We start from the raw sequence: 54,907 nt of genomic DNA, 5'->3' as shown, positions 1-54,907 counted from the left end.
TTCTCTTCGTTGCCAAAGGCGTCGTACCGGTAGTTCTTCAGCAGGTTGCCCAGCGCGTCCGTCCGCTGCACCGCGTCTCCGTGGGCGTTGTGGAGGTAGTACTGGAGCGCGCCGTCCTGCTCGCGGGCAATCAGGTTTGCGCCGCGCAGATACCGCGCCACGATGACGCCCGTCGCGCCGACTTCCGCCACGATGTTCTGCCCGTCCCACAGGTGGGTAACGCCCGTCGCGTCCGCGCCGCTTCCGTAGGTCTTGCCGTAGCGAAGCCCGTCCGGACGGTAGGTATAGGCCGTCCGCTCGCCGTCCGCGTAGAGGGATGCCATCTGGTTAAATCCATTATACCCTCTTATTTCCAGCGTGGCAAGTTCCCTGCGGAAGCCGTTCGGCACATAGCCCACCCGCGGCGGCGTCCCGTCGTCCGGACCGGTCCTGCTCCATTCCCGGTACACTTGGTTGCCGTTGCCGTCATAGCGGTAACGGTAGGTCTCCACCGTGTCCTTCTCCCGCTTTTCCTCGGTCAGCAGCCAGTTGTTCGGGTGGTAGCCATAGGTGGTCGTGTAGGTCTCGCCGCCCGTCACCGTCATGCTGGAGCGGTTGGAGAAGCGGTCGTAGGCGTAGACAATCGTATTGCCCTCCGCCTCGCTCTCCCGCGCGAGCCTGCCCATGCCGTCATAGACGTAGTCCGTCACCTTGCCGTCCGCCCCGGTTTTGCTCTTCTGGTTACCGTCCAGATAGTAGGCATAGGAGAAGGAGGAAACCACCGTGTCCCCGCGCTGATTGACAAGCGAGATCACGAGGTTTGCGGCGTTGTAGGCATACGCCGTCGTGAGGCCGCTCTCGGGGTATTCCAGCGAGATCCGGTTGCCGTTGTCGTCGTAGGAATACCGCGCAATCACCGCCTCCCCCTTCTTCACCTCCGCCAGCCGGTTGAGGCTGTCATAGGTATAGCCGAGAGAGAGCTCCACCGTGCCGTTCCGTGTGAGGGTAAAGCTTGTGCGGTTGCCCGCCGCGTCGTAGGCGAAGCTCTTGACGACGCCGTCCAATTCCGCCTGTTCCACAAGGCGGCCCCGCGAGTCGTAGCGGTAGGTCACCGCCAGCATACCGTTCGAGTCGGACAGCTTCTGGTTCGTCTTGGTATAGCTGTGGGAGATGCTCTCAGGGACGCCATCCACCGTCACCGTCTCGGAGAGGACGCGGTCCAGCGCGTCATAGACATAGACGGTCGTGTTCTTATTGCGGTCCGTCTTGCTCACGAGCCGTCCCACCGCGTCATAGACGCAGGTCTCCACAAGGTGGAGCGGATCGTCCGCCGGCAGCGCGTTGCTGCGCGGGTCCACCATTTTGACGACCTTGCCGAAGCGGTTATATTCGCAGGTGGTCTTTGCCGCGCCGTCCGGGGAATCGCCGAGCATGCCGGTGTACACCGCGACCTTGTTGCCCACGGCGTCGTATTCGTACCGCGTGCGGTTTTCGCTCCCGTCCGCCTCGAAGAGGATCGTATCCGTGACGCGGTCCCGATTGTCGTAGCGGTATTCGGTCTTCCGCCACGCCTCCGGTTCGTCCGGCGCGCCGCACAGTACCTCCTGTTTGAGGACGTTTCCCGCAGCGTCATAGAAGTACCGCGAAACCGCGCGGGCGCTCCCCTCAAACGGCGCTTCCTGCCGGATGAGGCGTCCTGCCGCGTCGTAGTGAAACAGTGTGGCGTTTCCCTTGGGATCGGTCGTGGAGACCTTGTTCCCGAGCGCGTCGTAGGCCGTGAGGGATGACTTGCCTGCCGCGTTTGTCTCCTTTGTCACACGGCCCGCGTGGTCGTATTCCCATCTCGAGACGTTCCCGTTGGGATCGATCGTGGAGACTTTGTTGCCCAGCTTATCATAGCCGTGGACGACGACGGAATCCGCCGCCCCCTTCACGCGCTCTTCCACCACACGGCCGAGCTGGTCGCTGGTCGCCTGCGTGACGACGGAAGGCGCGGCGGCGTCCCCGTCGACCGTTTTGGTCACGCGGGAATACCTGCTCTCCACGACGGGTTCATAGACGGCGGTCTCTTTATAGAGCTCCTTGCCCGCCGCGTCCGTCAACGTCCTGGAGATCACGTTGTCGTAGAGATCGTAGACCTGCGCGGTGCGATTCTTGACCGTGCCGTCCCCGCCGTATGCCGTCTGTTCCGTCAGGCGCTCCAGATGGTCGTATGTAAACGAGGCAACCGGGATCTCCGTCTCCCCGTCCAGCAGGGACTCCCGTTCGATCCGGCCGAGCGGCGTATACTGGAGCCGTGAACGGTTTCCCGCCTCGTCCGCGGTGGCGATGCGATTGTTGGCGTCGTCGTATTCGGCGGTGCGGAAGGTCCCGTCCGGGTTCGTTTCCTTCACCTTGCGGCTAAGACCGTCGTATTCCACCGTGGAGGTATGGCCGTTTCCGTCCGTCGCGGAGGTCTGGCGGCCGTACCAGTCGAACGCCGCCTTCTGTTTGATGGTGCCTGCCGCATCAGCCGCATCCGTGGGTGAAATCAGGTTGCCGTTTGCGTCCTTCACGCCGAGGAGCCGTACCTCGATGGGCTCGGGGGAGTAGGGGCCGTAAACGTACTCGGTGACGGCGCAGTCCTCCGTGGTATCCAGCGGATCGCCGTAATACCGTTTCTCCCGGATCAGACGATTCTGTCCGTCATATTCATAGGCGGCGCGCTCCTTGAGCACGTCGCTGTCATAGACCCGCTTCTCGGTCACGAGTTTTTTGTCGCTTGTAAGCGTGTAAGCCTCCCGGATCGTGCCGGAGGTGTTCGCCGTAATCCTCCCGGTCATGAGGCTGTAGGAGAGATCGTAGGTCGAGGAGACGTTCTGGTTGTTGGCGGCGTCCTGCGGATAGTTCTCCGTATATGCGGTGACATTGTCCTTAGAGTCGTAGGCCCAGGTCATCGTCTTGCTCCGGGCGCCGCCGCCCTGCGGATCGTAAACCGTATCCGTCTCCGAGACGGGCAGCTTGCGCTTGCCGCGGTTTTCAAATTCGTACCTGATCTCCCGCCTGCCCACGAGTCTGGCCGCACCGGAGATGATGTGGTAGGTCTCCTCCGTGGAAAGCATGCCGTGCTTGCTTTCAAAGCTGCTGACCACCCTTTTTTCGGCAATCCCGCCCTTGAGGTATTCCACCGTCGCAACAGCGGTGTACTGTGCGCCGAAACCTTTCACTCCTACCTTTTTGGCCTGTTTGTCCGTCAGGTCCAGTTCGCCCACCGCAAAGCTGTACGTTTCTTCGTGCAGCGCGGTCGTCCGGTCGGCCGGGCTCGGGTAGTCCCTGCGCGCCTGGACGGCAAAGCTGTAGACCGTGCCGTGCATGCAGCTCGGAAGATCACGGCTGATCCCCTGATAGGTATATTCCGTCCGGGCGCCCGAGGGGTGCCGGATGGCCGTCAGGAGTTGGTAGGTGATATCGACGCCGTCGTCCGCCGACTGGCTCGTCTTCAGGAACAGCCGGGTATTCCCGCTCTTCGGGGTGTACTCGTAGGCCGTGACGCGCTCGCTGCCCTCCCTGATGACGACGCGCGCATCCATAAGCCGGTTGTCCTGCACCGTATACTTGCAGAGGATATCCCCTGTCTCCTCCTGCTGCCAGTAGAAGGTCTTCACATTGCCCGAGACGGTCTCTTTCAGATTGAGAACACGCCCCATGGTATCGGTGATCCGGCTCAGGCGGCCGCTCGTGTAGCCAAAGGAGATCCGGTTTCCGAACTTATCCTCCATATACTGGAGCCGGATATCCTCCTCGGTGCCGGAGAAAACGTCCTTGCGGCCGTTCCGGTGGGTTACCACCGTCTGGCTGGCCGAATAAGAGAACGTAATGTCCTTTTCCTCGTAGTCCTCAAACTCCCAGACGTCTTTGTCATAGTTGCGGGCGATGGTGATGGAGCGCCCGCCGTCGAGGTGCAGGTACATGGTGCCGCGCAGTCCTTCCTGAATCTCCATGATTTCTGTGGGTGCGCTGTATTCAATGGAGGGGAAATTGAACCGCCAGCCGTATCCCAGGCCGTAGAGCTTGAGGAAGTGGTCGTTTGCGCGGGCGATGGTTTTCAGGCGCTTACCCTTCAAGTTTTCAATATAGTAATCGTCTTTCGAGAAGTCGTTGCTCTCCCGCTGTTCGTCGACTGCGCTCGTGCTTTTGAAATACATGTAGCGCATGCGCAGCTCCGTATATTGCCGGACGTCCTGGCCGTACCAGCTTCCACCGGTTTTTTCCGGGATGGCGTACTGGGCGCCCGAAGCGGTGGAGTCGTAGGACCGCACCACGTCGAGGTCGAAGCCGTTTAAGCCCGGCAGGTGGACGTCCGTGTAAGAGAGCTGTAGGGCGCCGCTGTTGAGGGAAACGGTTTCGTTGCCCTTATAGGCGATGTGGTAGGGCGCCTCCACGTACTCGCGGGGGATTGCGTCGATGTATTCGGCGCGGTCGCTTGCGGCCGCGGCCATTGGAACGGCCGCTTCCCGTGCGCCCGTTTCCTCCGTAAGCTCCATGTTCATGCTGCCGTTGTCTTCATAGGTTGTCATAACGTCCCTCCTTTAAGGGCAAAGGTCAGCTCTCCGGCTTTTTTCGCGTGGAACCCCAGCAGGGTGATAATCCCCGTCCACGGCTCTTCCGGCACGATGGGGAAGTGCAGCTTGAGTTCCCCGTTTTCATGCGAGGCCGTCTCCGGGAGCAGGGGATTGTTCACCGCGAGGCCGACGTCCTCCTGCGGGAAGCCCTCCCAGGATACCGCGGCGGGATCGTATACGATGACGAAGGTGATTCCCTGCGCCGCGGGCGCGTTCAGGGCGTTGACCTGCAAAACGAGTGCCTCTCCTTCTGCCACGGATACGGTGAGTGAATCCTCCCAGTTGCCGCCGGGGATAAACTCCTGCCATTCCTGCCAGGTCGGCTGCTTGTCCGTCAGCATCTGCCAGTCCAGTTTTGCCTTTTCAATGTCCTCCCAGGTGTACCCCGCATCCGGGTCCGGTTCCGGACGGGGCTGGCAGACTTCCAGTTCCGCCCAGCTCCTTCCCGATAAAGCAAGCTCGCTCCATGTAAATGCGCATTGTTCCCAGGTGCATCCATCCGTTTTTCGCGGGCTCATATTCTGTCTCCTTTCAAGGGGAGCCGTCCATGGGGACGGCTCCCGGTCAACTTGTCCCTATTCCTGCGGAGCTTCGCCTTCCCCGATGAACGCCTTCACATCGTCTTCGCTGCCGACCAGGTTATAACGGATTTCTCCGTCCACCTCAATGAACCAAAGCGGCTTGTCCTTTGTCCATCCGAAGGCTTGAATGATCGTTTCCGGAGCGGCGCCGTTTACCGTCTGCGTCCCATCAAACTTAAAGTATGTATACATTCTTTTTACCTCAATTCTCGATCAGCAGATATTTGTCCGTCTGGTTGTTGTCATACTCGCCGATGTGGATTTCAATGTCGGCGGCCGCTTCCTGCTGTCCGGCGGTGATCTCCAAAGTGCTGCCGTCAGGCTTATGCAGTGTGATCGGGTCCGGAGCGCTGTATTTCTGCCCCTTAAAAATTTTCCACACCAGAGGGCCGTCCGGTTTTACAGTCAAGTCGTAATCCAACGAGAACAGCCGCTGGCCGTCGCAGTACCACATCTTTCCATCGCAGTAGTTGCATCCATAGGCCTGCACGGCCGGATAGTTCCCGCTGTTGGAAACCGGGACCGCTCCAAACAGGCTCTCATCGCTGGTCTCTCCCGTGAACAGATCGAAGGTAAAGAGCTTGCTTCCCTGCAGGCCGAATACTTTGTCATCGGTCTGCACGATTGTTGCGCTGGAGCCATGGCCGTCCGTGTTTCCGCGCAATTGCGTATAGATCGTTTCTGTTGTATTAAAAACCCCTCCGCTGGGGGACGCGTTTCTGGAGGTGGTAAAGCTCCAAGGCGCTCCGGAAGAACGTCCCATATTGCTGACAAATTTGACTGTATCCTCGTTAAAGTCGATTAAACAGCCTTTCCCCGAATTATTTGATGCTTTGCAGAAATCCGGGTTTCGATTGAGCAATGTCCAAGTATTGGAGGCCACATCATACACAGCTAATTCGTAGCCATTTAAAGCTGTATTGTTAGGATAGTACCGAATAGGAATCGCTGCATAAATCTTGTTATAAGCGCGGTCATAGCGCATGACAGGTAAGATATTCGCCGCCTGATTATAATAATTATTTAATCCATAAGGAGGTGCGCTCAATTTAGTGACCTGCCCGGACTCCAAATCCAACACGCTGAAGAAGAGTGTGTATCCGGAGAGCAGGAAGGCTCGCTTATCGACAATGATCTGTACAAAGCGAGTGTTTTCGTCGTAGTTTCCCATCATACGAATGTTATCCCCTTGCGTTTTGGTGCTACGATGATACGTTAACAGCGTGTTCTTCACCTGAACATATATGGTATCACCCCAAGTCAGCGACATATTGTAGCCGTAGCTGGTCCATCCCGTCAGGTTCATGGTCAGCTCCTGCATAAAACTGGAGGACTGCCCGCTCAGCGTACTGCGCGGAAGTTTCACCTGCTGCATCATATGTCCTACGCCGCTTCCGCCCCGGCTTCCAACAAAATTGCTCCAAGTATCCATTTACATATCCACCTTTCTGATTTCAATCTGTGCAACAAGATCCGCGGTGGGCGCAGCCTTCAATGCGTATGCGGTTGCAACGCCGCCGTTGTTGCGCAGAATGATCACGCTGCCGTCTGCTTCGAGCTGGTTCAGATATGCCGCCGGGAAGGTCATTTCCAGGACGGTTCCGTCAACGATCCGGCTGTCGGATACGGGCTGTGTCCACCAGCCCTGATCCGGATCTTCCGTCCAGTCCGCCGCGCCGAGCGTCACCGTAACGATCCGAGATGCGCCCGGTTCGCCTTTCAGTCCCTGGGGGCCCGCTTCACCGCGCGGTCCTGTTTCTCCTCGCGGGCCCGCAGGTCCGACCGGGCCTTGAACTCCCTGAACTCCCTGAGGGCCCGCTTTGCCTTCCGGTCCCTGCGGACCGGCTTCACCCTGTGGGCCCTGCGATCCCTGCAAAGCTCCTATGCTAACCCATGCGTTCTGGTCCGCGGACCAGATATAGATCTCATTCTCCATGGCAGTCCCCACCGCATATGCTTCACCGCTGCCGCCTGTGACGTGGGCCTGTGAAAGCGCTTCCACGGTAGCGAACAGCCCCAGGATCTTCAGCCCCGCGCCCGGTTCCCCCTGTGGGCCTTCCGGGCCGGCGGGCCCCCTGATCCCCTGCGGGCCGGTTTCTCCCTGCGCCCGCTGGTTGGATCTGGAGTAATCCTTCAGCTCCTGATCCCAGATATACCAGTAGCCGTCCGCACCGATGTAAGGCGTCCTGGTCAGGTGCCCCACCATCGCGTCCAGCAACTGGTTATCGCGATTAAAGTCGGTCATATCGGGTTTGTCTGTCTCGACCCACTGGTTTAGACCGGTGTTCGGAAATTTATTTGTGCTTGCCATTTTTGTCCCCCTTTAAATCTAAATTTAATTTACCCCTTTTTCTATAATGACCACACCTGGAGTGCCTTTCGATCGGGCACCCCCGTTTCCGGACGCGTCGTTGTTATATGATCTTCCGCCGCCCCCGCTTCCGCTTCCATAAAGGACCATCGCTGGGCCAACAATAAACTCCGGATAAGCACTTGCATCTGCACCTGCTGAACCGTGCGTATCACCAGCATACCCGCCGGATCCCCCGCTGAATGTAGCCGTGTAAGGTTCGGAGACGTATGGGCAGTTCAAAGCAGGCAATCTCGAACCACCCGCACCGCCGCCTGCATGGGGACGATTGCTGATATAATTGCCGCCGCAATTTCCGCCTTTTGCACCACCGTTTAAGCCATCACTTCCATTATCACCGCTCGCCGAACTTCTCCCTGTGCCACCGGAGGTTCCGGCATAACCACTCTCATTGGAGACGTTTCCTCCTTCAGCAACACCGGCAATTCCTCCACTTTGCCCCGTCGGGGTCGTTCCCGCCGTTGCCGATAAGTAGGACCCGAAGGAACTGAGAGCATCATTTACCGTGATCGGTACTTCTTCATCTGCCTTTAAATACAGTAACGAGCAGGCAATTCCTCCTGTCCCTCCGCTACCTCCACCATGAGCGCCGGAACCATTCGCTCCGTCTCCACTTTTGCCTACTGCAAAAATCCGGTACCAGCCGCTCTCAAACACGATGAAAGTACCGTCCGTTGTATATGCCTGATGGAACACCCAATTATCCGGCGTTTTTCTTTTTTCATTTAAACCTCCGCGGCGCACAATAAAGCACTGACCCATCTATTCCACCACCTTCAGCTGAATGTTAAGCGGTACACTTGGCCTATCATCCAAACAACGCACTTTAATTATTCCGTCCCCAGTGGTAATGCTGGAAACCAGTGCCCACGACGCCTCCTCAGAACGGGCTGTCTCGGGATCCGCCGACAGGATAATATCCGCAATAGGCGTCATTCCCTCAACGATACCCTGAATCGGAACATCCTGGGTGTACGGGGGAGTATCGCCTGACCAGTCCGACGGTACATGGGACAGCAGCCCTGTAAAAAGGGTGGTATTGGCCTTCCCATTCCAGCCGTTTTTTTCTCCTGGACTCACGAACTCACGCCCATCGGTCTCCGGGATGTCATCCGCCGTCAGGGAAATCGCACCGCCCGCATCAGGCGTTTTCCCATTGATTACGGCGGGGTCCCCTTTGGGGCCCTGCGGTCCAGTCGGCCCTTGAACGCCTTGTTCCCCTTTTGGCCCCGGTTCACCAGCCGGACCAATCTCGCCCTGCGGGCCGGCAACACCCTGCGGGCCCTGTTCACCCTGCAAGCCCTGCGGGCCCTGTTCACCCTGCAAGCCCTGCGGGCCCTGCAATACGCCGATGTCCTTCCACACGTTCTCGTCAGACCAGATATAGATGCGGTTGTCCGCCGCGGTCCCAACCGCATAGGCGTCGCCCGCCGTACCGACCGGGTGCGCTCCGGTAAGCGCCGCCGCCGACTCAAAGAGCCCCAGCACCCGGAACCCCGCGCCGGTGTCTCCCTTTACGCCGGTATCGCCCTTCGGGCCCCGCGGCCCCTGTTCTCCCTTCGGGCCCTGCGGGCCGATTTCACCGCGCGCTTTGGTTTCACTCTTGACATACTCGGCGACGTCGGTGTCCCACACATACCAATAGCCGTCCGCACCGACATAGGGCGTCTTTTTGAGGTGTCCCACAAGCCCGTCGATGATCTCGTTGTCGCGGTTGAAATCCTCCATCACCGGCCGATCGCTTGCCACCCATTGGTTTAAATCCGAATTTGGCAGTTTGTTTGTGCTTGACATGAAATTTCCTCCCTTTATGCTGTATTGTTTATAGAAACCCGCCATCCCACCCTGAAATTGCTTTTCTCTCTTCACCCCCTCCTAAGCCGCCTCTTTTTAAAAGTTCGCCTTTTTAAGAAACATACGTTCTATATGCTTTCATTGTATCAGTCCGCCCGTCCAATTATCCGGTCTAGCGGGCGAAATTTTGTCTTGACAATTTCCAGGATTCAGGCTTATAAGGCCATGCGATAACCAAAAAAGCGGCCGAAAGCAAACCTGCTCCGTGCCGCTTACTTTTTAATAAAAAAGGCCATCGGCTCAGACTTGAGTCGATGGCCCTATGGCAAAGGAGTCCTGACCACGCACGCGGGCGGTCCGCTGTTCCATTCTGTGTCTCTTATCTGTGGATGATGTCCACAGCATTTCGCATAAATAGAAAAAGACCGCCGACAAAAGTCAGCGGTCTTTTGGTGGTCGAGGTGACAAGACTTGAACTTGCGGCCTCTGCGTCCCGAACGCAGCGCTCTACCAAACTGAGCCACACCTCGATGGCTGCCCGACTAGGATTCGAACCCAGACAAACAGAGTCAGAGTCTGTCGTGCTACCTTTACACAATCGGGCAATATGCACAAGTCACGACTTATATTATATCGCACATCTCGAAAAAGTCAAGTCCTCTGCCGATATTTTTGGAAAAATGTTGGTGCATGGCGGGGAACGGATTGGGAAAGATACGACGGAAGGGCATTTTCAAAAAACACCGTCCCGTGGGGAAAATGTCCGCAAAAGACTTGATGAGATTTTTGATCCGTGTATAATAGGGATAAGAAAACAATCTGGGAGGCTTTATAGATGTCTGTGGTTCATTTTTCAAAGGATACCTTCGATACCGAAGCGCTCGGCGCCGCCGGACCCGTGCTGGTTGATTTTTGGGCGCCGTGGTGCGGACCCTGCAAGATGCTCGGCCCCATCATCGAACAGCTCGGCGACGAGATGGACGGCAAGGCCGTCATCGGCAAGGTGGATATCGACGAGGAGCCCGATCTCGCGGCCCGCTACGGCGTCATGTCCATCCCCACCGTCATCCTCTTCAAAAACGGCGAGGAGGCGGCCCGCATGGTCGGCCTCCAGTCCAAACAGGCGCTCGTCCGGATGATCGAAGAGGCGTAACCCCGTAAAGTTTTTTTAAATCCCCCGCTCAGCGGGGGATTTTCTTTTCCCCCGAGGGGAAACTATCCGCAGAATACAAAATTTTGTGGATTGGCGGGTGGTGCCGATGGTGGTCGTCACTGCGGGCGGCCCCGGCAGGCGTCTGCGGGAGCTGCTGCGCACAGGCGGCGCGCTTTCGATGCTCTGCGCGGATACCGACAGGGCCGCGTTCTCAGGGGACGGCCCCGATATCGTCTTTCTCTCCCAGCGGGCCTTTTACCAGATCGCGTGTGAAAACGCCGCGTTCATCGTCCGCAGGAAGGGCGAGCTGCCGCGGGAGTTCTCCTGCAAAAACGCCGTCGCGATCATCGACAGCGCCGACCCCGCGGTGCTTTCCGCCGTGGCAGGGCGCAGGCTCCCCGCCGTCACCTGCGGGCTCGGCACCTCCGACACCCTCACTCTCTCCTCCTTCACGGTGGACAGCGCGGTGATCTCCCTCCAGCGCCAGCTCACCGCCTTTGACGGGACCCCGGTGGAGCCCTTTGAACTGCCCGTCTCCTTCTCGGGAAAGCTCGAACCGTTCGAGCTGCTGGCCGCCGCCGCGATCTTCTGCCTTATGGGAAAGCAGAATCCGCTGGCTGCCGCGCCCCTCTGGCGCATCCCGCCCGGCCCGCGGCCTTAAAAACAGACGCATGGCGTCTGTTTTTGCATATCCGCCCCAGGGGACGGATATGCGCACAAGGCCGCGGCCCCGGCCGGGGCGCGCCTCCTGCAAAAAGCGGCGGAATCTGGATTGCCGCGCAGGATTTGGCAGTTATAATCATTCCGCACGCGCTCATACTATTACTGCAAACGCAAGAAACATTCTTCAGAAAAATTTAAGGAGTGTATTTTAACATGTCTAACAATTCTTCCAACAATCCTGTTGTCCCGCAGGCTCGTGAAGCCCTCGATAAGTTCAAGATGGAAGCTGCCCGCGAAGTCGGCGTCAACCTCAAGCAGGGCTACAACGGCGACCTGACCTCCCGTGAAGCCGGTTCTGTCGGCGGCCAGATGGTCAAAAAGATGATCGAAGCGTACGAGAACTCCATGAAGTAAGTTTCCCCTTTTGGGTATGAAAAACGGACAGGCAGCCGCCTGTCCGTTTTTTGTCGTCTTTTACCGGCCCTGCAAAAGCCGCGCCGCCAGCTCGAGGTCGGGCGCGACCACGGCGGTCTGGTAGGGCTCGTAGAGCACGAGTCCCGGCTTGCCCGCCGGGTGCTTGCGCACGTTGCGGATTTCGGTGTAGTCGACCGCCACCTTGCCCGATTCCCGCGCCTTGGAATTGCAGGCCGCGATGACCGCCGCCTGTTCAATCGTGCGGTCGGGAGGCGTTTTCCCCTCCGTCACGACCACCACATGGGAGCCGGGGATCTTCTGGGTGTGCAGCCAGAGGTCGCCGTTGCGGCTGTCCTTCAGGGTGAGCCGGTCGTTTTGCAGGTTGTTGCGCCCGCAGAGGATGGTGAACCCGTCGTCCGAACGGTATTTGAGCGGCGGGAGCTTCTCCTCCTTCATGCCGCGTCTGGGGGCGCGGCGGAGATAGCCCTGCCCGGCCAGCTCGTCGCGGATGGCGTTCAGCTCGCTCTCGAGCGAGGCGCGCGCCAGCTCGTCGAACACCGTGTCGAAATAGCCGAGCTCCGCCTCCCCCTGCGCGATCAGCGCGCGCAGCTTCTTTTCGGCGGTGTCCGCCTTGCGGTAGCGCGCGTAGTAGCGCTGGGCGTTCTGGCTCGGGGTCAGCATCGGGTCAAGCGGAATCCTGACCTTCGGCGCGCCCTCCTCGTAATAGTTTTCCAGCTCCGCGAAGGGCATCCCCTTTTCGAGCGCGTAGAGGTTCGAGTTGATGAGGTCGCCGTAGATTTTCAGCTTCTCCCGCTCGGTCGACGCCCGCAGCTCCTCCCGCTGGGCGGCCAGCTTGCGCGCCGTCCGGTCGCTGAGGTTAACCAGCAGCTTCAGGAGGTCCGCGCCCCGCTGATGCATCCGGTCGATGCGGTCCCGCTCGCTGTAAAAGCTGTCGAGCAGCGCGCTGTAGCTGTCGTATTCCCGGCAGACGAGGGCGTGCCCGTACTGGTTCAGGTCGAGGTAGGAGAAGTCCTTGGGCTTTCCCGTGCCGTCGACGAGCATTGTCGGTCGCGCGCCGCCGGAATTCAGCCGGTCGGAGAGCTGGGCGAGGTAGAATTTAAGCCGCGTCTCCCGTTCGCCGTCCAGCTGGGAGACGAGCGTCTCCTCCCCGCGCGCCGCGTTGTGGGCGATCTCGCGGCAGACGAGCGGGCTTATCCCTTCGAGCGCGCCGAGCAGCGCCTTGGAGAGCTCGGCGTCCTTCCCCGCGCGCAGCCGCGCGACGATTTCGGACGGGGCCGCCGTATAGATGTTCAGCCGGTCCTGTGCCGGCACATGGGTATACGCCATGCCGGGCAGCACCGGGCGCACGCTGCTCATCTCGTCGCTCACCCGCTTGACCGCGTCGACGACGCGCCCGTCGGGCCCGACGAGGATGATGTTGCTGTGCCGCCCCATGATCTCGACGGCGAGCGTCAAAACGACCCGGTCGCCCAGCTCGTTCGCCGTTTCAAAATGCAGGTGCAACACGCGGTCGAGCCCTGCCTGGGTGATGCTGACGAGCTTCGCGCCGGTCAGGTGCTTGCGCATCAGCATGCAGAACATCGGCGGGGATTTGGGGTTGTCCTGCGGCAGGGTGGTAAAATGCAGCCGCGGGTTGGAGGCCGACGCGGAGACGAGCAGCTTGTGGTTGCCCGCCTGCGCGCGCATGGCGATGACGATCGTCTCGCGCGCGGGCTGGTGGATCTTGTCCACCCGTCCGCCGACGATCCGGTCCTCGATCTCCCGCTTGAGCTGGCTTAAAAAGACGCCGTCCAACGGCATGGTTCTCACGCTCCAATTTCAAAAAGAAACTTCCGCCCGCTCCACAGCGGGCGGAAGATGTGGTTAGGTTACAGGGTTTTGAGGAACCGCTCGATCCGTTTGAGCGCCTCCAGTAAATGATTGACCGAATAGGAGTAGGAAATGCGCACGAAGCCCTCCCCGCTCTCGCCGAACGCGTCGCCGGGGATGACCGCCACATGCTCGGCGGCCAGCAGCTTTTCGCAGAATTCGCCGCTTGCCATGCCGGTCTCCCGGATGCTCGGGAAGACGTAGAACGCGCCCTCCGGCTCAAAGCAGCGCAGGCCCATCCGGTTGAGCCCGTCCACCAGCAGGCGGCGGCGCATGTCGTAGGAATCGCGCATCTCCTCGATATCGCCGTCGCAGTTTTTGAGCGCCTCAACGGCGGCGTACTGGCTCGTCGTGGGCGCGCACATGATCGCGAACTGGTGCACCTTGGTCATCTGGGCGATCACGGGGGCCGGGCCCACCGCGTAGCCGAGCCGCCAGCCGGTCATCGCGTAGCTCTTGGAAAAGCCGTTGACGATGACCGTGCGCTCCTTCATCCCGTCGATCTCCGCGAACGACACGTGGCGTTCGCCGCCGTAGGTGAGCTCGGCGTAGATTTCGTCGGACAGCACCATGATGTCGGTGCCGCGCAGCACCTCGGCGACCGCCTCCAGATGCTCCCGCCGCATGATCCCGCCCGTGGGGTTGTTGGGGAAGGGCAGCACGAGCAGCTTGGTTTTCGGCGTGATCGCGGCGCGCAGCGCCTCGGGCGTCAGGCGGAAGCCGTCCTCCGGCTTTGTGGCGATCGGCACCGGAACGCCGTCGGTCAGCGCGGTGATCGGGGTGTAGCAGACGAAGGAGGGCTCCACCACGAGCACCTCGTCGCCCGGGTTCACCAGCGTGCGGATGGCAAGGTCGATCGCCTCCGAGCCGCCCACCGTGACGAGCACCTCCGTCTTCGCGTCGTACTCAAGGGTGAAGCGGCGGCGCAGGTAGTTGGCGATCTCCTTTTTGAGGGGCGCGAGTCCGGAATTCGCGGTGTACCAGGTGTGTCCGCGCTCGAGGCTCTCAATGCCCGCGCGCCGGATGCTCCAGGGGGTCTTGAAGTCCGGTTCCCCCACGCCCAGCGAGATCACGTCGTCCATCTCGGCCGCGATGTCGAAAAAGCGGCGGATGCCCGAGGGCTTCAGCGCGACGGCGCGGCGGGACAAGATTTTGTCGTAGTCCATCACAGGGAGGTTACCTCCCTCTCGTCCTTGACGTCGTCGACCATGAGCAGCCCGCGCTCCTTATACTTTTTCAGCACAAAGTGGGTGCTCGTCGACTGGACGGGTTCGAGCGGCGCAAGCCGGTGCGCCACGAAGAGGGCGATGTCCTTAAAGGTCTTGCCGCTGATCGTGAGCGCCAGGTCGTAGCCGCCGCTCATCAGGTAGCAGGTCTCCACCTCGCGGAACTGGGAGATCGTGTAGGCGATCTCCTCAAAGCCCATGCTGCCCTTGGGGATCACCTTGATCTCGATGCGCGCGGACACGAGGTTGCGGTCGGTCTTGTCCCAGTCGATCAGCGCCTTGTAGCCCTTGATGATGCCTTCCTTTTCGAGCGAGGCGACCGCGGACGCGACCTCCTCTTCCCGCGCGCCCAGCATCGCCGCCAGCTGCGCGTTGGTCAGCTTCGCGTCCTCCGCGATCAGTTTCAGCAATTTTTCGGTGTCCAGCATGGTACCCAACTCCTTTGTCAGATGATTTTAAAGGGAAGCGGCTGGCGCTCCTTATAAAACGTGAAGGCCGTAAAGCCCGCGTCGATCAGCATCTGCATGCCCGCGGCGATCCCGTCGCCGATCCGGTCCGCCGCGTGCGCGTCGGAGCCGAGGGTGATGTATTCGCCGCCCAGCTCGCGGTAGCGCTTGACGTACTTGAGCGGCGGCATCGTATCCCCGAGCTTCTGCCAGAGGCCGGAGGTGTTGATCTCGATGGCGCGGCCGTTGCGCGCGGTCGTCTTCAAAATCGCGTCGATGATGTCGTCGTACCGGGAGAGGTTGACTGGGATCTTGTGCTCGCCGGTGATGTAGCGCACCGGGTAGGTCAGGTGGCCGAGCACGTCGAACTTGTCGAGCTTCGCCACGTCGAGCAGGTAGCGGAAGTACCACTCGAGGTAGCGGTCGATGTCCTGGGGGCTCCAGTCGCCGAAGTCGCAGTAGTAGATGTCCTCCCCCTGCACCGTGTTGTGCTGGGAGACCATCACCATGTCGAACTTGAAGGAGGCGAGCACCTTGTCGGTCAGCGCCGGGTCATAGAGCACATCGCCCAGCTCGACGCCCGCCATGACGGCCAGCTTGCCGTTGAAGACCCGGCGCGCCTTGGCCGCCTCGAACACCGACTGCCGGATGCGCAGCTCGTACTTTTCCTGCGCCCAGGTGCGCAGCTCGCAGTGGTCGGTGACACAGATGCCGGAAATATCCTTTTCCACCGCCTTTTCGCACATGAACATGATCGAGTGGTGGCCGTCGTTCGAGTTGTCCGAATGGGTGTGGCTGTCGAATAGATTGATGAACATGAAATCCCCTCGCTTCCGTCGCGGCCCTTCCCCGGGCCGGATGATCGTAAAAACATTTTAATTAAGATAGTATAGCACAAATGCCCGAATTAGTATAGCATTTTTGTAAATTCTGTGCTATACTATCTTATCGTTTAAAAGCTCCGGGCACGCCCGGGAGATTTTTGGGAGGTACGACGATATGCGTGCTGTTTTAACCGTCATCGGCAAGGACCATGTGGGCATCCTTTCCAAAGTCGCCAACCAATGCGCCGAATCCAACGCCAACATCATCGAGGTCACCCAGACCGTCCTGCAGGACCTCTTCTGCATGATCATGATGATCGACATCTCCGAGGTCAACTGCGAGATGTCCGAGCTTGTCTACCAGATGAACCGCCTCGGCGAGGAATCCGGCCTTTCGATCCACGTCATGCACGAGGACGTCTTCAACTCGATGCACAGAATTTAAGGCGCTTCGGGGCCATCGACGAAGGAGAACCACTGCTATGATCAACACCAGCGACGTCCTTGAGACGATCCACATGATCCAGGACCAGAACCTGGATATCCGCACCATCACGATGGGCATTTCCCTGCTCGACTGCGCGGACGGGGACCTCTCCCGCTCCTGTGAGAAGGTCTACCAAAAGATCACCCGCTGCGCCCGCGACCTCGTCAAAACGGGCGAGGCGCTCGAGATGGAGTACGGCGTCCCCATCATCAACAAGCGCATCTCCGTCACCCCCATCGCCATGCTCGCGGCCGCGAGCGGCGGCGACCCGGTGCAGTACGCGCTCGCTCTCGAGCGCGCCGCCTGCGAGGTGGGGGTCAACTTCATCGGCGGTTTTTCCGCCCTCGTCCACAAGGGCTTCGCCGCCGGGGACGAGGCACTGATCAACGCCATCCCCGAGGCGCTCAAGCGCACCGACCACGTCTGCTCGTCGGTCAACATCGGCTCCACCAAGACGGGCATCAACCTCGACGCGGTGCGGATGATGGGCCGGGTGGTCCGGCGCTGCGCCGAGATCACCGCCGACAACAACTGCTTTGCCGCGGCGAAGCTCGTCGTCTTCTGCAACGCGCCGGAGGATAACCCCTTCATGGCGGGCGCCTTCCACGGCGCGGGCGAGCCCGACTGCGTCATCAACGTGGGCGTCTCCGGCCCCGGCGTCGTGCGCGCCGCGCTGGCCGCCGCCCCCGACGACCTCGACATCACCGGCGTGGCCGAGCTCATCAAAAAGACCGCCTTCAAGATCACCCGCATGGGCCAGCTCATCGGCACCGAAGCGAGCCGCCGGCTCGGCGTGCCGTTCGGCATCGTCGACCTCTCCCTCGCGCCGACCCCCGCCGTGGGCGATTCGGTCGCGCACATCATCGAGGAGATCGGCATCGAGAAATGCGGCGGCTGCGGCACCACCGCCGCCCTCGCTCTCTTAAACGACGCGGTCAAAAAGGGCGGCGTCATGGCCTCCTCGTCGGTCGGCGGGCTGTCGGGCGCGTTCATCCCCGTCTCGGAGGACGCCGGCATGATCGACGCGGCCCGCTGCGGCGCGCTCTCGATCGAAAAGCTCGAGGCGATGACCGCCGTCTGCTCGGTCGGCCTCGACATGATCGCCATCCCCGGCGACACCCCCGCCGAGGTGATCGCCGCCATCATCGCGGACGAGGCCGCCATCGGCATGGTCAACTCCAAGACCACCGCCGTGCGCGTCATCCCCGCCGTCGGCCGCAAGGCGGGCGAGGAGCTCGAATTCGGCGGGCTTTTCGGCAGCGGGCCGATCATGAAGGTCAACACCTTCTCCCCCGCCCGTTTCATCAACCGCGGCGGGCGCATCCCCGCGCCGCTCCAGAGCCTCAAAAACTGACAGGCGGGCGTTCCCCGCCCGGATATCAAAACGCCCCGCCTTTTCGCGGGGCGTTTTTGCGCCGCGTGGGGAAAAGGGCCGCCGGAAAACCGGCGGCCCTTTTCAGGATGATGAGAGAGATGTTAGGGGGTGGCAAATTTTATTTCGCGGCCTTGCGGAAGGCGACCGCGCCCGCGGCGGAGAGGGACAGGACGGCGGCCAGCACCGCGACGTTCACCATGTCGCTCGAGCCGGTGTTCGGGATGTCCTTGCCGTCGCTGACGGTGGAGTCGGCGGTGGCGTCGTCTTCCACGTCCTCAACGTCCCCGTCGTCAGAGGCATAGACGTCGAGCTCGGTGTCCGAGACGATGTAGGTGCCCAGCTGGCGGGTGCGGATCGACCAGCCCGGGATCTCCTGGTCGTCCTCCGAGTAGGTGAAGGAGGCGGTCACGTCGGTCAGGTAGCCGTCGGAATCCAGCGTGTAGATGTAGCAGTTCTCCGGGTCGGGGGTGTAATCGTCGTCGTCATCCCACGGGATGCCCAGCGTCAGGGTCGCCTTGGAGGTCGCCGGGACGGTCGGGCTGCCGACAAAGTTGTAGAACCACAGGTCGGCGTCGACGGGGTCGCCGTACTCGGCGTAGACGTCGCTCATGTTGGAGGTGGACAGGCGCGCGTAGAACTTGGAGGCGTCGTCGTCCGCGTCAAATTTGAGGGCCGCGCGGTCGTCGCCCCAGATCAGGGTGTTGGTGTCGTTCGCGTCGGGGTCCATGTAGACGCGGTCGCCGACGTCCGGGTTGTCGTCGTTTGTAGCCTTCTCGTTGCTGACCCAGAAGGTGTAGTCAATCGTGACGGTGTCGCCCGACTCCCAGGTGTCGGTCGAGTCGTCCACGTAGGAGGAGGGCTTGCTGCTCTTGCCGCTGTAGCTCGAGAGGTCGGCCTTCGCCTTGAAGGTGATCGTGCCGTCCGTCTTCATCTCGTCGGTGTCGGTCATGTCGTTGAGCACGACCTTCAGGTAGGAGGTGCGCGCGCTGCCCGCCAGCCGCTTATCGGTCACGACGGTGATCGAGCTGATCAGCTTGGAGTTGGTGTCCTTGTCGAGTTTGAATTTGAAATAGTCGGTGTTGGTGATATCCTCGTACACGACGCCGCCCACATTGTCGGTCGGGTCCTCAAAGAGCGGGATATAGAAGGTGGAGCCGGGGGCCACGCGGTCGGGGATCGAGACCGCCAGCGTACCGTCGATCGCGAAGGAGCCGCTGACGGTGATGTCGCCGTTGCCGCTTTCTCCGACATCCTCGGAATAGTAGCCGTCGGAATCATAGGCTTTGTCGAGGGAGAAGCTGTCCGCCGCGAACGCCGCGACCGAGGCGGCGCTCAGGACGAGCACCGCGGAAAGCAAGAGGGATAGCGCTTTTTTCATGTTGGTTTGTCCTCCTTAAAAAATCGGTTTTGATCGGGACGCGTCCATCCGCATCCACTGGAAAGATTGTACGTCCCGTTTGTGTTACCGGTTTGTAACCACTGTGTTTTTTTCCTGAAATCGCGGTGAAATTTCCCACACATTTTTCCGGCGTGACAGCGAAAGGGCCGCCGGTTCGCGGCGGCCCTTTCGCTGGAGGGATTGGAAAAAACTGATTTTTCTGCGCCCCGGCGCAGTGGAGGAAAACCTCTGAAAAGCCGGCGGCTTTCCCTGCCGGCAAGAAGAGCATACCGCGCCTGTGTGTGCCTTTTTTCGGCGCGGTGTGAAGAAACGCTGAAATTCCGATGAAATTTTGCGCACAAAACCGGCCGCGTCCCGGCGCGCCCGAACCCTCTAAAACGCCGCAAACCGTTTTCCCGCGAAAAAAGCCGCCTTGTCAGGCGGCTTTTCGGTTTCAGGGCTCCCGGTCCAACAAATCGAGGACGACCGCCCCGTAGGTGACCGCGCGGGAGAGGAAAACCGCTTCCGCGTGGGAATAGAGCCGGCGCATGCAGTGCTTGGCGGGGCCGCGGTCCTCGAAGATGCCGAACACCGCCGAGCCGCTCCCGCTCATCAGCGCGCCGAGCGCGCCCGCCTCGCACATCCGCTCCCGCAGGAAGGGGATCTCGGGCAGGTCGGCGACCTCTTCGAGGACGTTGACCATCCCCTGGGCAAACGCCCTGAGCTCCCCCGCCTCGAGCTGGCGGAGCAGCGCGGGCATATCGGGGCGGCGCTTCACGCCGCGCTCGTCGTAGCGGCGGTAGCTCTCGGGGGTGGACATCCCCGGGCCGGGCTTGGCAATGAGGATATGGCAGGCTGGCAGGGGCGGCAGCGGGGTGAACTCGTTGCCGATCCCCCGCGCGCGCCGGGTGCCGCCCACGATGCAGAAGGGCACGTCCGCGCCCACCTGCACGCCGATTTCACAGAGGGTCCCGCGGTCCGCGCCCGTCCCGAAGAGGGCGTTGAGCCCCACGAGCACCCCGGCCGCGTCCGCGCTGCCCCCCGCGAGGCCCGCCTGCACCGGAATCCGCTTTTGAATATCGATCGAGATGGCCGTGTCCGGCTGGCCGAACCGCTCAAAAAACTTCCGTGCCGCGATGTGGGCGTAGTTCGTCTCGTCGCAGGGGATCATCTGCCGGTCGCAGGATATGTAGATGCCCTTCCCGGACATGCGGGAGATCGTCACCGTATCGCACAGGTCGACCGCCTGCATGATCGTATCGATCGTGTGGTAGCCGTCGGGGCGTTTCCCCGTGACGTCCAAGGCAAGGTTCACCTTACCGGGCGCGTCGACAATCACCGTTTTCTTCATCGCCATCACCTGCCGTTTTTTCTATTGTAACACACTCTTCCTCTTTTGGGGAACCCCTTCAGCGGCCCTTGCTCAAAAACCGGAAGACGGGCACCGACCGGATATCGATCGCCCTGACCGGGCACATCTCGTGGCAGCAGAAGCAGCGGATGCATTTTGCGTAGCCGATCTTCGCCTTGCCGCCCGTCACCGCGATCGTCTTTGCCGGGCAGCTCTCGGCGCACCTGCCGCAGCCGACGCAGTCCCGTTCCCGCACCTTCGGACGCGGGGCAAGGCGCGGCTCCAGCCAGTCGACCGCCTTTGCAAGCGGCCCCGGCAGGCTCCCGCTGAAATTGAGCTTTTTGCTCGCGGGCATGAGGAAATCTTCGATCACCGGCGGCAGCGGGTCCCCGAGCAGTTCCACGCCGGAGACGCCGTCCGGGCAGAGGCCGCGCCGCACCGCTTCCGCGAGCATGGGCACCCGGTCGGGGCCGAGCCCGATCAGCCCCGCCAACACGAGGTCGAGCGCGTAGAGGCCGTCGTATCTCGCGGCGGCGGTCAGTCCCACATGCCGCCGCCTGCCGCCGGTGGGGCCGTCCCCCTCCATCGCGTCGACCGCGTCGGCGACGGTCAGGCCCGGCTTCACGAGCAGCGAGAGGTCGACGAGCATCCGCGCGAACTGCTCCCCGTCCGGGAAACGGTAGTGGAGCTGGGGCTTCAAAAGTCCCGGCACACAGCCGAAAAGGTTCTTGACCCCGCAGGAAAGGGTGGTCATGCAGTGGGTCTTGAGCTTGCAGCAGTTGACCACGAAATCCGCGTCCGCGACCGGGTCGATGACGTCGAAGTCGCGGCAGAGGGCCCCCTCCGCGACATGCACGTTCCGCGAGCCCGCCGACAGGTTGAGCGACGCGCCCGTGCATCCAGCCACCGCCGCCATCCCCGTCGCCTCATAGGCGGCGGAGAGAATCTGCGGGGTGTAGAGCCCGCCCGGGCTGTCCGCGATCGTGATCCGCCGCGCGCCGCGCGCCTGAAGCTGGCGGACGACCGCCTCGATCACCGCCGGATGGGTCGTGGCGGTGCGTTCAGGCGGGCAGCGCATAATCAGATTCGGCTTGACCGTCACCCGCGCGTCGGGCGAAAACGCCCCCACTCCGAGCAACTCAAAGTGGCGGGCAACCGCCCGCTCCACCTCCGCAGGGTCGTAGCTTTCCGTTTTGATCAGGGATACCTGTGGCATGATCTTCTCCTTTTTTGCCGCTCAGGGAGCGGCGCAGATGGGGATTGCCGGGGCCCGCCCCGGCCTGGGCTTTCTTGGGTTTTCCGCCCGAGGGCCGGAGGGCTTTTTCGCGCCTCGTAGAGGCGCTCTGAATGAGCCGCCTTCGGCGGCGGGGATTGCCGGGTCCCGCCCCGGCGGGCGGGCCGCCTTCTTGCGCGCCCAAGAAGTCGGCGGAAGAAGGGCGCTCAAGGGGACTTCCGCCTTGGGCGGCCTGCCCGGGCTGCGCCCGGAGCGCGCTACGCGCGACGGCCGCTCGCGGGCGCTCCGCCCCGCGACCCCGGCTTGAGTCCGCTACGCGGACCCGGCCCTGCGGGCCGGAACTTTAAGCGGTATCCCCCGGGAGTACCTTGCCATAACCCGCAGACTACCGCCGCTCCCCGCAGGTACACAAGCTGAGGGCTCAATTCAGGTTACGGGCGCACCCAACGACCGAGGCCGGAAGGCTCGCCGGGGACACACGGCGGAAAACAACGCCCGTTCCGGGCGTTCGCGCGCTCTGCGCGCGTGCGCGGCGTAGCCGCGCAGTTTTCCGCCTCCCCGTGGGCGCTGCGCGCCACGCAAAAGCGGCCGTGCCTCCCCGGAAGCACTTCCGGTACGGTTCCGGAGACTCTCGGGCAGAGGCATTGCGCCCGCGGTGCGGCGGCTGGTGGGATGCTGAAGGCTTGTCCGCTCATCCGTGACAGGGCGCCGCCGACTTTGGCCGCAGGCCAACCGGAGGCGGCGCTGGGGTCGCAGGGGCGCAGCCCCTCGCGCCCTTCTTTGGTTCCTTTCTTGGGCAAGCAAGAAAGGAACTCGCTGTCGGTCGACCACCGACAAACTGCGCCGCTCGCCGAGCGGACAATCTAAGGCCGCCGTCGGTCGACTACCGACAAACTCTGCCGCTCGACGAGCGAGTAATCCAAGCCTGCCGTCGGTCGACTACCGACAAACTCCGCCGCTCGATGAGCGGCAAACCCAAGAATCCCCCTCGGCGGGCAGCCGAAAACAATTATAAGGTCAGCTGCTCTCCGTAGTCCTCCTCGCGGGGCATCATGCCGGCGGCCGGGAGGGTCTTGGTGCGGAACCGGTGGGGATTCGCGAGCATCCCTTCGCTGAACGGCTTCACCGAGGCGACGCGGTGGTTTTTCTTCTGCGTCATAACCGCGACGCCCTGCGTGGTGCGGGTCGCCTTGGAGGAGACGGCCCCGGCGTTGGCCAGCAGCATCCGCCCGGAGGAGGAGGTCATCAGGAAGTCCTCCCCGCCCTCGATCTGGAAGCAGGCCGCGAGCGGCGACGCGTCGGAATAGGCGCCCAGCAGTTTTTTGCGGTTTGTCTTGGTGGCGTAGCCCGAGAGGTCCACCTTCGCGGCCTTGCCGTTTTCAAAGAAGAAGAGCATATAGCCCGCGTAATCGGCGGTGACCGCCATATAGACGGCGCTTTCTCCCTCGTCCATGCCGAGCTTGGCGGGGATGTAATCGCCCAGCACGCTCGCCTTGCCGTCGTCGAAGTCGCTCGCCTTCGCCTTGTAGACCTGCTGGCGGTCGGTGAAGAAGAGCAGGTCGGTGTTGTTGGTCGCCTCCACCTCGCGGGCGACGGCGTCCCCCTCCTTGAGCTTCTGTTCGCCGCTCATGCGCAGCGACTGGGGGGTGATCTTCTTGAAGTATCCCTCCCTCGTAAAGAAGAGGTGCACCGGATAGTCGGGAACCAGCGACTCAGGCTCCTCCTCGTCCTCGCCCGACGGATAGTAGAGGAGGCTCTTCCGGGGCTTCGCGTACTTCTTGCTGACCGCGCGGAGCTCGTCGATGATGATCGCCCGGACCTTTTTGCGGTCCGCGAGGATCTCCTCCATCCCGGCGATCTCCTTTTTGAGCTGGTCGGTCTCCTCGACCCGCTTGAGGATGTGCTCGCGGTTGAGCTGGCGCAGCTTGATCTCCGCCACATATTCCGCCTGCACCTCGTCGATGCCGAAGCCGATCATCAGGTTGGGAACGACCTCCCGCTCCTCGGCGGTCTCCCGCACGATCCGGATCGCCTTGTCGATGTCGAGCAGGATCTTTTTGAGTCCCATGAGCAGGTGGAGCTTTTCCTTCTTTTTGCCGAGCTGGTGGTAGACCCGGCGCTTGACGCAGCCCTCGCGGAAGGCCGCCCACTCCTCGATCAGCTCCTTAACGCCGCAGACGCGCGGCATTCCGGCGATCAGGACGTTGAAGTTGCAGGAGAAGGTGTCCTCGAGCGGTGTGATGCGGAAGAGCTTGCGCATGAGCGCGTCGGGGTCGGCGCCCCTCTTGAGGTCGAGGGTGAGCTTGAGGCCGGAGAGGTCGGTCTCGTCGCGCATGTCGGCGATCTCGCGGATCTTGCCGCCCTTCACGAGGTCCACGATCTTGTCCATGATCGCCTCGACCGTCGCGGTCGGGGGGATCTCGGTGACGTCGATGCAGTCGTTCGCCTTGTCGTAGCTCCAGCGGGAGCGCACCCGCACCCCGCCGCGTCCGGTCGCGTAGATCTTGCGCAGATCGTCCTCGTTGTAGACGATGTAGCCGCCGCCCGGGAAGTCGGGGGCGCGCAGCGTCTCGAGGATGTCGTGGCCGGGGTTTTTGAGCAGCGCGATCGTCGTGTCGCACACCTCGGCGAGGTTGAAGGGGCAGATCGAGCTGGCCATGCCGACCGCGATGCCGATGTTGGAGTTGACAAGGATCGACGGGAAGGTCACCGGAAAAAGGGTCGGCTCCTTCTGGGTGTTGTCGTAGTTGTCGACCATGTCGACGGTGTCCTCGTCGATGTCGCGGAAGAGCTCCGCCGCGATCGCGTCGAGCTTGACCTCGGTGTAACGGCTGGCGGCGTAGGCCATGTCGCGGCTGTACGCCTTGCCGAAATTTCCCTTGCTGTCCACATAGGGATGGAGCAGCGCCTCGCACCCGCGCGACATGCGCACCATCGTCTCATAGATTGCCGCGTCGCCGTGGGGGTTCAGCTTCATCGTCTGGCCCACCACGTTCGCCGACTTGGTCCGCGCGCCGGTGAGCAGCCCCATCTTGTACATCGTGTAGAGCAGCTTGCGGTGGGAGGGCTTGAAGCCGTCGATCTCGGGGATTGCGCGCGAGACGATCACGCTCATCGCGTAGGGCATGTAGTTGCTTTCGAGCGTCGTCACGATCGGCTGCTCGATCATCACCCCGGCGTTCTCGATGACCGCCGAGGAGTTCACCGGTTTTTTCGGTTCCTTTTTGGGTTTCTTTGTTGCCATTCACTGCACCTCAATACTGTTTTGCGCCGGCCTCCGCCGCGGGAGCGCGGGCGCTTATGAGAGGTCCGCCAGCTCCAGATACTGGTAGCCGTTTTCCGCGATGAACTCCTTGCGCCCGGCGAGGTTGTCCCCCAGCAGCAGGTCGAACATGTCGGAGGTCTCCTTCGCCTGGGAGGGGGTCACCTTGATGAGGCGCCGCGTTTCGGGGTTCATCGTCGTCAGCCACATCATGTCCGGCTCGTTTTCACCGAGCCCCTTGGAGCGCTGGACCGTGTATTTCGCGTTGCCGATCTCCTCGAGCGCGTGCGTCTTCTCCTGCTCGGTGTAGGCGAACCAGGTCTTGTCCTTCGTCGTGATCTCGTAGAGGGGGGATTCCGCGATGTAGACATATCCCCGCTCGATCAGCGTGGGGGCGAGGCGGTAGAGCATCGTCAGGATCAGCGTGCGGATCTGGAAGCCGTCGACGTCCGCATCGGTGCAGATGACGATCTTGTTCCAGCGCAGGCCGTCGAGGTCGAAAGAGGAAAAATCCTTGTTCGCCTTGGTGGTGACCTCCACGCCGCAGCCGAGCACCTTGAAGATGTCGACGATGATGTCGCTTTTGAAGATCTTGTCGTAGTCCGCCTTGAGGCAGTTGAGGATTTTGCCGCGCACCGGGATGATCGCCTGGAATTCGCTGTCCCGGCCGAGCTTGCAGGCGCCGAGCGCCGAATCGCCCTCCACGATGTAGATCTCGCGCCGGGAGACGTCCTTGGTGCGGCAGTCGACGAACTTCTGCACCCGGTTGGACATGTCCACCGTGCCGGCGAGCTTCTTTTTGAGGTTGAGGCGGGTCTTCTCCGCGTTCTCCCGGCTGCGCTTGTTGATGAGCACCTGCTCGGCGATCCGCGCCGCCTCGTCGGGGTTCTCGATGAAATAGACCTCCATCTGGTGGCGGAGGAAATCGTTCATAGCCTCGTAGACGAATTTGTTGGCGATCGCCTTTTTGGTCTGGTTCTCATAGGAGGTCTGGGTGGAGAAGTTGGAGGAGACGAGCACCAGGCAGTCCTCCACGTCCGCGAAGGTGACCTTGCTCTCCCCCTTCTGGTACTTGCCCGCGTTCCGGATGAGGTTGTCGATCATGTAGGTGAACGCGAGCTTGACCGCCTTTTCGGGGCTTCCGCCGTGCTCGAGCCAGCTCGAGTTGTGGTAGTATTCGCACCGGCTCACCCGGTTGGAAAAGCAGAAGGCCACCGACAGCTTCACCTTGTATTCCGGCTTGTCCTCCCGGTCGCGGCCGCGGCGCTCCGCCTTCCAGAACTGGATGGGGGTGAGCGTCCCGTCGCCGGCGAGCTCCGCCACATAGTCGACGATGCCGTTTTCATAGCGGAACTCCGTCTCCTCGAAGCCGGAGTCCGCCTGGTTTCTGAGCAGGAAGGTCACGCCGTCGTTGACGACCGCCTGCCGCTTGATCGTGTCGGCATAGTATTCGAGCGGGATGTCGATGTCGGTGAAGACCGCGAGGTCGGGCCTCCAGCGGATCTTCGTGCCGGTGGCGCGGCGGCGGGTCTCCTCCTTTTGAAGGCCGCCGACATTCTCCCCGTGCTCGAAATGCAGGGAGTATTTAAAGCCGTCGCGGTAGATCTCCACGTCCATGTATTCGGAGGAATACTGGGTCGCGCAGAGCCCCAGCCCGTTGAGGCCGAGGGAGTATTCGTAGCTCTCCCCCTCGTTGGTCTGGTATTTGCCGCCCGCATAGAGCTCGCAGAAGACGAGCTCCCAGTTGTAGCGCTCCTCCCGCTGGTTGTAGTCCACCGGGATGCCCCGGCCGAAATCCTCGACCTCGATCGACTGGTCGCGGTAGCGGGTGATGAGGATCTTGTCCCCGTACCCCTCGCGCGCCTCGTCGATCGAGTTGGAGAGAATCTCAAACATCGCGTGCTCGCAGCCCTCCAGCCCGTCCGAGCCGAAGATTACCCCCGGGCGCTTGCGTACCCGGTCGGCGCCCTTGAGGGAGGAAATACTCTCGTTGCCGTAATCGGCGGTCCGTTTTTTTGGCATCTGCCTGCCTCCGTCTTTCTGTAATGCGGGAAATTCGCCCAGACGCAAGTTGTACGCCCGCTACGGGCGTACAACCTCGTAAAATCCAGCTTTTAGTTTACCCGTTTTTGCCGCGTTTTGTCAAGCGCGCGGCGGGCGCAGGCGCGCCATGTAGTATTCGTCGGCGTACTCCCCGTTCCGGATCGCCCCCATCCGCTTGGTGCCCTCGATCTCGAAGCCGAGCGACTTGTAGAGCCCGATGGCGCGGACGTTGTCGGTGAACACGGTGAGCTCGACGCGCGTGAGCATGAGCCAGTTGTCCGCCACGTCGAGCGCCGCCTCCATCAGCGCGCGCCCGACGCCCCTGCCCTGCCAGTCGCGGTGGACCATGATGCCGAACCCCGCCGAATGGCGCATCCGGCCGGGATAGACCTGAAGGCCGGCGGTGCCGACGATCTTCTCCCCGCCCCCCGGCAGCGGCACGGCCGCCGCGAACTGGTGGTCGTCGGGGCCGAGGCCGTTTAAGTATGCCTCGCAGAACCCGAGCCGCTCGGAGGGAAGGGCGAGGATGTTTTCGCGCACGCCCTCCATGACGCGCAGCGCGTGGATGCCCTCCGCGTCGGACGGCCTGCAGGGGCGTATGATAAATTCGGACATGGCGTTTCCTCCCGTCATTTGTGGAACAGGGCGCGGATCCTATCCCACAGCCCGCGCCTGGGGGCCGCCGGGGCCACGGGCGCCGCCTGCGGCTGCGCCGGGCGCATCACCGGCTGTACCGGGCGGGAGGCGCGCACCCGCGCCGACTCCTCCGCGCGCATGTAGGCGAGCTTGAAGAGGTCGATCTGGCTGTCGATCGGGGGCTTGTCGTTCTTGACCGGCTCGTATTCCCCGTCGGAGAGCAGCCGCTTGGCCTTGACGTTGTCGGAGAACTCGAGGTCGAGCAGGTTCATGATCCGCGCCTTGAGCTTCTCGTCCCGGATGGGGGCCGCGACCTCCACCCGGCGCTCCATGTTGCGCGTCATGAAATCGGCGGAGGAGATGTACATCCGGCTGCGCTCGGGCGTGCCGAACACGTAGATGCGCGAATGCTCGAGGAACCGCCCGACGATGCTGACGACCTCGATGTTGTCGGTATGGCCCGGCACCCCCACCCGCAGGCAACAGATGCCGCGGATGATCATGCGGATTTTGACCCCCGCCATCGACGCCTCGATCAGCTTGTCGATCACGTCCTTGTCGGTGAGGGAGTTGATCTTGACGGTGATCGCGGCCGGGCGGCCCTCCCGCGCGGCGATGATCTCCTGCTCGATGAACCGCAGCACCATCGGCTTCATCGAGACGGGCGCGGCCACGAGGTATTTGGTGTCCCCCACCGGGTTGCCGGTCAGGATGCCGTTGAAGATGCGGGTGCCGTCCTCGCCGAACTCACGGTCGGCGGTCATCAGGCAGAGGTCGGTATAGAGCCGCGCGGTGCTCTCGTTGTAGTTGCCGGTGCCGATCTGGGTGATGAAGCAGATCTTTTCCTCCACCCGGCGGGTGATGACCAGCAGCTTGGAGTGGACCTTGTATTCGCCCAGCCCGTAGACGACGTTGACCCCCGCCTCCTCGAGCCGCTTGGACCAGATGATGTTGTTCTCCTCGTCGAACCGCGCGCGCAGCTCGACGACGACGTGGACCTCCTTGCCGTTCTCCGCCGCCTTGATGAGCGCCGAGACGATCTGGCTCTCCCGCGCGACCCGGTAGAGGGTCATCTTGATCGACAGCACGGTCGGGTCGTCCGCCGCCTCGAGCAGCAGGGAGATGAACGGCTTCATGCTCTCGAACGGATAGGAGAGCAGGATGTCGTGGTCCTCGATCTGGGGGATCATCGGCCTGCCGGGCGTGACCAGGGAGGAATCCTGCGGCGTGAGCGGCGGGTAGAAGAGCCCCGGAAGCCCGCGGCGCTCCATCTTGGAGCAGAGGGTGAAGCCGAAGCCCATGTCGAGCGGAGAGAGGTTGAAGAAGACGCGGTCGCGGGTCAGCTCGAGCTTTTTGCAGAGCTGGTCGATGATCGCCTCGCTCGCCTCCCCCTGGAACTCGACGCGCACCGGCATCAGCTTGCGGCGGTTCTTGACCATCTCCTCCATGACGCTGCGGTAGTCCATGTCGTGGTCGTACATCGCCTCGTCGACGTTGATGTCGGCGTTGCGGGTGACGCGGAAGATCGTCTTGGCCACGACGACATAGCCCTGGAAGATGTGCTCGCAGTAGCGCAGCACGAGCTCCTCGAGCAGCACGAACTTGTTCTTGTCGAACGGCAGGTAGACGATCCGGTCGAACCCGGTGGACACGGGGATGATCGCCAGCTTGACGAACTCCCCCTTGGTTTTGAGCTGGGTGCAGATGTAGGTCTCCTTGTTGCGCAGGAAGGGGAAGGGATGGTGCTTGTCAATGATCTGCGGGGAGAGCATCGGCAGGATCTCGCCGCGGAAGTAGTTCTCCAGAAAGACGGTCTGCTCCTCGGTGAGCATCGAGAGATCGAGATGCTCGATCCCCTCCCCCGCCATATCCGCCGAGAGGCGTTTGTAGGCGGCGTCCTTCTTTTCGATCAGCGCGCGGGTGTCCGCGAAGATCGCCTCGAGTTGTTCGGCGGGGCTCATGAGGGACTTGTTGTCGATCGCGTCCGGATCGAGCAGCGACGCGTCGGTCAGAGTGCCCACCCGGATCATGAAGAACTCGTCGAGGTTGCTGCCGAAGATCGAGAGGAACTTCAGCCGCTCGAGCAGCGGGATCGACCCGTCGCACGCCTGTTCGAGCACGCGCAGGTTGAACTTCAGCCAGCTAAGTTCGCGGTTCTGGTAGAGAATCGGGTTCGTGTTGTCGTTCATATTGCGTCCCCCCGTGACATTTTACAGGTTCTTTGCAGAGAAAAAAGGGAGTATTGCCAATCCGGCAATACTCCCTGTTACAGATCAGTTCTTCTTGTTATTGAATATTGACAGAATGTCGAAGAAATTATCGTCGTCGTCCCCGCCGGCCTCGGTCGCGGGAGCGCCGGGCTCCGCCTTGCCGTCGGGCTTTTTGCTGAAGCTGTAGTTGGGGAGGGTGAAGTTGCGGTCGCTGTCGAAGCCGGTGGCGATCACCGTGACCTTCATCTCATCCTGCAGCGAATCGTCGAACGTCGCGCCCCAGATGAGGTTGACGTCGGGATGCGCGGCCTCGTGGATCATCGAGGAGGCGACGTCGATGTCGTCCAGGTCGATGTCGGGGGAGGCGGTGATGTTGACGATCACGCCCTTCGCGCCGTTGATCGAGGTTTCAAGGAGCGGGGAGGAGATCGCCGCTTCGGCGGCCGCGCGGGCCTTGTCCTTGCCCGAGGCGCTGCCCACGCCCATGTGGGCGTAGCCCGCGTCCTTCATAATCGCGGTCACGTCGGCGAAGTCGAGGTTGACCACGCCGGGGATGTTCACAAGGTCGGAGATCGACTGGACGCCCTGCTTGAGCACGTCGTCCGCCGCGGAGAAGGCGTTCTGGAGGGTGATCTTCTCCTCCGAGATCAGCTTGAGGCGCTCGTTGGGGATGACCAGCAGCGCGTCCACATGCTCGCGCAGCGCGGTGACGCCCATCTCCGCCTGCTCCATGCGGTGCTTTCCCTCAAAGTTGAAGGGCTTGGTGACGATGCCCACGGTGAGGATTCCCATCTCGTGGGCGACCTCCGCCACGACGGGCGCGCCGCCCGTCCCGGTGCCGCCGCCCATGCCTGCGGTGATGAAGACCATATCGGTGCCCTTGAGCGCCGAGGCGATCTCGTCGCGGCTCTCCTCGGCGGCCCGCTGGCCCTTTTCGGGGTTGCCGCCCGCGCCCTTGCCGCGGGTGAGCTTGTCCCCGATGTGCAGCTTGTATGTAGCATGCGAGCGCAGAAGCGCCTGGTTATCGGTATTGATCGAGATGAATTCCACACTCTTCATCCCCGACTGCACCATGCGGTTGATGGCGTTTCCGCCGCCGCCGCCGACCCCGACCACCTTGATCGAGACAACGTTCTCACTGTCACTGGCCATGTCGAAGTTCATTAACATCGCGGTTCCCCCTGTGCAATTCTATAAAATGGAATCCTGCAAGTCCCTTATCATCCAAACGCGCAATTCGATATACTATTAAATATTATCTTATCAGATTCAGCCTGATAAATCAATAGCAAACGCGCCCGGCAAGGCAAAATGTAATATTTCCCTCACGCCGCCGGAGAGGCCGGCGGGGAGCTTTCCGGAGCGGCTTCCGACGGCGCCGCGGAGGACTCCTCCGGCGCGGACGAGGGGGCCGTGCCCGGGATCGTCGCAAAGAGGTCGTCCTGCGGCGAGGCCGAGGACGCCGCCTCCTCCGAGGAGGAGCCCGCCGCCTCCGCGCCGCTCGAGGGCGCGGTGCCCGGGATGACCGCGAGGTCGGGGTTGTCCGAATGGACGGTGGGCTTTTTGTCCCCCTCCCCGGCCTGCGCGGCGGCGGTGAGCCGCCGTTTTTCCAGCTCCTGCCGGATGTCCCCCGGCCAGGAGTAGATCTCGTTCGTGGTGGGCGCGAGCGACACGTCCAGCCTGCCCTCGAAGGTGTCGGACAGCTCGTCCTCGATCACCTTCTTCGCGAAGCGCAGCTTGTAGGGCAGCTCGGTGCCGCCGCCCAGGTCGATCAGCAGGCGGTTGTCGTAGACGAGCATCATGTCGAGCTGGTTGGAGAAGTCCACGAGGGAGACCTTGCCGAAATCGGTCTCCTCGACCGCGTCCATCAGCCGGGAGAGCAGCAGGAAGCCGTACGCCTCCTTATCCGCCTCGTCCGTCTCCTCCTTGGTGTAGCCCTCGCCCAGCTTTTGGCCCACCTTGGGGTCGTAGAGGTACATGCCCGTGACCGTCATCACGTCCTGCGGCACCGACGCCGCGCCGATCTCCAGCACACGGCCCGTCTTGCCGATGACCACGTAGCCCGCCGCCGTGGATACCGCGCCGAGCGGCTTTGCCTGCGCGATCTCAAGGGTGAGGGTCGCGGGCAGCGTCCGCCTGAGGGCCACCCCCTCGACATAGGGGAACTGCTGGGTGAGCTTCTTTTCCACCCTGCGCGCGTTCACCCGGAAGAGGTTGTCCCCCACCTTGACGCCGCTGGCCTCGATGATCTCCTCCGCGGCGTACTTGGTGACGCCGGCGACCTCGAGCTTTTCGATCCGGAAGAAGACGGTCAGCGACAGTACGGCCACGACCGCCGCCGCGACAAGCAGGATCAGCAGATAGTAGAGCGTCTGGCGGCCGGTGCGCTTCCTGCGCCGGCGCGCGCCCGCGGCTGCCGCCGCCTGCGCCCGGTCGGGCGCGCGGGGCGTTCTGCCGCCGAATGAAAGGAGCTTCTGCTTCATGACGTCCTCCGTGTATCATAGTCCCCGGCAGGCCGGATACCAGTATACCGCGTATCCGCCGCGGATGCCTGCAAATCCTGTCGAACCGCCGCGCGGGACCTGATTTTCACTTCCCGCGGCCGCCCCAAAAGGGGCCGGCCGTCGGATTTGGCCGCGCGGCCGCCGCACGGCCGGGATGCGGCCGCGGCAGGGAAAGCCGCGTGCCCGCCCCTGCGGGCGCGGGCGGCGGTGCCTGGAAACGTGCTTATTATACCACGCGGGAGGCGTTTCGCGCAATCGCGGCGGCGGGGCAAATTTTCCCACCCGTCAGGGGACCCTGCGGATCGCCGCGCCGATCCCGCGCAGGTTCTCCTCGAAGTTCTCATATCCGCGGTCGATGTGGCCGATGTCCAACAGCTCCGTCTCCCCCGCGGCCGCCAGCGCCGCCACCGCGATGGCCGCGCCGCCCCGCAGGTCGGTGCAGTGCACCGTCGCGCTGTGCAGCTCCTTCACCCCGTGGACGAGCGCCACGCGCCCCTCCACCTTGATGTCCGCGCCCATGCGGATGAGCTCGGGCACATGCTTGTAGCGGCTCTCGAAGATGTTCTCCACAAAGATGCTGCTCCCCTGCGCCACGCACGCCGCCGCCATCAGCGGGGACTGCGCGTCGGTCGGGAAGCCCGGATAGGGCATCGTGCGCACCATGCTCATCGCGCGCAGCGGGCGCGCGGCGGTCAGGCGGATCTCCTCCGGCGCGGTTTTCAGCCGGCAGCCCATCTCCTCGAAATAGGGCAGCACCGCCGCCAGGTGTTCGGTGCAAACGCCGTCAAGCGTCACGTCTCCCCCCGTGACGGCCGCCGCGGACAGGTAGGTCGCCGCCGCGATCCGGTCGGGGATGACGCTGTGCTCGGCGGGGTGCAGGGACTTGACGCCGGTGATGTGCAGGTCGCCGTCCGGCGTGGTGCGCACCCTGGCGCCGCAGGCGTTGAGGAAGGCCGCCAAATCGGAGATCTCCGGCTCGCGCGCCGCGTTTTTGATGACCGTCTCCCCCTCGGCGAGGGAGGCCGCGATCATGATGTTTTCGGTCGCGCCCACGCTGGGGAAGGGCAGCGGAATGCTCGCGCCCCGCAGGCGGTCCTTCACCGTGCAGTTGAGGTAGCCGTGGTCCTCCTCGATCGTGACGCCGAGCTTTTCGAGCGCGGCCAGATGCAGATCGATGGGGCGGGGCCCGAGCTCGCACCCGCCGGGAAGCGAAATGCGCGCGTGGCCGCATTTGGCCACGATCGCTCCGAGAAAGACGATCGACGAGCGCATCCGGCGCATCAGCTCGTCTGGGATGCAGCAGCAACAGGAATCGGCGGCCCCGACGAGGATGCTGTCCCCTTCGCGCCGCGTTTCGGAACCAAGATGCTGGAGGATGTTGCAGGCGGCGTCGACATCCGTCAGGCGGGGGCAGTTATGTATCACACAGTCTCCCGACAGCAATGTCGCCGCCAAAATCGGCAACACGGAATTTTTCGCCCCGTGGACCCGCAACCGACCCTCCAGCCTTTTTTCACCTTCAATTAGCAGTTTCGGCATCTTCACGCACCCTTTCGCTTTTCGCAAGGGTACGGGAAGCCCTTGCAAAACCATACTATGCCGCATGGTCCCGCCGGGTGAAAGGGCAAATACGTGTAAAAGGGGACGCTTTCGCGTCCCCGGCGAAAATTACGCCTTGTAAAGCGCCATGATTTCCGAATAGATGCGTTCGTTCGCGTCGATGATCGCCATCGCCTGGGCGTTGCGGCCCAGCCGCCGCAGGGTCTGCGGGTCCCGGCAGAGCTCCTCCACCCGGCCGCTCAACCGCTCGGGGGTCAGGTCCTTTTCCTCGATGACCACCGCCGCGTCGTGCTCCGCCAGCACCATCGCGTTGTGGTACTGGTGGTTCTCCGCGACGTTCGGCGAGGGAATGAGCACCGACGCGGTGCCGCTCGCCTCCAATTCGGAGAGGGTCATCGCGCCCGAACGGGAGATGACGAGGTCCGCCGCCGCGAGGCAGTCGGGCATGTCGTCGATATAGGTGCGGATGTCGAGGCCGGGGGCGCGGGGGTCCACCCCGGCGGCGGCCAGCATCTGCGGGAAGCGGTCCTTTTCGATCGAGCCGGTCGCGTGAATGTGGAAGACGCCGCCGCGCCTCTGCTCCCACGCCATCAGCCCCGCGACCGCCTCGTTCAACCGGCGGGCGCCGAGGCTTCCGCCGAAGGAGACGATGCACACCCGGTCCCCCACGCCGAACTTTTTGCGCGCCTTCTCCCGGTCGGCAAAGAGAATCTCCTCCCGCACCGGGTTGCCGGTCACGATGTATTCCCTGCCCCGCGGCAGGTATCGTTTGGCCTCCTCGACCGAAATCAGCACCTTATCCGCCGTGCGCGCGAGCACCTTGGTCGTCACGCCGGGAAAGGCGTTCGACTCGTGGGTGACCGTCTTCACCCCCAGCTTGGCCCCTTCCCGCAGGATCGGCCCGCTCACATAGCCGCCCGTGCCGACGATCATGTCGGGGACAAAATCGCGGATGAGCTTTTTCGCGCGGCCCCACGAGAGCATGAGGCAGCCCACCGAGCGGAAGTTGTACCTGACGTTGAACCAGGTGAGCTTCCTCTGGAAGCCCATGATCTCGATCGGCGCGAAGGCGAAGCCCGCCTTCGGGACGAGGCGCGCCTCCATCCCCTTGGGGTTGCCCGCAAAGAGGATCTCCGCCTCGGGATGGCGGGCCTTGATGAAGTTGGCCACGGCGATCGCGGGGTTGATGTGACCCGCCGTCCCGCCGCATGCAAACAGAATTCTCATGTTGTCAGAGCCCTCCCAATCATCCCATATCCCGTCCCTTTGAACGGCTCGCAGGCCGCCATGACTCCTCCGCCGAAGGCTCCTCTTAAGGATCCGGCCCGCTAGGCCGGGTCGCAAGGCGACACCCCGCGGGGGATCCAAAGGGGTCGCGAAGCGACAGCCCGAATGGGGACGCCATTTGTCCCGAAGGGACAAGTGGCGCGTGCCGCCCCCTTTGACTGCGGCCCGCAGGCCGCGTTTCGGAGGCCAACCGCCGCAGGCGGCTTTTGGGCCGGAGATCGGCCGTCGGCGAAGCCGCTCCGGCCAAAGGCCGGGCAGGCCGCCATGATTCCTCCGCCGAAGGCTCCTCTTAAGGTTCCGGCCCGCAGGGCCGGGTCGCAAGGCGACACCTCGCGGGGGATCCAAAGGGGGCGGGGCCCCCTTTGAGCGGTCGTCGGCGAAGCCGCTCCGGCCAAAGGCCGGGCAGGCCGCCGCTACTCCTTCTCGAGGTTGGTCTGCCGGGAGACGGACAGGATGACCCCCATCTCCGCCAGGAGCATGACGAGCGCCGTACCTCCCGATGAGAAGAAGGGCAGGCTGATGCCCGTGTTGGGGATCGTGTTGCTGACGACGGCGATGTTTAAAATCGTCTGCACGCCCACCTGCGTCGTGAGGCCGATGGCGAGCATCGAGCCGAACCGGTCGCGGCAGCGCATCGCGATGACATAGCCGCGCCAGATGAGCAGCACGAAGACGAGGATGATGAGCGTCGCGCCGATGAAGCCGAGCTCCTCGCACACGACCGAGAAGATGAAGTCGTTCTGCGGCTCGGGCAGATAGAGGTGCTTCTGGCGGGAGTTGCCGATCCCGACGCCCATGAGCCCGCCCGAGCCGATCGCGTAGAGCGACTGGATCGTCTGGAAGCCCTTGCCCTGCGGGTCGATCCACGGGTCGCGCCAGTGCTGGATGCGGCTCATCGCGTAGGGGATGACGCCCGGTATCAGGACGATGACGACGACCGCCGCCGCCAGCAGCAGGCCGCCGATCATGAACCATTTCAGGTCGGTGCCGCCCACGAACATCATGATGATGCCGATCGACAGGATGAGGATGGTGCCGGACAGGTGCGGTTCGAGCAGCATGAGCAGGACCACGATGCCCATCAGCGCCAAAAACGGCCAGACGCCGTATTTGGGGTCCTTCATCCTGTCGTAGTTGGTGGAGATGAGGTGCGCGAAGATCAGCACGACGGCGAACTTCGCGAGCTCGGACGGCTGGAAGGTCGTAAACCCGAGCGGGATCCACCGGCGCGCGTCCTCGCGGGTATGGACAAAGAGCACGAGGATGAGCAGGAAGACGGTGCCGATGTAGATGAGGAAGGCAAACCGGTGCAGGATGTGGTAGTCGATGTTGGCGACGACGAACATCCCGATGATGCCGACGATCGCGAAGAGCAGCTGGCGGGAAATGTAATAGAAACTGTTGCCCGTCTCGTAGTAGGCGGACGCGTAGCTCGCCGAAAAGAGCATGATCAGCCCGATCGCAAGCAGAATCAGCACAAGGAACATGAAGGTCAGGTCGATGCCGCCCTTCTCTGCCCGGATGCGTTTTTTACGGGTTTTCCCCGCAGGCCGTGCCGCTTCCATCGGCAAGCACCTCTTTTCCGTTGGATTGATTTCGGCCGGGGCCCCGCGTCACAGCAGGAGCACCGACCAGACGGCCAGCGCGCCGCCGAGGAGTCCCACGAGGGCGAAGACCGAGACGATCTTCACCTCGCTCCATCCGCACATCTCGAAGTGGTGGTGGATGGGGCTCATCTTGAAGAGCCGTTTGCCGTGGGTGGCTTTAAAGTAGCAGACCTGGATGATGACCGAAAAGGCCTCGCACCAGAAGACGACCCCCGCGAAGACGAGCAGCAGCGGCATCCCCACCTGGAAGGCGAGCGCCACCACCAGGCCGCCCAAAAAGAGGGAACCGGTGTCCCCCATGAAGACCTTGGCGGGATAGAAGTTCCAGACGAGGAAGCCGAGCGTGCCGCCCGCGAGAGCGGCGGCGATCACGCTCGCCTGGCCGAACTGGAGAATCCCCGCGATGACGAGGAAGACCACCGCATAGACGAAGGTGACCGACGAGGAAAGCCCGTCGAGGCCGTCGGTGAGGTTGACGGCGTTGACGAAGCCGGTGATGATGATCATCGCCAGCAGGTAGTAGAAGGGCCCGAGCTCCAGCGTGCCCAAAAAGGGCACCGCGACCGCCGTCGAGCGGTCCCCCGCGATGTAGAGCATCACGAGGTAGAAGACCCCGATGACCAGCTGCATCAGGTATTTCTGGCGCGCCGTCAGCCCGAGGTTGCGGTGCTTGACCACCTTGATGTAGTCGTCCAGAAAACCCACCGCGCCGAACGCGAGCGCCATCGCGACCCCCGCAAACAGCTTTATATTACCCCGCGGGTCGCCAAGATATCCCTGCGCCGCGGGCGAAAGCCAGAGGGTCGAGACCCCGATCACGACCGCCGCCGTGATGCCGATGATGAACATGACGCCGCCCATGGTGGGGGTGCCCTGCTTCTTCTTGTGCCAGGCGGGGCCGATGTCGAGGATCGTCTGGCCGAACTTGAGCTTGTGCAGGAAGGGGATCATCACGAACCCCAGCAGGGCCGTGACGGCAAACGCGACCAGCGTGATCAGGATGAGGATCATGCCGCTATTCATTCACAACTTCTCCCTTATACAGTCCTTCGAGGATCTCCTCCATGCGCATGCCGCGGCTTCCCTTGACCCATACGGCGTCGCCCGGGCGGATCTCCTCCCGCAGGCGCGCGAGCAGCTCCTCCTTATCGTCGAAGAGCTCGGCGGGGATGCCCCCCTCCGACGCGCCCTGTCGATAATAGCACGCATCGCCGCCGTATGCAAGCAGCAGGTCGATCCCCTTTTCTGCGGCGAACGCCCCGATTTCCCGGTGCGCCCGCTCCGAGATCGCGCCCAGCTCGAGCATCCCGCCGAGCACCGCGATCCGCCTGCCCGTGCAGGGATGGCCCGCCAGCGTCTCGAGCGCGGCCCGCATCGAGTCGGGGGAGGCGTTGTAGCAGTCCTCCACCACCGTAATCCCCCGCCAGTGCACCACCTTCTGGCGCATGCCGGAGGGCATGTATTCGCGCAGCGCCGCCGCGCATTTTTCGGGCGGGATATCCAGCGCCAGCCCGGCGGAAAAGGCCGCGAGTGCGTTCAGGACGTTGTGCCGCCCCGCGCAGGGGATCGTCACCGGCAGCTCGCCGAATTCGCCGCAGAGGAGGAAGGAGGTCTCCCCCTCCCCCTCGCGGAGGTCCTTCGCCCGCAGGCCGCAGGCGGGGTTTTCAATGCCGTAGAAGCGCACGTCGAGGCGGGGGATCCGCACCCGCGATAGCAGGTCGTTGTCCCCGCAGAGGAGGAGCGGCGCGCCGTCGGGCAGCGCGTCGGCCAGCTCCAGCTTGGCTTTCAGGATGTTTTCGCGGGAGCCGAGCCGCTCCAGATGGCTCACGCCGATATTCGTGATGACGCCGACGTCCGGCCTTGCCACGCCGGCCAGCGCCGCGATCTCCCCGAGCCCCTGCATCCCCATCTCGACGACGGCCGCCTCGGTCGTGCGGTCGAGGCGGAAGAGGGTCTTGGGGAGCCCGATCTCGTTATTGAGGTTGCCCTCCGTCTTGAGGGTCCGGTAGGCGCAGGAGAGCACGTCGGCGATCATCTCCTTGGTGGTCGTCTTGCCGACGCTTCCGGTGACCCCCACGCAGCGGATGGGGAATTTGGCGCGGTAGGCCTTCGCGATCTCCATCAGCGCGCGCTGGGTGTTCTTCACGTAGAGCACGGTGCCGGGGCCGTAGTCGCGCCGCTCGTGCGCGACTGCCGCCGCGGCGCCCGAACGCAGGGCGGCGGGGATGAAGTCGTGCCCGTCGAACCGCTCCCCCTCGAGCGCCACGAAGAGGCAGCCCTCCGGCAGGCTCCGGGAGTCGGTCGAGATCACGTCGACCGCGCCGGGATAGCTCCCGGGACAGCCGACCGCCCGCGCGATCTCATCGATCGTCATGCGTTCCATTGCGTCACCCCTTTCGTCTTGCCAGCAGATCCAGCACAATCTGTTTTTCGTCGAAGCAGATCGTCTCCCCCTTCAGCACCTGGTAGTCCTCGTGGCCCTTGCCCGCCAAGATCAGCACGTCGTCCGGCTGTGCGTGGTCGAGCGCCCACTCGATCGCCGCGTAGCGGTCGGGGATGATTTCATACGGGGTGTCTGGGTGCTCGAGCAGGCCGGGCTTCGCGTCCTCGATGATCTGCAGTTCGTCCTCGTCGCGCGGGTTATCCGACGTGAGGATGACAAAGTCGGAGAGGCGCGCCACGATCTCCGCCATCTTTTTGCGCTTGGTCCGGTCGCGGTTGCCCGCGCAGCCGAAGAGGGTCACGACCCGCCCCACGGCGAACTTCTGCATCGTCGTGATGATCTTTTCGAGCCCGTCGGGGCTGTGGGCATAGTCGCGGATGACGGTGTAGGGGGTGCCGGTCGGGAGCACCTCGATGCGCCCGACCACGCCCTTGCAGCTGCACAGCCCCGCGGCCGCCTCCTCCACCGTGAGCCCGGCCGCGATGCAGCTGCACGCGGCGGTCATCGCGTTGGCGACCGAGAAATCCCCCGGGATTGGCAGGCGCACCCGCGCGATCTGCCCCTTCCCCACCAGCATGAATCGGCTGGAATCGGGCGCGGGGCGGATGTCCTTGGCGGTGTAGTCCGCCTCGTCCGACTGGGTGGAGAAGGTGATCTTCGGACAGGTAATCTCCTCCGCGAGCCGCTGGCCGTAGGCGTCGTCGACGTTGACGACGGCGGTGCCGCACATCGAAAAGAGCTTCTTTTTGGCGTGGTAGTAGTTTTCCATGTCGTGGTGGTAGTCGAGGTGGTCCTGCGTCAGGTTGGTGAAGGCCGCCGCCTCGAAGCGGAGCCCCGCCAGCCGCTGCTGGTCGAGCGCGTGGGAGGAGCACTCCATCACGACGTACCGGCACCCCGCGTCCGCCATGCGCGAAAGCATCCCGTGCAGCGCGAGCGCGTCGGGGGTGGTGTGCTTGGCGGGCAGGACGATGTCGTCGATCTCGTTGTGGATGGTGCCGATGAGCCCCACGCGGGCGCCCGTGGTTTCCAGAATGTGCTTGACCATGCAGGTGACCGTCGTCTTGCCGTTGGTGCCCGTCACGCCGATGAGGCGCAGCCGCCGCGCGGGGTTGCCGTACCAGTTGCCGCAGAGCAGGCCGTAGGCGAGATGGGTGTCCGCGCAGAGGATCTGGTTTTGAAGCCCCAGGTCCCGCTCGCACACGACCGCCGCCGCGCCCGCCTCGACCGCGCCCTTCGCGTAGCCGTGCCCGTCGGCGCGGGTCCCGCGGATGCACACGAAGAGCATCCCCGGCTCCACCTGACGCGAATCGGAGGTGACGCCCTTTATTTCACAGTCCTTGACGGAGCCCTCGTATTCGACTCCCTCGAGCAGCTTGGAAAGCAGCATGTTGTGGACCCCTTTCAGGAAAAGATGCCGGCCGTCATTCGGTGACGGGAGCGGTGCTTTCAACGCACTGAATGGTGACGACCGTCCCGGCCTCCACCTGCTCGCCCGCGGCGGGCGTCTGGGAGGACACCACCTGGTGGGTACCCTCGATCTGCTCGCCCGAAATCGAGATGTTGAGCCCCGCGCCCACGATCGAACGGTTGGCCTCCTCGACCGTCTTGCCGACCACGTCGGGCACCGGGATGAGGTCGCCCGCGCCCTCCTCCTCGGTGTAGAGGACGATGGTGCCGCCCTCGGGGATCGTCTCGCCCACCTCGGGGATCTGGCGGAGCACCTTGGTGCCGTTTCCGACGACGCGGTATTTCAGCCCGCTGACGCGGCATTTGTACTGGGCGTCGTGCAGGTCGAGGTTGATGAGGTATTCCGCCTTGGTGGCGACGTTCGCGAGCTCCTCCTCGGTGTACTGCGGCTCGATGCCCATGTAGGGCAGGGTGTCCGCCAGCACCGCGCCGACGATCGGCGCCGCGACGGTGGAACCGTAGGCGTTGTAGATGTCCGGGTCGTCGATCAGCACGAGGCAGGCCACCTGCGGGTCCTCCACCGGCGCGAAGCCGAAGAAGGAGAGGGTGTTCGGGGTGCGGCCCTCCGACTTGAGCTTGGGGCTGTCAAGCTGCTCGGAGGTGCCCGTCTTGCCGCCCACGCGGTAGCCGGGGATCTGCGCCTGGCGGCCGGAGCCGTTGGCGACGACCTGCTCGAGCATGAGGCGCATCTCCTGGGAGATGTCCTCCGAGACGACCTGCCGCTTGACGACCGGTTCGGTGTTGGAGATGACGTTGCCCTCCGCGTCGACGATCTGCTTGACGATGTAGGGCTGCATCAGCTTGCCGCCGTTGACCGCCGCGCTCGCGGCGGTAATCAGCTGGATCGGCGTGACCTTGAAGGTCTGGCCGAAGGAGCTGGAGGCGAGGTCGTTGATGGTGTAGCGCGCGTGGTAGATGCTCGTCGCCTCGCCGGGCAGGTCGATGCCCGTCTTCTCGGTGAGGCCGAAGTTGGAGAAGTATTCGGCGAAGTTCTGCGCGCCCATGCGCTGGCCGATATCGATGAACGCCGGGTTGCAGGAGTTCATGATCGCGTGCTCGAGGTCCTGCTGGCCGTGGCCCTCGCCGCGGCTCGCCCAGACCCAGCAGTGGTAGGGGGTGCCGTTGACCGTCGTGGCGCCCGAGCAGTAGAAGGTCGACTGCCGGGTGACCGCGCCGCATTCCAGCGCGCCCGAGGCGGTGATGATCTTGAAGACCGAGCCCGGCTCATAGGGGTCGGAGATCGCGTAGTTGCGCCACTGGGCGTACCACGCCTCCCGCAGCGCCTGGTCGTACTGCTCCTTGGTGGCGACCGTCTTGAGGTTTTCGAGCTCCTCGCGCTTTTTGTCGTCGAGGATCTCGTAGGGGTTGTTGGGGTCGAAGTCGGGCTTGGAGGCCATCGCGAGCACCGCGCCCGTCTTCACGTCCATGACGACGCCCGTCACCCGGTTGCGCACCTTGTGCTCGGGCAGCGCGATCTCGAGGTTCTTTTCGAGGAAGTGCTGGATCGTCTCGTCGATCGTCAGCACGAGGGAGTCCCCGTCCTTGGCGGCGTACTCCTGCGAATATTGCAGGTCCATGTCGACGCCGCGGCTGTTCTTCATCGAGACCACGCGCCCCGGCGTGCCGGCGAGCACCTTTTCGTAGTAGCTCTCCAGCCCGTAGGCGCCGTGGTTGTCGTCGTTGGCAAAGCCGAGCACCGCCGAAGCGAAGTTTCCGTAGGGGTAGTAGCGGCGGGTGTCCTGCTCGAGGAAGATGAGCCCCGTGAGGCCGTTCTCGCTGACAAAGGTCATCAGCTCATCCGCCTGCGGCTTCTCCACCTTGGTCTTGACCACCTGGTAGAGGGTGCCCTTGAGCGCGAGCTTCTTCTGGATCGACTCCTTGTCGAGCTCGAGAAACTTCTCGAGCGCCGCGGTGACGTCCGACTCCTTTTCGGGGGTGTCGATCAGCCCAGGCGCGACGCACACCGACCAGACGGTCGCGCTCTTGGCGAGCGGGTTGCCGTTGGTGTCGTAAATCGTGCCGCGCTTGGCCCCGATGCGCTCGCTGCGCAGCTGCTGCTGGAGCGCGCGCGCCTGGAGGGCCTCGCCCTCGACGACCTGCAGCTTGAAGAGCTGGTGCAGAACGACGCAGAAGCCGAAGACGATCATCGCCACCAGTACGACGATCATCCGGCTTCTCATATGATAGGTTGGAGGCTTTGCCATCTTAATATACCAGTCCTTTGCAAAAGTTACGGGCGCGCAGCCCCGCGAACCGGCGGGATTGCCGTCGAAAAGGGCGCAAAATGCGAGGAAAGCAAGAAGTACGGACGGGTACGCGGTCCCTCCCTCAATCCTTCTTGCTTTTCGTGCCACTCTATATTTATGGATGCGCCATCCGTTTTAGTCCTCGCCAAGCCGTTCCTTGACGTTGATGATCGCCAGCTCGACCTTGTCGAACAGCGACTGCTTGGGCGATTCGCTTGTCAGTTCGATCTTTTCCCCCTCGCTCAGGTCCACGTAGGTGACCTGGCTTTTGTCCACCGGGAACATGCCGAGCGTCTGCGTGGCATAGTCCTCGACGTTGCGCAGAGAAATTTTGGCGTCCAGTTCCGCCGTCAGGCGGGTGTATTCGCTCTGCTCCTTTTCGAGCAGCGAGGTCTGATGGGCGATCTGCTGGCTCAGCTCGGTGAGCACCGCGCGGCTGTAAAGCATCGTGACCACGATCCCCACGACCACGGCGGCCGCCGCCACAATGCCCAGCACGGCGGCCGTCCGGCGGCGCGCACGCGCCTTGACGCCGGGGTTCGCCACGACCAGGGTCGGCCTTTTCACCCGCATCCGCGGCTTTGGCTGGAACCGGTCCAGATCGTAGGCAACGCTGCCGTTTCCGGCGTATCGCGTCTGCATGGCGCCTTCCCTCCTTCTATAGTTTCTCAATGATGCGCAGCTTGGCGCTCTTGCTGCGGCTGTTGGCCGCGAGCTCCGTTTCCCCCGCCTCGATGGGTTTTTTGTTCACGAGTTTCCCTTTGGGCCGGTTGCCGCACACGCACACCGGAAAGTCCGGCGGACAGGTGCAGCCCCTGCAAAGCGCCGCATACCGCTGTTTGACCATGCGGTCTTCCAACGAATGGAAGGTGATGATTGCCATGCGCCCGCCGGAGCGGAGTCTTTCAAACGTTTCGCCGAGAAAAACAGACAGGCTGGAGAGTTCCCCGTTTACCTCAATTCGGACCGCTTGAAAGACGCGCTTTGCAGGATGCCCGCCCTCGCGTCTCGCCCTTGCGGGGATCGACGCGCTAATCAGTGTTGCCAGTTCTCCGGTAGTGGCAATGGGGCGCTGCGTTCTGGTTTGCAAAATATGTTTAGCGATCATCGGCGCGAATTTCTCCTCGCCGTAATCGCGGAACACCCGGCACAGTTCCTTGAAGTCATAGCCGTTGATCACGTCGTAGGCGCTCAGCCCCGACTGGGACATGCGCATGTCGAGCGGCGCGTCGCGCATGTAGGAAAAGCCCCGCTCGGGGGTGTCGAGCTGGTGGGAGGAGACCCCCAGGTCGAGCAGGATGCCGTCCACCCCGTCGATCCCCAGCCGGTCGAGCACGCCGTTCATCTGGGAAAAATCGCTCTGCACGACGACGGCGCAGGGATAGGGCGCGAGCCGTTCGGAGGCGGCCTTCACCGCGTCGGGGTCCTTGTCGAGCGCGACCAGCCGTCCGGTGGTCAGGCGCTTTGCGATTTCGGAGGAGTGCCCCGCGCCGCCCGCCGTCCCGTCGACGTAGACGCCGTCCGGGCGGATGGCCAGGCCCTCGATGCACTCGTCCAGCAGGACGGGGCGGTGTGAAAATTCCGCCATCGCCTAGAACCCCAGCTCGTCCATCGCGGTCGCGATGGACTGGGCCGTAAGCTGCTCGTTCTGCTTCTCCCAGCGCTCGCTGTCCCAGATCTCGGCGCGGTTGGAGACGCCCGCGATCGTGACGTCCCGGTCGAGCCCCGCGTATTCCCGCAGGTGCGCCGGCAGGAGCACCCTGCCCTGCTTGTCCGGCTCCGCCTCGGCGGCTCCCGCGAAGAAGAACCGGTTGAGGGGGGCGGATTTGCTGATGGGCAGCTCGTGCAGCTTTGCCGCGAGCTGGTCCCACTCGTCCACCGAGTAGACGAAGAGGCAGTTGTCGAGCCCGCGCGTGATGATAAAACGCTCGCCCAGCTCCTCGCGCAGCTTCGCGGGGAAGTTCACCCGGCCTTTCGCGTCGATGCTGTGGGTGTACTGTCCTGTGAGCATTTTATCACCTCCCTCCGGGCTTGTCCGCCACTTGGGTGGCGATTCCTCCACTTTTAACCACTTTTCACCACTTTTACCTCTTTATTATACTTGCCGCAGATAAAAAATGCAAGTGCTTTTCTTTTCCAGCAAAAAAAAGACGCCGAAATTTTCGGCGTCTTTTTGTCGAATTTAGCCTGTTTTATCCCCTCAAAGCCCCATTCGGGAGCGGGTTTCCAGCATTTGGCCGCCGCGCGGGAACTGTCGAAACTTTCCAGCGGAAACAGGGGCCGGAAGCACCTTCGCGCGCGCGATGGAAAAGAAGCGCCCGGACGGCTCAATCGTCCGCGTCCTCCCCCCACGGCGCCGGTTCCGGGGCGCGCCGCTCGCGCTCCGCATTCTGCTGCAGCCTCCAGTCGGCGACCAGCGCCGCGTCCCGCTGGGCGTCCAAGACCTGCACCTTCCCGTCGCACCCCATCGCCTCCGCAAGAAGCCGCAGCAATTGCAGCGCGCTGGTGAAGGAGACGCGCACGTTCCTGCCCACCCACGTCAGAAAGCCCTGCCAGCTGTCGTTCTGCCGGTAGATCACCTGCACGACGAAATCGTACGGCTCCTGCATGGTGGTTTCCAGCTCCCGGCGCCGCTCATACCGGAGCGTGTCCAGCGGAACCGGCTGGCGGTTCGCCTGGAGCTGGCGGCGGCTGCTGAAATAGCGGACATCCCTGTCCGCGCATGGAAACCGGAGATAACGGTAGATCGCGTCCAGTTCCAAAAAGAGGTCCCCGAGCCCGTAGAAGCTCACCGGCTCCGGGAGGTAGACGTTGCTCAACGTCCCGGCGGGCTGTCCCTCCGCCTCCCGGCTCAAGCGGATCAGGACGATCTCCGCTTCGGTCCCCAATTGGCCGTAGTTGACTTTCATGACCTTCCATCCTTTCGCAAAAGAAAAGCTCCGGCCCCGGAATACGGCCCGGTTTGCAACATAATGCGTATTATGTTGCAGTTTTAAAACCTCGCTCTATTTTAGGCTACATAATCTTCCCTTATTATGCAACAAAATGGCAATCTTCGCAATAGGCGGCCCGGATTTTTCGCCGTTTGGGGCCGCCCGGGAGTATGCCGAAAATGCGCGTCAACGGTCCCTCGCCGCTGATGTGCTTTCGTGCAGGCCAAATACCCCTGACAGGCGCGCGTCCAAAGCCGGCGGAGCTGTTTTATGCCTGATATGACCATTTTTCGGCCCGGTTTGCAACATAATACGCATTATGTTGCTTTTTTGTTTCCCGGGCCTTTTCTCAGGGCACAAGGCCCAGCCGGTTGATGAGGCCGGCGTACTCCGTCTCGTTCGTCGCCGTGTAGATCCGGGTGGTTTCGGTGCTGGCGTGGCCCAAAAGGGCCGCCAGTCCGGCGATGTCCCGGCTCTGCCGGTAATAGGTGCAGGCGAACAGGTGGCGCAGGTTGTGGGGATAGACCTTTCGCGGCTGCACCTTCGCGTCCGCGCTGAGGCTTTTCACCGTGCGCCAGACGGTCGACCGGTGCATGGGCCTGCCGCTGCGGGTGACGAAGACCGGGCCCGACGTGATCCCCCGCTCCCCGCAGTAGCGCAGGAGGATGCGCCGGAGGCGGTCGGGCAGGGGTACGACCCGGCATTTCCCCTTGCAGCGGATGGCCGCCCGGCCCTCCAGCACCGCCTCCTTCGTGATGAAGGGCAGCTCGCTGACGCGGATCCCGACGCCGCACAGGGTTTGCAGCAGCGCCTCGGCGCGCGGCTTTTTCCGGCTGCGCGCGGTCTCAAGCAGGCGCAGGTAGTCCGCCTTCTGCAATTCGCGCGACCGGTCCCGAAACGCCTGACGCTGAATTTTTAACAGCCGCACCCGGCAGTCGGGAAGGCCCAGGTAGGACAACAGGGCGTTGACGGCCGCCAGCATGGAATTGACGGAGGACGCCTTATAGCCCTCGCCGACCAGATAGCGCTTGTAGGCCACCACCGCCTCCCTGTCCAGCGCCCGGCCCTCCGCCAGGAACCGGCCGAAGCGCGCGATATCCCGGCGGTATTTGCTTATGTGTGATAAAGAAGCAATAGAAGTGCAAAAAATTTTGCCGTTCCTATCCGACACTTGGCCATTGTGTCGGATAGGTCGGGCGGTTATTCGGGCAAGTCAATCTTGCCGACAAAGCTGTAATAAATCTCAATGTCCTGCCTGCGGGTGCCGTTCTCATCATAGCTGCACTCATGCACCACAATTTTCTCGATCATTTCCCGCAAGAGAGTGGGGGTCAGTTCTTCAAAGGCAAGGTGCTTGCGGACAATGCCCATAAATTTCTCGGCGTTGACGGTAGCTGCCTGTGACTTGTCCAGTTCGGCTTGCAGGGCGGCGGCTCTCTTTTTCAGCTCCGCTTGCTCGGCTTCGTAGTCAGCCGACAGTTCCATGAAACGCTCATCGCTGATTTTGCCGTTTACATTGTCCTCATACAGCCGCTTGATAATGCGGCTGATTTCAGAAATGCGTTCCTGCGCCTGTTCAAGCTGCTTGATGGCTGCGGCGGTCTTTCGCTTGCCGCCGATCTCGTTCTGCTGGACAAGTAGTTTCACAAACCGGCTCTCATGCTTGGCTGCGTATTCGGTCACTTGCCGGAGATTTGCCAGGACACCAGCGGTCAACAGATCGGTGCGGATAAAGTGCGCCGTACAGTTGCGGGTGCGCTTCTTGTAGCTGCCGCAGATGTAGCAGTCCTGTTTGCGGTCTTTGTTCTGATACCGCTGCTGATACAGCACATGGCCGCAGTCGGCGCAGAACAAAATCCCGGAGAACAGCCCCACTTCATCGTAGCGGTTCGGGCGTTTGCGCTGTTTGCGTAACTCCTGCACCCGTTCCCATGTTTCCTTGTCGATGATCGGCTCATGGTGGTTCTCGAAAATGGCCTGCTTCTCGACGGGGTTCTCTATGCTGTGCTTGACCTTATAAGAAGGCTTTTCCGTTTTGAAGTTCACCAGACATCCGGTGTACTCTCGGTTTTCGAGGATATGAACGACGGTGTTGGTCGCCCATTTGCACTCATAGCCTGGGTGATAACGGCGGGTGCTGCCTGTCCGCTGATATTCCAGCGTCCCCGGCGTGGGGATTTGCTGCTCCGTCAGCATACGGGCAATCTTGGTCGGGCCGTTCCCGGCAAGGCAAAGCTGGTAAATCTGCTGCACCACCGGGGCGGCTTCCTCGTCTATAATAAAATTCTCGTCCTCGTCCATCACATAGCCGTAAACCGGCTTGCTGGTAACAGGCTTGCCGCTCATGCCTTTTGACTTTTTCACTGCCTTGATTTTCTTGCTCGTATCTCTCACCAGCCATTCATTGAACAGATTTCGCAGCGGGGTAAAATCGTTGTCCATGCCCTCGCTGGCACTGTCCACATTATCGTTGACAGCGATAAAACGCACACCCTTTTGAGGGAACAGCATTTCCGTGTAAAACCCTACCTGCAAGTAGTTTCGCCCTAACCGGCTCATGTCCTTGACGATGACCGTACCCACTTTCCCGGCTTCAATGTCTGCAAGCATGGCTTGAAAACCGGGGCGCTGGAAGTTCGCGCCGGAAAAGCCGTCGTCGGTGTACCAGCGCAGGTTGGTAAAGCCATTCTGTTTTGCAAAGGTTTCGAGTATCCTTTTTTGGTTCGATATGGAATTACTCTCACCTTGCAATTCGTCCTCATGGGACAATCTCGGATAAAGGGCGGTAATGAGGTTTTGGGTGGCTTGTCTTAACATAAAATCCTCCGTTTCCGACAGCCAGCCCCACTATTCCGTGGTTTCATTGTACCACGGAACGGCGGGGGCTGTACAGCGGCAAAAGCGTTAAATTTGCTTCTTTACAGCTTTTCAATTTTCCGATTTTTATGGTATGGGTTGTCGTCCCATATTTGCAGTAGAAAAGTTCATAACTCCGTGGTATACTCTGATTTAACAAAAAAATCAGAAGTTAAAGGAGAAAACATGAAGTATACAATAGATGAATTAACCGCGGCCAAAAGGCAAATTGATTCAACTCTGCACAAGCTAAGAGAAACAGTAAAAACATTTGAATCAAAGGATAATTCCGAGCGTTATAAATCACAAATCACATTGGCAAAGAGAAGAATAAAAGCCTTTGAAATTGCAAATTATTTTATAGAGAATGAGATTAAGAATTGCTAAAGCACTTCCGATTTTCGTTCCAGCGGTCATGCTCCCTGGCATGGCCGCTTTTCCATGCCCCGGTTCACGCCGGATAAGTCGGCTCCTGTGTAGCAGCGGCTTCCGCTTCCAGTACCCGCGCCATTTTGTCGGCGGCTGTGGTTGTGGTGTCTTTCTTGAAATAGCCGGACACGACAAGGACGGAATTGCCCATGCGGATTTCCGTCACACAGTCAGGGCGGCGGGTGGTGCGGGTGTCGTGCTGCTTGTTATCTGCCATAGGCAATACTCCTTTCAGTCGGTAATCAGTTTCTTCATGCTCTCCATTTTCCGCTTGGCGGTTTCCTGCCGGAAGTTGTCGCCGGTAAAGCGTACCGGGACGCACATGGAAAGCAGGCGGTCATAAATCCGGGAATGGGCGGTGTCCTCCGGGTTGTGCAGGTCGTCCAGCGTAAGGTTGGTCGTGACGATCAGCGGCTTGCCGCTGCGGTAACGGCTGTCAATCACATTGAACACCTGTTCCAGCCCGTATTCCGTCCCGCGTTCCATGCCGAAGTCGTCAAGGATCAGCAGCGGATAACGACAAAGGCGGGAAATGTACTCGTTGCGCCCCTCAAAGCTGGCGGCAAGGTCATTGAGGATAAGAGCAAAGTTCGTCATGCGGACGGGGATTTCTTTCTCCATGAGGGCGTTTGCGATACAGCCTGCAAGGTAGCTTTTGCCGGTGCCTACGCCGCCCCAGAACAGGCAGCCGATATTGTCTGTCCGCATATCTTCCCAATGCTCCACATACCGGCGGGCAAGCCCGGTCTGCGGGTTCCTGCCGTTGTCGTTCTCGAAAGTCCAGTCCCGCATGGTGGGGTCGGTAAAGCCCCGGCGTTTCAGTTCTTCCACGGTGTCAAGGTGTCTGCGCCGCTTTTCGGCGGCTTCCCGTTCCTCGCGGGCGGTTCTCTGGCAGTCGCACTCTGCCGGGTGGCGGTCGCGCCCGAAGATAGCGGCCTTATCCGGCGCAAAATAGGCTTCTTTCGGCTTGCGGCACTTGCCGCAGTACAGTAAACCGTCCTCGCCGGTGTAGTCCTCCGGCTCCGGGATGGTGGTCGTCATATTCTCCAAAACCGCGTTGATTTCATTCTTCATAAACTCTCGCCCTCCTTGCATGAGTAGTCTGGTATGCCCTTTTTAGGGGCTTCCTTTTTGTCGTTCCCCGCCCATATCCGCAGGGCGGCGGCATAGTTCTGGTAGCTTTTCCCGTTGGCGGCAAGGTAGCGGCTCATTTCCTCGATGAACCGTTCCAGCCTGTCAGGGTACTCTGCCTGCAACTCGTCGTATTCGGTCTGTGACAGAAAAATATTTCCATATCGGCCATAGGGCGCGGACGGCCCCCCACTCACTCCCTTTGTTTGGCTCTCTGTAAGGTTGTTTATAGTAGTTTGGTTAGGGGACGGTTTTCCGACCATCATAAGGTCGGTTTTCTGACCATCAGTAGGACGGTTTTCCGGCTCTATGAGGGGCGGACTTCCGGCCATCAGTTGGTCTGAAAACTGTACCTGTGGCACTGGCGGTACTTTGACATAAAGCCGGTTCGGTGCGGAGAAGCCGCCCCGTTCCCGTTCCAACAGCCCCGCCGTGTCCAGTTCATTAAGCGCCCCCTTGATGGTGGTGCTGCCTTTATCCAGTATTTCTGCTATCTCCGCGATGGGATAGATAATATAAATCCTGCCCTCGTCGTCCAGCCACTTGTTTTTCTGGGAGAGGGTGGAACGGTCTAACAGCAGCGAATACAGCAGCTTGGCGGTCTGTGAAATCTCCATTTTCAGCAGGAAACGGGGATACGGCAGATAGGCGGGCAGCCGCGTGTCTGCCCTGATATAATCAGCGATAGGATCACCTCCCTGTGTTCGGGTTGATTTTGGCGTATTGTCACGCATTAAAACGCCGTTTCCGGGGGAAAAGGATAAATGTATCGCGTACCCTTTGACACCCACGAAAAAAGCCTTGATTTATGCGGGTTTGAAAGGCTCTAAAGCGTGACATCTCTGCCTTTGTTTCCGCTTTCTCTCGGCGGCTTTGATTTTCTTCATGCGTCCGGCGCAGTCGGGGCAGTATTTCCCACGGTTGGATTTGGGGACAAATGCCGCGCCGCAGACCGCACACCGTTTCCGGCTCCCCCGGTACAAAAGGGCTGCGGCCAGCTCCCCGTCAAGGGGCAGGACAGCCACACGGAACCAGCGGCACATGAGGGAAAGGGAAATGCTCTGGACGCACACGCAAGGCTCCCCGTCGTCCAGCAGCAGGCAGTTCCCCTCGTCGTAGTTACAGCACTCATGCACCAGCCGCCGCGCCCGCCGGTGCTGGCGGTAGTCCATTCTCGGTAACTTATCGCTCATGGCTCTGCTCCTTTCTGCGGTGGAGTTCCTCCCGGCGCAAAATCTGGTCGATGTTCCGCTTGACGGTCTGCAATTCCTTGAACCGCTGTTTCTGTTCGTGATAGGTGTTATACAGGCCGTCTTTCTCGGAGATAAGCTGCTCGATCTCGGCCTGCAACGCTTTCCGGGCGGGCAGCTTGGTAATGCCATGCGCCTTGAAATACCGGGCTGCTGCGTCGGCTATGATAAAATCGCTCTCATGGGCCTGCCGGTATGCGGCGCGGGCTTTCTCGGATTTCTGTGCCCGCAGCCCGTCGCGGGCGGCCTTGGTCTGGGCGTAGGCCAACACCTGCCGCTGCAACTTCTTTTTCCCTTGCAGCTTCGTTTCCAGTGCTTTCAGTTCGCCGCTGGTCTGGCGCATTTTCTGATAGGCGGTGTCAACGGCGGCTTCTAACTGCTCCGGGGAAGTAAAGCCGTATTGCTGGTAGACGGACAGCGTTTTGGCGGCCTGCTTCAGATTGTGTATCTTCGCCCAGCGTTCATAGCCCCGGCCTTTGCCCTCGGCCATTTTCTGCTCAATGTCCACAAGCCGCTGCACTCCGTCCTGTTTCGGGGCGGCTATCTCGGCTCTGGCAACCTGCAAGCGGTCTTTTATGGTGCGTGGGGGATCGGGGGATCTGGCTGGCGCTTCGGCTGCTCTGGCGGCGTTTTGCTCTAAAACGGCAAAGACAGCGGCGCGGTCAAAATCGTCGCCCAGCTTCCGGGCGGTAATTGGCTTTGTCCTGTCCGGCGTGAGGTAGGAAAGCCGCCCCCGGCTCTCCTTGACGGTCACACCCTCCTGCAGCAACAGAGAGGAAAACTCGTCAAAGCTGGCGGCGGTGGCAAGGGCTTTCCGTAGGGTCTGCCGCAGCTTCTCCTTGTTCGTTTCAAACTTGGTCTGCCGGGGCGTGATACTATCGGCAATCATGGGGGCGTTCTGCTTGTCCAGCGCGGCCTGTCCCTTTTTCTGCGCCCAATACTCCCGGTCGGTGACGCGGTTCTTGCTGCCGTTCAAGAGGTCGATTTGATAAAGCCCCTCCCGGTGGCACATCTCCATGACTTCGGATTTGAAGTAGCGCAGGGCAGCGTCGGTACATCGGTGCTTGCAGCCGACTTTCGTATCGGCCGGCCTGTCCATGTAGGGCAGGAACGGCACTTCCTCAATCCGCAGGCTGTTTATGACGATATGCACATGAATGTTGCCGCTGTGGTTATGCCCGTCCGGGTGGGTGCAGACAAGGGCCTGGTGGCCGGGAAAATGCTCTTTACAGAATTGTTCCCCCAACGCCTGCGCCCGGTCTACGGTCAGGCCGTTGTCCGGCCCGTCCCGCGGGTCAAAGCTGATGATGTAGTGGTGGCTTTTCACATCTTCCCGCCGCTGGTTTTTCTGATAGCGGAGATTGGCCCGCATACACGCAACGGCAAAATCCTCCCCGTCGCAGTTCAGCGTGGACAGCCGGTAGTCCTCGCGGGGGATAAGCCTGCCGGTTTCATCAAGGACGGGCTTCATGGTAAACTCGTCATGCTCAAAGAGAAGATATTGCTCGGCGGCTCCGTAGTCGGCGTTTTTAGAGTTGATATGCTTGAGTGTTGCCAACCGCGTCACCTACTTTCTTGAGGACTTCATACTTGAGGACGGCAAGGTCGGATATGGCGGCGCGTACCTCGCCGGAAAGGGTGTTGTAGGGTACGCCGTATTCGTTCAGATACCGGGCAATCTGATTGAGGTTGCCGCCGATCCTGCCGTACTCGGCTGTCAGCTTCCCGACAGCGGAAAGCAACTCGTCATTGACCGACGACACATGGACAACCGGGCGTATGGTCGCCCGCCGTATCGCCTGCCGGAGAAATTCGGACTGGCTGATACCATAGGGCGCAAGCCGCGCTGTGAAGTCGGCATACTCATCTTCGGACAGCCGGGTTTTCACAACGCGGCTGCGGTGGGGCGTGTTGTATTTCTTTCGCATGGTGTGACCTCCTTTCTCGCCCGTAAGGGCGCATGAGCAGGGTTTGGGGAAGGCACTCCCCAACAAGTTTCCCGCGAGGGGCAAAACTGCAGAATTGCGGATTTTGGCACCGTGGTAGAAACTTGCTCTCCGTGACTGCAAACTTTCTCTCACTTCCGTCCGCCACTTTTTTGGAAAACTGCAACCACAAAAGTTTGTTTCTCTTTTTCTGCTACTACTAATCCTGTAAAGGGCATTCCTGCCCGCTTTCGCTAAAATGACACCGGACGCAGTGGTTTCTACCCGGTGTTGGAGAAATCCTTTCTCTTTGCCCTCTACTACGGGTAAATGCTCCAAATGCCAAACACCAGGGCAGAAAAATTCCCTCCTCGCTTACTACTACAACCGGCAGGGGGCAAAATGGCCGGGAGCGGAGCCGGACAACAAAAAAAGCAGTAAATCTTTTTCAAGACTTACTGCTTTCGCTGGCCGCGTCGGTGGCGGCTGGTATTCAGTTTTTATGACTTGTCCGGTGGTTCGTCAAGCCGGAACTTGAATTGACAGTCAATTAACCGCTGCTTTACATAGTCCTCCACCTCGGCGTTGACCTGCCCGTTCACTTTTGAGAAATAGCGGATATATCCGGCGTAGTGGAGCAGGACAGCGTTCACGGCTTCTGGGTCGCCCTCACGGGCTTTGAGGATTGTTTCATAGGGGAGAAGTCTACTCATACCGGCTCACCCCCATTTCTTCGCGTAGCCGCTGCAAGGCAAGCTGGATATGCCGCCCCGCTGTGCTGCGTGACCGGCCAATACACGCGCCGATCACGCGCTGCGGCTGGCGCAGAAAGTAATAGCGCAGGATTTCTTCCCGCGTCTGCTCCGGCAAAACAGAGATCGCGTCGGCAAGGGCGGCGTTGCAGAGCAGGACGGTCTGACCGCAGACGGTAAATGGGTATTCCTCGTCCGGCTCCGACGCGGCAAACTGGACAAACTTCTCGTTCATCAGATAGTCAAGGGAAACTTGCCGTTCCCATTGCCGTTTAAGCTTCAAAATCTTGTCCAAGGCGGCACAGCGGATAACAGTCTTGCAAAAGGCGTTGTACCTGCGCTGGATATATTCTTGATAGGCTATCTGGTCGGTCATGGAAATTCCCCTTTCTGAATAATAGTGCGGGGCGGTGGCACTTCTTGCTGTCGCCCCTTGATTGCCTACCAGCAAAGGCGGGCGGGGCTGTCAACGGCTGCGCATATGCGCCGTTCATCTTGACCGTTGACTGGCTCGGCTGGGTTTGCTATTTACCCGACAAACTTGAATTTATTTTAAGCTATCACGTTTTACCTTCTTAAGCCTTACTATCATTACCATA

General features: G+C 61.7%; 47 protein-coding genes and 2 tRNA genes. 5 read left to right on the top strand and 44 right to left on the bottom strand.

Annotation, left to right across the window (positions count from 1 at the left end; all coding sequences use genetic code 11):
- From ACZO3G_RS06990 to ACZO3G_RS06950, 9 genes are all read right to left on the bottom strand, one after another.
- A partial coding sequence (locus ACZO3G_RS06990) for a hypothetical protein (protein WP_486846980.1) occupies positions 1-4,535 on the bottom strand: 4,535 nt, incomplete at its 3' end.
- Positions 4,532-5,098: a hypothetical protein gene (locus ACZO3G_RS06985; RefSeq protein ID WP_276871064.1), complete on the bottom strand. Its 567-nt coding sequence runs from the start codon at positions 5,096-5,098 to the stop codon at positions 4,532-4,534. The genes ACZO3G_RS06990 and ACZO3G_RS06985, both read right to left, overlap by 4 nt.
- A 57-nt stretch (positions 5,099-5,155) precedes the next feature.
- On the bottom strand, positions 5,156-5,353 hold the full coding sequence (locus ACZO3G_RS06980) for a hypothetical protein (RefSeq protein WP_276871061.1): 198 nt from the start codon (positions 5,351-5,353) through the stop codon (positions 5,156-5,158).
- Between the two features lie 10 nt (positions 5,354-5,363).
- The gene (locus tag ACZO3G_RS06975) at positions 5,364-6,593 is read right to left on the bottom strand and encodes a hypothetical protein (protein WP_276871059.1); all 1,230 of its coding nucleotides are present in this window, start codon (positions 6,591-6,593) and stop codon (positions 5,364-5,366) included.
- Positions 6,594-7,472: a collagen-like domain-containing protein gene (locus ACZO3G_RS06970; RefSeq protein WP_276871057.1), complete on the bottom strand. Its 879-nt coding sequence runs from the start codon at positions 7,470-7,472 to the stop codon at positions 6,594-6,596.
- 24 nt (positions 7,473-7,496) lie between these two features.
- A complete protein-coding gene (locus tag ACZO3G_RS06965) occupies positions 7,497-8,294 on the bottom strand; it encodes a hypothetical protein (protein WP_276871055.1) in 798 nt (265 codons plus the stop codon).
- The gene (locus tag ACZO3G_RS06960) at positions 8,295-9,326 is read right to left on the bottom strand and encodes a collagen-like domain-containing protein (protein WP_277138681.1); all 1,032 of its coding nucleotides are present in this window, start codon (positions 9,324-9,326) and stop codon (positions 8,295-8,297) included.
- 453 nt (positions 9,327-9,779) lie between these two features.
- Positions 9,780-9,856, bottom strand: a tRNA-Pro gene (locus ACZO3G_RS06955).
- 1 nt (position 9,857) lies between these two features.
- A tRNA-Gln gene (locus ACZO3G_RS06950) sits at positions 9,858-9,931 on the bottom strand.
- Between the two features lie 230 nt (positions 9,932-10,161).
- Between ACZO3G_RS06950 and trxA the strand changes: the two genes are divergently transcribed.
- The 3 genes from trxA to ACZO3G_RS06935 all read left to right on the top strand — a co-directional run bounded on the left by trxA (position 10,162) and on the right by ACZO3G_RS06935 (position 11,556).
- Entirely contained in the window at positions 10,162-10,479 is a 318-nt protein-coding gene (trxA, locus tag ACZO3G_RS06945; protein WP_101549497.1) for a thioredoxin, read from the top strand.
- 85 nt (positions 10,480-10,564) lie between these two features.
- Positions 10,565-11,140, top strand: a complete 576-nt coding sequence (locus ACZO3G_RS06940) for a hypothetical protein (protein WP_146021684.1) — start codon at positions 10,565-10,567, stop codon at positions 11,138-11,140.
- 215 nt (positions 11,141-11,355) lie between these two features.
- Positions 11,356-11,556, top strand: coding sequence for an alpha/beta-type small acid-soluble spore protein (locus ACZO3G_RS06935; protein WP_101549493.1), 201 nt, complete (start codon positions 11,356-11,358; stop codon positions 11,554-11,556).
- A 60-nt stretch (positions 11,557-11,616) separates the two neighbouring features.
- Here ACZO3G_RS06935 and ACZO3G_RS06930 read toward each other — a convergent pair whose 3' ends face one another.
- The 4 genes from ACZO3G_RS06930 to ACZO3G_RS06915 form a co-directional block, all read right to left on the bottom strand.
- Positions 11,617-13,377, bottom strand: coding sequence for an Rqc2 family fibronectin-binding protein (locus ACZO3G_RS06930; protein WP_277138682.1), 1,761 nt, complete (start codon positions 13,375-13,377; stop codon positions 11,617-11,619).
- 68 nt (positions 13,378-13,445) lie between these two features.
- Positions 13,446-14,612 carry an aminotransferase class I/II-fold pyridoxal phosphate-dependent enzyme gene (locus ACZO3G_RS06925; RefSeq protein ID WP_276871105.1) on the bottom strand — a complete coding sequence of 389 codons (1,167 nt, stop codon included), beginning with the start codon at positions 14,610-14,612 and terminating at the stop codon, positions 13,446-13,448.
- Positions 14,612-15,100 carry an Lrp/AsnC family transcriptional regulator gene (locus ACZO3G_RS06920; protein ID WP_101549487.1) on the bottom strand — a complete coding sequence of 163 codons (489 nt, stop codon included), beginning with the start codon at positions 15,098-15,100 and terminating at the stop codon, positions 14,612-14,614. Before ACZO3G_RS06920 ends, ACZO3G_RS06925 begins: the two co-directional genes overlap by 1 nt.
- 17 nt (positions 15,101-15,117) lie before the next feature.
- Positions 15,118-15,936, bottom strand: a complete 819-nt coding sequence (locus ACZO3G_RS06915) for a histidinol-phosphatase HisJ family protein (protein ID WP_276871032.1) — start codon at positions 15,934-15,936, stop codon at positions 15,118-15,120.
- Between the two features lie 181 nt (positions 15,937-16,117).
- Between ACZO3G_RS06915 and ACZO3G_RS06910 the strand changes: the two genes are divergently transcribed.
- Positions 16,118-16,387, top strand: a complete 270-nt coding sequence (locus tag ACZO3G_RS06910) for an ACT domain-containing protein (protein WP_101549482.1) — start codon at positions 16,118-16,120, stop codon at positions 16,385-16,387.
- A 37-nt stretch (positions 16,388-16,424) separates the two neighbouring features.
- Positions 16,425-17,783 (top strand): PFL family protein, encoded by a 1,359-nt coding sequence (locus tag ACZO3G_RS06905; protein ID WP_256152887.1) that lies wholly within the window; start codon positions 16,425-16,427, stop codon positions 17,781-17,783.
- Positions 17,784-17,922: 139 nt separating this feature from the next.
- On the opposite strand, the gene ACZO3G_RS06900 is transcribed toward ACZO3G_RS06905, so the two are convergent.
- From ACZO3G_RS06900 to ACZO3G_RS06750, 31 genes are all read right to left on the bottom strand, one after another.
- The gene (locus tag ACZO3G_RS06900; RefSeq protein ID WP_101549477.1) at positions 17,923-19,182 is read right to left on the bottom strand and encodes a hypothetical protein; all 1,260 of its coding nucleotides are present in this window, start codon (positions 19,180-19,182) and stop codon (positions 17,923-17,925) included.
- A 454-nt stretch (positions 19,183-19,636) separates the two neighbouring features.
- Positions 19,637-20,533 carry a 4-(cytidine 5'-diphospho)-2-C-methyl-D-erythritol kinase gene (gene ispE, locus ACZO3G_RS06895; protein ID WP_288234735.1) on the bottom strand — a complete coding sequence of 299 codons (897 nt, stop codon included), beginning with the start codon at positions 20,531-20,533 and terminating at the stop codon, positions 19,637-19,639.
- Between the two features lie 58 nt (positions 20,534-20,591).
- The gene (locus tag ACZO3G_RS06890; protein WP_288234736.1) at positions 20,592-21,749 is read right to left on the bottom strand and encodes a DUF362 domain-containing protein; all 1,158 of its coding nucleotides are present in this window, start codon (positions 21,747-21,749) and stop codon (positions 20,592-20,594) included.
- 1,027 nt (positions 21,750-22,776) lie between these two features.
- Positions 22,777-25,011: a DNA gyrase subunit A gene (locus ACZO3G_RS06885; RefSeq protein ID WP_486846975.1), complete on the bottom strand. Its 2,235-nt coding sequence runs from the start codon at positions 25,009-25,011 to the stop codon at positions 22,777-22,779.
- A gap of 54 nt (positions 25,012-25,065) precedes the next feature.
- On the bottom strand, positions 25,066-27,051 hold the full coding sequence (locus ACZO3G_RS06880) for a DNA gyrase/topoisomerase IV subunit B (RefSeq protein WP_276872300.1): 1,986 nt from the start codon (positions 27,049-27,051) through the stop codon (positions 25,066-25,068).
- A gap of 120 nt (positions 27,052-27,171) precedes the next feature.
- Positions 27,172-27,687 (bottom strand): GNAT family N-acetyltransferase, encoded by a 516-nt coding sequence (locus tag ACZO3G_RS06875; protein ID WP_276872301.1) that lies wholly within the window; start codon positions 27,685-27,687, stop codon positions 27,172-27,174.
- A gap of 14 nt (positions 27,688-27,701) precedes the next feature.
- A complete protein-coding gene (gene ppk1, locus ACZO3G_RS06870; protein WP_276872302.1) occupies positions 27,702-29,897 on the bottom strand; it encodes a polyphosphate kinase 1 in 2,196 nt (731 codons plus the stop codon).
- An 84-nt stretch (positions 29,898-29,981) separates the two neighbouring features.
- Complete coding sequence (gene ftsZ, locus ACZO3G_RS06865; RefSeq protein ID WP_418664311.1) at positions 29,982-31,088, bottom strand: cell division protein FtsZ; 1,107 nt, start codon at positions 31,086-31,088, stop codon at positions 29,982-29,984.
- A gap of 155 nt (positions 31,089-31,243) precedes the next feature.
- Positions 31,244-32,401, bottom strand: a complete 1,158-nt coding sequence (locus tag ACZO3G_RS06860; protein ID WP_276872303.1) for a cell division protein FtsQ/DivIB — start codon at positions 32,399-32,401, stop codon at positions 31,244-31,246.
- A gap of 306 nt (positions 32,402-32,707) precedes the next feature.
- The gene (murA, locus tag ACZO3G_RS06855; protein WP_256152396.1) at positions 32,708-33,961 is read right to left on the bottom strand and encodes a UDP-N-acetylglucosamine 1-carboxyvinyltransferase; all 1,254 of its coding nucleotides are present in this window, start codon (positions 33,959-33,961) and stop codon (positions 32,708-32,710) included.
- Between the two features lie 129 nt (positions 33,962-34,090).
- Positions 34,091-35,209, bottom strand: a complete 1,119-nt coding sequence (locus tag ACZO3G_RS06850; protein WP_276872306.1) for a UDP-N-acetylglucosamine--N-acetylmuramyl-(pentapeptide) pyrophosphoryl-undecaprenol N-acetylglucosamine transferase — start codon at positions 35,207-35,209, stop codon at positions 34,091-34,093.
- A 473-nt stretch (positions 35,210-35,682) separates the two neighbouring features.
- Positions 35,683-36,834: a putative lipid II flippase FtsW gene (gene ftsW, locus ACZO3G_RS06845; protein WP_101549395.1), complete on the bottom strand. Its 1,152-nt coding sequence runs from the start codon at positions 36,832-36,834 to the stop codon at positions 35,683-35,685.
- Positions 36,835-36,882: 48 nt separating this feature from the next.
- Complete coding sequence (gene mraY / locus ACZO3G_RS06840; RefSeq protein ID WP_276872308.1) at positions 36,883-37,899, bottom strand: phospho-N-acetylmuramoyl-pentapeptide-transferase; 1,017 nt, start codon at positions 37,897-37,899, stop codon at positions 36,883-36,885.
- On the bottom strand, positions 37,892-39,259 hold the full coding sequence (locus tag ACZO3G_RS06835) for a UDP-N-acetylmuramoyl-tripeptide--D-alanyl-D-alanine ligase (RefSeq protein WP_276872309.1): 1,368 nt from the start codon (positions 39,257-39,259) through the stop codon (positions 37,892-37,894). Before ACZO3G_RS06835 ends, mraY begins: the two co-directional genes overlap by 8 nt.
- A 4-nt stretch (positions 39,260-39,263) precedes the next feature.
- Positions 39,264-40,706 carry a UDP-N-acetylmuramoyl-L-alanyl-D-glutamate--2,6-diaminopimelate ligase gene (locus tag ACZO3G_RS06830; protein WP_121587261.1) on the bottom strand — a complete coding sequence of 481 codons (1,443 nt, stop codon included), beginning with the start codon at positions 40,704-40,706 and terminating at the stop codon, positions 39,264-39,266.
- A 34-nt stretch (positions 40,707-40,740) separates the two neighbouring features.
- Positions 40,741-42,954: a penicillin-binding transpeptidase domain-containing protein gene (locus ACZO3G_RS06825; RefSeq protein WP_276872311.1), complete on the bottom strand. Its 2,214-nt coding sequence runs from the start codon at positions 42,952-42,954 to the stop codon at positions 40,741-40,743.
- A 213-nt stretch (positions 42,955-43,167) separates the two neighbouring features.
- Complete coding sequence (locus ACZO3G_RS06820) at positions 43,168-43,674, bottom strand: cell division protein FtsL (protein WP_276872313.1); 507 nt, start codon at positions 43,672-43,674, stop codon at positions 43,168-43,170.
- A 16-nt stretch (positions 43,675-43,690) separates the two neighbouring features.
- The gene (gene rsmH / locus ACZO3G_RS06815; RefSeq protein WP_276872315.1) at positions 43,691-44,620 is read right to left on the bottom strand and encodes a 16S rRNA (cytosine(1402)-N(4))-methyltransferase RsmH; all 930 of its coding nucleotides are present in this window, start codon (positions 44,618-44,620) and stop codon (positions 43,691-43,693) included.
- Positions 44,621-44,623: 3 nt separating this feature from the next.
- Positions 44,624-45,043, bottom strand: coding sequence for a division/cell wall cluster transcriptional repressor MraZ (mraZ, locus tag ACZO3G_RS06810; protein ID WP_101549382.1), 420 nt, complete (start codon positions 45,041-45,043; stop codon positions 44,624-44,626).
- Between the two features lie 53 nt (positions 45,044-45,096).
- A complete protein-coding gene (locus ACZO3G_RS06805) occupies positions 45,097-45,363 on the bottom strand; it encodes a hypothetical protein (protein ID WP_276872317.1) in 267 nt (88 codons plus the stop codon).
- Positions 45,360-45,941, bottom strand: a complete 582-nt coding sequence (locus ACZO3G_RS06800; protein ID WP_101549380.1) for a hypothetical protein — start codon at positions 45,939-45,941, stop codon at positions 45,360-45,362. Before ACZO3G_RS06800 ends, ACZO3G_RS06805 begins: the two co-directional genes overlap by 4 nt.
- A gap of 373 nt (positions 45,942-46,314) precedes the next feature.
- Complete coding sequence (locus ACZO3G_RS06795) at positions 46,315-47,136, bottom strand: tyrosine-type recombinase/integrase (protein ID WP_277138641.1); 822 nt, start codon at positions 47,134-47,136, stop codon at positions 46,315-46,317.
- Between the two features lie 29 nt (positions 47,137-47,165).
- Positions 47,166-48,782, bottom strand: a complete 1,617-nt coding sequence (locus ACZO3G_RS06790; RefSeq protein WP_486846971.1) for a recombinase family protein — start codon at positions 48,780-48,782, stop codon at positions 47,166-47,168.
- A 490-nt stretch (positions 48,783-49,272) separates the two neighbouring features.
- Complete coding sequence (locus ACZO3G_RS06785) at positions 49,273-49,467, bottom strand: transposon-encoded TnpW family protein (RefSeq protein WP_002596234.1); 195 nt, start codon at positions 49,465-49,467, stop codon at positions 49,273-49,275.
- Between the two features lie 14 nt (positions 49,468-49,481).
- Positions 49,482-50,324 carry an ATP-binding protein gene (locus ACZO3G_RS06780; RefSeq protein ID WP_002596233.1) on the bottom strand — a complete coding sequence of 281 codons (843 nt, stop codon included), beginning with the start codon at positions 50,322-50,324 and terminating at the stop codon, positions 49,482-49,484.
- Positions 50,321-51,115 (bottom strand): replication initiator protein A, encoded by a 795-nt coding sequence (locus ACZO3G_RS06775; protein WP_006356266.1) that lies wholly within the window; start codon positions 51,113-51,115, stop codon positions 50,321-50,323. Before ACZO3G_RS06775 ends, ACZO3G_RS06780 begins: the two co-directional genes overlap by 4 nt.
- Positions 51,116-51,187: 72 nt before the next feature.
- Positions 51,188-51,574: a cysteine-rich VLP domain-containing protein gene (locus tag ACZO3G_RS06770; RefSeq protein WP_087369062.1), complete on the bottom strand. Its 387-nt coding sequence runs from the start codon at positions 51,572-51,574 to the stop codon at positions 51,188-51,190.
- Entirely contained in the window at positions 51,564-53,189 is a 1,626-nt protein-coding gene (locus ACZO3G_RS06765) for a relaxase/mobilization nuclease domain-containing protein (RefSeq protein ID WP_486846969.1), read from the bottom strand. The genes ACZO3G_RS06770 and ACZO3G_RS06765 overlap by 11 nt, the downstream gene beginning before the upstream one ends.
- A complete protein-coding gene (locus tag ACZO3G_RS06760) occupies positions 53,161-53,559 on the bottom strand; it encodes a plasmid mobilization protein (protein ID WP_002596229.1) in 399 nt (132 codons plus the stop codon). The genes ACZO3G_RS06765 and ACZO3G_RS06760 overlap by 29 nt, the downstream gene beginning before the upstream one ends.
- Before the next feature lie 497 nt (positions 53,560-54,056).
- Positions 54,057-54,269, bottom strand: a complete 213-nt coding sequence (locus tag ACZO3G_RS06755) for a helix-turn-helix domain-containing protein (protein ID WP_002586615.1) — start codon at positions 54,267-54,269, stop codon at positions 54,057-54,059.
- Positions 54,262-54,684, bottom strand: coding sequence for a sigma-70 RNA polymerase sigma factor region 4 domain-containing protein (locus tag ACZO3G_RS06750; RefSeq protein WP_002586616.1), 423 nt, complete (start codon positions 54,682-54,684; stop codon positions 54,262-54,264). The genes ACZO3G_RS06755 and ACZO3G_RS06750 overlap by 8 nt, the downstream gene beginning before the upstream one ends.
- Positions 54,685-54,907 lie beyond the last annotated feature (223 nt).

The organism is Anaerotruncus sp., assembly GCF_057433415.1.
Note: the sequence above shows the minus strand (reverse complement) of the source record. Positions and strands in the feature narration are given on the sequence as shown.

Coding starts and splice junctions, on each gene's coding strand:
- ACZO3G_RS06930 (WP_277138682.1), bottom strand. CDS start 13,377: ATGCCGTTGGACGGCGTCTTTTTAAGCCAGCTCAAGCGGGAGATCGAG.
- ACZO3G_RS06890 (WP_288234736.1), bottom strand. CDS start 21,749: ATGCCACAGGTATCCCTGATCAAAACGGAAAGCTACGACCCTGCGGAG.
- ACZO3G_RS06835 (WP_276872309.1), bottom strand. CDS start 39,259: ATGGAACGCATGACGATCGATGAGATCGCGCGGGCGGTCGGCTGTCCC.
- ACZO3G_RS06980 (WP_276871061.1), bottom strand. CDS start 5,353: ATGTATACATACTTTAAGTTTGATGGGACGCAGACGGTAAACGGCGCC.
- ACZO3G_RS06820 (WP_276872313.1), bottom strand. CDS start 43,674: ATGCAGACGCGATACGCCGGAAACGGCAGCGTTGCCTACGATCTGGAC.
- ACZO3G_RS06885 (WP_486846975.1), bottom strand. CDS start 25,011: ATGGCAACAAAGAAACCCAAAAAGGAACCGAAAAAACCGGTGAACTCC.
- ACZO3G_RS06935 (WP_101549493.1), top strand. CDS start 11,356: ATGTCTAACAATTCTTCCAACAATCCTGTTGTCCCGCAGGCTCGTGAA.
- ACZO3G_RS06755 (WP_002586615.1), bottom strand. CDS start 54,269: ATGAGTAGACTTCTCCCCTATGAAACAATCCTCAAAGCCCGTGAGGGC.
- mraZ (WP_101549382.1), bottom strand. CDS start 45,043: ATGCTCACAGGACAGTACACCCACAGCATCGACGCGAAAGGCCGGGTG.
- ftsZ (WP_418664311.1), bottom strand. CDS start 31,088: ATGTTAATGAACTTCGACATGGCCAGTGACAGTGAGAACGTTGTCTCG.
- ACZO3G_RS06830 (WP_121587261.1), bottom strand. CDS start 40,706: ATGCTGCTTTCCAAGCTGCTCGAGGGAGTCGAATACGAGGGCTCCGTC.
- ACZO3G_RS06775 (WP_006356266.1), bottom strand. CDS start 51,115: ATGCGTGACAATACGCCAAAATCAACCCGAACACAGGGAGGTGATCCT.
- ACZO3G_RS06965 (WP_276871055.1), bottom strand. CDS start 8,294: ATGGGTCAGTGCTTTATTGTGCGCCGCGGAGGTTTAAATGAAAAAAGA.
- ACZO3G_RS06785 (WP_002596234.1), bottom strand. CDS start 49,467: ATGGCAGATAACAAGCAGCACGACACCCGCACCACCCGCCGCCCTGAC.
- ACZO3G_RS06925 (WP_276871105.1), bottom strand. CDS start 14,612: ATGGACTACGACAAAATCTTGTCCCGCCGCGCCGTCGCGCTGAAGCCC.
- ACZO3G_RS06970 (WP_276871057.1), bottom strand. CDS start 7,472: ATGGCAAGCACAAATAAATTTCCGAACACCGGTCTAAACCAGTGGGTC.
- ACZO3G_RS06905 (WP_256152887.1), top strand. CDS start 16,425: ATGATCAACACCAGCGACGTCCTTGAGACGATCCACATGATCCAGGAC.
- ACZO3G_RS06825 (WP_276872311.1), bottom strand. CDS start 42,954: ATGATCGTCGTACTGGTGGCGATGATCGTCTTCGGCTTCTGCGTCGTT.
- ACZO3G_RS06790 (WP_486846971.1), bottom strand. CDS start 48,782: ATGTTAAGACAAGCCACCCAAAACCTCATTACCGCCCTTTATCCGAGA.
- ACZO3G_RS06985 (WP_276871064.1), bottom strand. CDS start 5,098: ATGAGCCCGCGAAAAACGGATGGATGCACCTGGGAACAATGCGCATTT.
- ftsW (WP_101549395.1), bottom strand. CDS start 36,834: ATGGAAGCGGCACGGCCTGCGGGGAAAACCCGTAAAAAACGCATCCGG.
- ACZO3G_RS06960 (WP_277138681.1), bottom strand. CDS start 9,326: ATGTCAAGCACAAACAAACTGCCAAATTCGGATTTAAACCAATGGGTG.
- ppk1 (WP_276872302.1), bottom strand. CDS start 29,897: ATGAACGACAACACGAACCCGATTCTCTACCAGAACCGCGAACTTAGC.
- ACZO3G_RS06880 (WP_276872300.1), bottom strand. CDS start 27,051: ATGCCAAAAAAACGGACCGCCGATTACGGCAACGAGAGTATTTCCTCC.
- ispE (WP_288234735.1), bottom strand. CDS start 20,533: ATGAAGAAAACGGTGATTGTCGACGCGCCCGGTAAGGTGAACCTTGCC.
- mraY (WP_276872308.1), bottom strand. CDS start 37,899: ATGAATAGCGGCATGATCCTCATCCTGATCACGCTGGTCGCGTTTGCC.
- murA (WP_256152396.1), bottom strand. CDS start 33,961: ATGCCGAAACTGCTAATTGAAGGTGAAAAAAGGCTGGAGGGTCGGTTG.
- ACZO3G_RS06760 (WP_002596229.1), bottom strand. CDS start 53,559: ATGCGAAAGAAATACAACACGCCCCACCGCAGCCGCGTTGTGAAAACC.
- ACZO3G_RS06770 (WP_087369062.1), bottom strand. CDS start 51,574: ATGAGCGATAAGTTACCGAGAATGGACTACCGCCAGCACCGGCGGGCG.
- ACZO3G_RS06900 (WP_101549477.1), bottom strand. CDS start 19,182: ATGAAAAAAGCGCTATCCCTCTTGCTTTCCGCGGTGCTCGTCCTGAGC.
- trxA (WP_101549497.1), top strand. CDS start 10,162: ATGTCTGTGGTTCATTTTTCAAAGGATACCTTCGATACCGAAGCGCTC.
- rsmH (WP_276872315.1), bottom strand. CDS start 44,620: ATGGCGGAATTTTCACACCGCCCCGTCCTGCTGGACGAGTGCATCGAG.
- ACZO3G_RS06910 (WP_101549482.1), top strand. CDS start 16,118: ATGCGTGCTGTTTTAACCGTCATCGGCAAGGACCATGTGGGCATCCTT.
- ACZO3G_RS06975 (WP_276871059.1), bottom strand. CDS start 6,593: ATGGATACTTGGAGCAATTTTGTTGGAAGCCGGGGCGGAAGCGGCGTA.
- ACZO3G_RS06915 (WP_276871032.1), bottom strand. CDS start 15,936: ATGTTCATCAATCTATTCGACAGCCACACCCATTCGGACAACTCGAAC.
- ACZO3G_RS06875 (WP_276872301.1), bottom strand. CDS start 27,687: ATGTCCGAATTTATCATACGCCCCTGCAGGCCGTCCGACGCGGAGGGC.
- ACZO3G_RS06780 (WP_002596233.1), bottom strand. CDS start 50,324: ATGAAGAATGAAATCAACGCGGTTTTGGAGAATATGACGACCACCATC.
- ACZO3G_RS06800 (WP_101549380.1), bottom strand. CDS start 45,941: ATGAAAGTCAACTACGGCCAATTGGGGACCGAAGCGGAGATCGTCCTG.
- ACZO3G_RS06850 (WP_276872306.1), bottom strand. CDS start 35,209: ATGAGAATTCTGTTTGCATGCGGCGGGACGGCGGGTCACATCAACCCC.
- ACZO3G_RS06860 (WP_276872303.1), bottom strand. CDS start 32,401: ATGAAGCAGAAGCTCCTTTCATTCGGCGGCAGAACGCCCCGCGCGCCC.
- ACZO3G_RS06750 (WP_002586616.1), bottom strand. CDS start 54,684: ATGACCGACCAGATAGCCTATCAAGAATATATCCAGCGCAGGTACAAC.
- ACZO3G_RS06920 (WP_101549487.1), bottom strand. CDS start 15,100: ATGCTGGACACCGAAAAATTGCTGAAACTGATCGCGGAGGACGCGAAG.